48 protein-coding genes and 2 rRNA genes (2 of these 50 only partly in view) are annotated in these 54336 nt (G+C 41.9%); 29 read left to right on the top strand and 21 right to left on the bottom strand.

The annotated features are described in order from the left end of the window. Both BC751_RS19575 and rrf read left to right on the top strand, forming a co-directional pair. Positions 1-2449 (top strand): 23S ribosomal RNA (locus tag BC751_RS19575) (it extends 430 nt beyond the left edge of the window). Between the two features lie 177 nt (positions 2450-2626). After that, positions 2627-2738: ribosomal RNA gene (rrf, locus tag BC751_RS19570) — 5S ribosomal RNA — on the top strand. 284 nt (positions 2739-3022) lie between these two features. Here the strand turns inward: rrf and BC751_RS19565 are convergent. Beyond that, positions 3023-3973 (bottom strand): IS3 family transposase, encoded by a 951-nt coding sequence (locus BC751_RS19565; RefSeq protein ID WP_242617320.1) that lies wholly within the window; start codon positions 3971-3973, stop codon positions 3023-3025. Next, entirely contained in the window at positions 3970-4365 is a 396-nt protein-coding gene (locus tag BC751_RS19560) for a transposase (RefSeq protein WP_130273830.1), read from the bottom strand. The genes BC751_RS19565 and BC751_RS19560 overlap by 4 nt, the downstream gene beginning before the upstream one ends. A gap of 273 nt (positions 4366-4638) precedes the next feature. Here BC751_RS19560 and BC751_RS19555 point away from each other — a divergent pair, with 273 nt between their 5' ends. Genes BC751_RS19555 through BC751_RS19535 form a run of 5 tightly spaced genes read left to right on the top strand, consistent with a single transcriptional unit; the run spans position 4639 to position 8884 of the window. Then, positions 4639-5886, top strand: coding sequence for a dihydroorotase (locus BC751_RS19555; protein WP_130277090.1), 1248 nt, complete (start codon positions 4639-4641; stop codon positions 5884-5886). Continuing rightward, entirely contained in the window at positions 5883-6389 is a 507-nt protein-coding gene (locus tag BC751_RS19550; protein ID WP_130277089.1) for a DUF4199 domain-containing protein, read from the top strand. Before BC751_RS19555 ends, BC751_RS19550 begins: the two co-directional genes overlap by 4 nt. Positions 6390-6401: 12 nt before the next feature. Beyond that, the gene (locus tag BC751_RS19545; RefSeq protein WP_130277088.1) at positions 6402-6947 is read left to right on the top strand and encodes a DUF4199 domain-containing protein; all 546 of its coding nucleotides are present in this window, start codon (positions 6402-6404) and stop codon (positions 6945-6947) included. A 6-nt stretch (positions 6948-6953) separates the two neighbouring features. After that, the gene (locus BC751_RS19540; RefSeq protein WP_130277087.1) at positions 6954-7916 is read left to right on the top strand and encodes a glycosyltransferase family 2 protein; all 963 of its coding nucleotides are present in this window, start codon (positions 6954-6956) and stop codon (positions 7914-7916) included. Further along, entirely contained in the window at positions 7916-8884 is a 969-nt protein-coding gene (locus BC751_RS19535; RefSeq protein WP_130277086.1) for a glycosyltransferase family 2 protein, read from the top strand. Before BC751_RS19540 ends, BC751_RS19535 begins: the two co-directional genes overlap by 1 nt. Here the strand turns inward: BC751_RS19535 and BC751_RS19530 are convergent. Then, on the bottom strand, positions 8881-9648 hold the full coding sequence (locus BC751_RS19530; RefSeq protein ID WP_130277085.1) for a class I SAM-dependent methyltransferase: 768 nt from the start codon (positions 9646-9648) through the stop codon (positions 8881-8883). The genes BC751_RS19535 and BC751_RS19530 overlap by 4 nt on opposite strands. A gap of 213 nt (positions 9649-9861) precedes the next feature. Here BC751_RS19530 and BC751_RS19525 point away from each other — a divergent pair, with 213 nt between their 5' ends. Together BC751_RS19525 and BC751_RS19520 are read left to right on the top strand one after the other, a co-directional pair. Continuing rightward, a complete protein-coding gene (locus tag BC751_RS19525; protein WP_130277084.1) occupies positions 9862-11334 on the top strand; it encodes a TolC family protein in 1473 nt (490 codons plus the stop codon). 81 nt (positions 11335-11415) lie between these two features. Next, positions 11416-11628: a hypothetical protein gene (locus tag BC751_RS19520; protein ID WP_130277083.1), complete on the top strand. Its 213-nt coding sequence runs from the start codon at positions 11416-11418 to the stop codon at positions 11626-11628. Between the two features lie 236 nt (positions 11629-11864). On the opposite strand, the gene BC751_RS19515 is transcribed toward BC751_RS19520, so the two are convergent. Then, positions 11865-13172 (bottom strand): IS1380 family transposase, encoded by a 1308-nt coding sequence (locus BC751_RS19515; protein ID WP_130273823.1) that lies wholly within the window; start codon positions 13170-13172, stop codon positions 11865-11867. Positions 13173-13395: 223 nt separating this feature from the next. Further along, entirely contained in the window at positions 13396-14622 is a 1227-nt protein-coding gene (locus BC751_RS19510; protein WP_130273774.1) for an IS4 family transposase, read from the bottom strand. A gap of 147 nt (positions 14623-14769) precedes the next feature. Here BC751_RS19510 and BC751_RS19505 point away from each other — a divergent pair, with 147 nt between their 5' ends. The 4 genes from BC751_RS19505 (at position 14770) to BC751_RS19490 (ending at position 18848) form a co-directional block, all read left to right on the top strand. Continuing rightward, entirely contained in the window at positions 14770-15936 is a 1167-nt protein-coding gene (locus tag BC751_RS19505; protein WP_130277082.1) for a hypothetical protein, read from the top strand. 135 nt (positions 15937-16071) lie between these two features. Beyond that, positions 16072-16365 (top strand): transposase, encoded by a 294-nt coding sequence (locus tag BC751_RS19500; RefSeq protein WP_130273826.1) that lies wholly within the window; start codon positions 16072-16074, stop codon positions 16363-16365. Continuing rightward, positions 16362-17198 carry an IS3 family transposase gene (locus BC751_RS19495; RefSeq protein ID WP_130273825.1) on the top strand — a complete coding sequence of 279 codons (837 nt, stop codon included), beginning with the start codon at positions 16362-16364 and terminating at the stop codon, positions 17196-17198. The genes BC751_RS19500 and BC751_RS19495 overlap by 4 nt, the downstream gene beginning before the upstream one ends. Before the next feature lie 414 nt (positions 17199-17612). Next, positions 17613-18848, top strand: a complete 1236-nt coding sequence (locus BC751_RS19490) for a peptidase associated/transthyretin-like domain-containing protein (RefSeq protein WP_130277081.1) — start codon at positions 17613-17615, stop codon at positions 18846-18848. On the opposite strand, the gene BC751_RS19485 is transcribed toward BC751_RS19490, so the two are convergent. The 5 genes from BC751_RS19485 to fabG all read right to left on the bottom strand — a co-directional run bounded on the left by BC751_RS19485 (position 18839) and on the right by fabG (position 22021). After that, positions 18839-19009 (bottom strand): type II toxin-antitoxin system antitoxin, encoded by a 171-nt coding sequence (locus tag BC751_RS19485; RefSeq protein ID WP_130277080.1) that lies wholly within the window; start codon positions 19007-19009, stop codon positions 18839-18841. The two genes, BC751_RS19490 and BC751_RS19485, sit on opposite strands and share 10 nt — an antisense overlap. Continuing rightward, positions 18999-19481: a hypothetical protein gene (locus BC751_RS19480; RefSeq protein ID WP_130277079.1), complete on the bottom strand. Its 483-nt coding sequence runs from the start codon at positions 19479-19481 to the stop codon at positions 18999-19001. Before BC751_RS19480 ends, BC751_RS19485 begins: the two co-directional genes overlap by 11 nt. Before the next feature lie 11 nt (positions 19482-19492). Next, positions 19493-20005: a hypothetical protein gene (locus tag BC751_RS19475; protein WP_242617546.1), complete on the bottom strand. Its 513-nt coding sequence runs from the start codon at positions 20003-20005 to the stop codon at positions 19493-19495. Further along, positions 19983-20831, bottom strand: a complete 849-nt coding sequence (locus tag BC751_RS19470) for an SPFH domain-containing protein (protein ID WP_130277078.1) — start codon at positions 20829-20831, stop codon at positions 19983-19985. The genes BC751_RS19475 and BC751_RS19470 overlap by 23 nt, the downstream gene beginning before the upstream one ends. A gap of 443 nt (positions 20832-21274) precedes the next feature. Beyond that, entirely contained in the window at positions 21275-22021 is a 747-nt protein-coding gene (gene fabG, locus BC751_RS19465) for a 3-oxoacyl-[acyl-carrier-protein] reductase (protein WP_130277077.1), read from the bottom strand. A gap of 219 nt (positions 22022-22240) precedes the next feature. On the opposite strand from fabG, the gene BC751_RS19460 reads away from it, so the two are divergent. From BC751_RS19460 to BC751_RS19450, 3 genes are read left to right on the top strand one after another with little or no spacing between them, the layout of a single operon-like run. Continuing rightward, a complete protein-coding gene (locus BC751_RS19460) occupies positions 22241-22720 on the top strand; it encodes a GNAT family N-acetyltransferase (protein WP_341272851.1) in 480 nt (159 codons plus the stop codon). After that, the gene (locus tag BC751_RS19455; RefSeq protein ID WP_130277076.1) at positions 22717-23157 is read left to right on the top strand and encodes a GNAT family N-acetyltransferase; all 441 of its coding nucleotides are present in this window, start codon (positions 22717-22719) and stop codon (positions 23155-23157) included. The genes BC751_RS19460 and BC751_RS19455 overlap by 4 nt, the downstream gene beginning before the upstream one ends. Positions 23158-23161: 4 nt before the next feature. After that, positions 23162-23734, top strand: coding sequence for a helix-turn-helix domain-containing protein (locus BC751_RS19450; protein ID WP_130277075.1), 573 nt, complete (start codon positions 23162-23164; stop codon positions 23732-23734). A 194-nt stretch (positions 23735-23928) separates the two neighbouring features. Here BC751_RS19450 and BC751_RS19445 read toward each other — a convergent pair whose 3' ends face one another. Next, positions 23929-24213: a TIGR03643 family protein gene (locus BC751_RS19445; RefSeq protein ID WP_130277074.1), complete on the bottom strand. Its 285-nt coding sequence runs from the start codon at positions 24211-24213 to the stop codon at positions 23929-23931. A gap of 82 nt (positions 24214-24295) precedes the next feature. Between BC751_RS19445 and BC751_RS19440 the strand changes: the two genes are divergently transcribed. Then, entirely contained in the window at positions 24296-25723 is a 1428-nt protein-coding gene (locus BC751_RS19440) for a cryptochrome/deoxyribodipyrimidine photo-lyase family protein (RefSeq protein ID WP_341272850.1), read from the top strand. Positions 25724-25957: 234 nt separating this feature from the next. Here BC751_RS19440 and BC751_RS19435 read toward each other — a convergent pair whose 3' ends face one another. Together BC751_RS19435 and BC751_RS19430 are read right to left on the bottom strand one after the other, a co-directional pair. After that, a complete protein-coding gene (locus BC751_RS19435) occupies positions 25958-27163 on the bottom strand; it encodes a hypothetical protein (RefSeq protein WP_130277072.1) in 1206 nt (401 codons plus the stop codon). A gap of 7 nt (positions 27164-27170) precedes the next feature. Next, positions 27171-28805, bottom strand: coding sequence for a hypothetical protein (locus BC751_RS19430; RefSeq protein WP_130277071.1), 1635 nt, complete (start codon positions 28803-28805; stop codon positions 27171-27173). A 319-nt stretch (positions 28806-29124) separates the two neighbouring features. On the opposite strand from BC751_RS19430, the gene BC751_RS19425 reads away from it, so the two are divergent. Continuing rightward, positions 29125-30432 (top strand): IS1380 family transposase, encoded by a 1308-nt coding sequence (locus tag BC751_RS19425; protein WP_130273823.1) that lies wholly within the window; start codon positions 29125-29127, stop codon positions 30430-30432. 314 nt (positions 30433-30746) lie between these two features. Here the strand turns inward: BC751_RS19425 and BC751_RS19420 are convergent, their stop codons facing one another. From BC751_RS19420 to BC751_RS19400, 5 genes are all read right to left on the bottom strand, one after another. After that, the gene (locus tag BC751_RS19420; protein ID WP_130277651.1) at positions 30747-32921 is read right to left on the bottom strand and encodes an acylase; all 2175 of its coding nucleotides are present in this window, start codon (positions 32919-32921) and stop codon (positions 30747-30749) included. A 47-nt stretch (positions 32922-32968) separates the two neighbouring features. Beyond that, positions 32969-33829, bottom strand: a complete 861-nt coding sequence (locus tag BC751_RS19415) for an alpha/beta hydrolase (RefSeq protein WP_130277070.1) — start codon at positions 33827-33829, stop codon at positions 32969-32971. A gap of 124 nt (positions 33830-33953) precedes the next feature. Then, positions 33954-35171, bottom strand: coding sequence for an ATP-grasp domain-containing protein (locus BC751_RS19410; protein WP_130277069.1), 1218 nt, complete (start codon positions 35169-35171; stop codon positions 33954-33956). A 3-nt stretch (positions 35172-35174) separates the two neighbouring features. Then, positions 35175-36605 (bottom strand): leucyl aminopeptidase family protein, encoded by a 1431-nt coding sequence (locus BC751_RS19405; protein WP_130277068.1) that lies wholly within the window; start codon positions 36603-36605, stop codon positions 35175-35177. A 19-nt stretch (positions 36606-36624) separates the two neighbouring features. Beyond that, complete coding sequence (locus BC751_RS19400; RefSeq protein WP_130277067.1) at positions 36625-37440, bottom strand: hypothetical protein; 816 nt, start codon at positions 37438-37440, stop codon at positions 36625-36627. A gap of 127 nt (positions 37441-37567) precedes the next feature. Here BC751_RS19400 and BC751_RS19395 point away from each other — a divergent pair, with 127 nt between their 5' ends. Further along, positions 37568-38440 carry an SDR family oxidoreductase gene (locus BC751_RS19395; protein WP_130277066.1) on the top strand — a complete coding sequence of 291 codons (873 nt, stop codon included), beginning with the start codon at positions 37568-37570 and terminating at the stop codon, positions 38438-38440. 89 nt (positions 38441-38529) lie between these two features. Here the strand turns inward: BC751_RS19395 and BC751_RS19390 are convergent, their stop codons facing one another. From BC751_RS19390 to BC751_RS19380, 3 genes are all read right to left on the bottom strand, one after another. Beyond that, the gene (locus BC751_RS19390) at positions 38530-39051 is read right to left on the bottom strand and encodes a hypothetical protein (RefSeq protein ID WP_130277065.1); all 522 of its coding nucleotides are present in this window, start codon (positions 39049-39051) and stop codon (positions 38530-38532) included. Between the two features lie 75 nt (positions 39052-39126). Then, positions 39127-40089 carry a sodium-dependent bicarbonate transport family permease gene (locus BC751_RS19385; RefSeq protein WP_130277064.1) on the bottom strand — a complete coding sequence of 321 codons (963 nt, stop codon included), beginning with the start codon at positions 40087-40089 and terminating at the stop codon, positions 39127-39129. Continuing rightward, entirely contained in the window at positions 40086-40583 is a 498-nt protein-coding gene (locus BC751_RS19380; protein ID WP_130277063.1) for a hypothetical protein, read from the bottom strand. The genes BC751_RS19385 and BC751_RS19380 overlap by 4 nt, the downstream gene beginning before the upstream one ends. A 91-nt stretch (positions 40584-40674) precedes the next feature. Between BC751_RS19380 and BC751_RS19375 the strand changes: the two genes are divergently transcribed. The 10 genes from BC751_RS19375 to BC751_RS19330 form a co-directional block, all read left to right on the top strand. Next, the gene (locus tag BC751_RS19375) at positions 40675-41601 is read left to right on the top strand and encodes a LysR family transcriptional regulator (protein WP_130277062.1); all 927 of its coding nucleotides are present in this window, start codon (positions 40675-40677) and stop codon (positions 41599-41601) included. Between the two features lie 91 nt (positions 41602-41692). Then, the gene (locus tag BC751_RS19370; RefSeq protein ID WP_130277061.1) at positions 41693-41950 is read left to right on the top strand and encodes a hypothetical protein; all 258 of its coding nucleotides are present in this window, start codon (positions 41693-41695) and stop codon (positions 41948-41950) included. Positions 41951-42317: 367 nt separating this feature from the next. Next, positions 42318-42980, top strand: a complete 663-nt coding sequence (locus BC751_RS19365) for a hypothetical protein (RefSeq protein ID WP_130277060.1) — start codon at positions 42318-42320, stop codon at positions 42978-42980. A gap of 2 nt (positions 42981-42982) precedes the next feature. Further along, complete coding sequence (locus BC751_RS19360; RefSeq protein ID WP_130277059.1) at positions 42983-44815, top strand: T9SS type A sorting domain-containing protein; 1833 nt, start codon at positions 42983-42985, stop codon at positions 44813-44815. Positions 44816-44824: 9 nt separating this feature from the next. Continuing rightward, on the top strand, positions 44825-45538 hold the full coding sequence (locus BC751_RS19355) for a hypothetical protein (protein ID WP_165389865.1): 714 nt from the start codon (positions 44825-44827) through the stop codon (positions 45536-45538). A 221-nt stretch (positions 45539-45759) separates the two neighbouring features. Next, positions 45760-46143 (top strand): HYC_CC_PP family protein, encoded by a 384-nt coding sequence (locus BC751_RS19350; RefSeq protein ID WP_130277057.1) that lies wholly within the window; start codon positions 45760-45762, stop codon positions 46141-46143. Between the two features lie 285 nt (positions 46144-46428). Continuing rightward, complete coding sequence (locus BC751_RS19345) at positions 46429-50298, top strand: efflux RND transporter permease subunit (RefSeq protein WP_130277056.1); 3870 nt, start codon at positions 46429-46431, stop codon at positions 50296-50298. Positions 50299-50367: 69 nt separating this feature from the next. Continuing rightward, complete coding sequence (locus tag BC751_RS19340; RefSeq protein ID WP_130277650.1) at positions 50368-50760, top strand: four helix bundle protein; 393 nt, start codon at positions 50368-50370, stop codon at positions 50758-50760. Continuing rightward, on the top strand, positions 50757-52292 hold the full coding sequence (locus BC751_RS19335; RefSeq protein WP_130277055.1) for a TolC family protein: 1536 nt from the start codon (positions 50757-50759) through the stop codon (positions 52290-52292). The genes BC751_RS19340 and BC751_RS19335 overlap by 4 nt, the downstream gene beginning before the upstream one ends. A 129-nt stretch (positions 52293-52421) precedes the next feature. Then, positions 52422-54336, top strand: the 5' portion of a protein-coding gene (locus tag BC751_RS19330) for an efflux RND transporter periplasmic adaptor subunit (protein ID WP_130277054.1). Its footprint extends 344 nt past the window's final position; the window shows 1915 of its 2259 coding nt (coding positions 1-1915); the start codon lies at positions 52422-52424; its stop codon lies off the right edge, out of view.

Below are 54336 nucleotides of genomic sequence, written 5' to 3'. Positions count from 1 at the left end.
CATCCGGTAAGGCTAAATACTACATGGAGACCGATAGTGTACAAGTACCGTGAGGGAAAGGTGAAAAGTACCGTGAATAACGGGGTGAAAGAGAGCCTGAAACCGTGCGCTTACAAGCGGTCGGAGTCCCGATACTTCGGGATGACGGCGTGCCTTTTGCATAATGAGCCTACGAGTTGCGCGTCACTGGCGAGGTTAAGGGCTTAAGGTCCGCAGCCGGAGCGAAAGCGAGTCTGAACAGGGCGTTGAGTCAGTGGCGGCAGACGCGAAACTTTGTGATCTACCCATGGCCAGGCTGAAGGTGCGGTAACACGTACTGGAGGGCCGAACCGATAAGCGTTGAAAAGCTTCCGGATGAGCTGTGGGTAGGGGTGAAAGGCCAATCAAACTGAGAAATAGCTCGTACTCCCCGAAATGTTTTTAGGAACAGCGTCGTGGAAAGTATCGATGAGGTAGAGCTACCGATAGGACTAGGGGGAGTCACATCCTACCAAATCCTGACGAACTCCGAATGCGTCGATACTGTAACGGCAGTGAGGGCTTGGGTGCTAAGGTCCGAGTCCGAGAGGGAAAGAACCCGGACCTACCGCTAAGGTCCCGAAATTTACACTAAGTTGAACAAAGGTGGTCCAGCTGCAGAGACAGCCAGGAGGTTAGCTTGGAAGCAGCTATTCCTTTAAAGAGTGCGTAACAGCTCACTGGTCGAGCGGCAGGGCGTCGATAATAAACGGGCATCAAGTGTAATACCGAAGCGTAGGATACAGACATCAGTCTGTGTGGTAGGGGAGCATTCCAAACGGCGGTGAATGCGCATGGCGATGTGCGCTGGAGCGTTTGGAAAAGCAAATGTAGGCATAAGTAACGATAATGGGGGCGTGAAACCCCCACACCGATAGACCAAGGTTTCCTGATCAACGTTAATCGGATCAGGGTCAGTCGGGACCTAAGGATAACCCGTTAGGGGATTCCGATGGCAAATGGGTTAATATTCCCATACCGCACATACAGGTGACGGAGTGACGGAGTGATGAAAGGACCGCGCGGTGACGGAATACCGCGTTAAAGGGTGTAGGTAATGGAGCTGTAGTAAAATGCGCAGCTTTAGCCGAACCTGACAGTACCGCGACCCTACGGGGGAGCGGACAGAGTCCCTAAGGGCTTCCAAGAAAAACTTCTGGCGATAAGCGTATGTGCGCCCGTACCGCAAACCGACACAGGTGGTCAAGGAGAGGATCCTGAGGTGCTCGAGTGAGTCATGGCTAAGGAACTCGGCAAAATTGCCCTGTAACTTCGGGAGAAGGGGCGCCCCCCACAAGGGGGGCCGCAGTGAAAAGGCCCAGGCGACTGTTTAGCAAAAACACATGGCTTTGCGAATTCGAAAGAATATGTATAAGGCCTGACACCTGCCCGGTGCCGGAAGGTTAAGAGGGGATGTTATCGCAAGAGAAGCATTGAATTGAAGCCCCGGTAAACGGCGGCCGTAACTATAACGGTCCTAAGGTAGCGAAATTCCTTGTCGGGTAAGTTCCGACCTGCACGAATGGTGTAACGATCTGGGCGCTGTCTCAGCCATGAGCTCGGTGAAATTGTAGTCACGGTGAAGATGCCGTGTACCCGCAACGGGACGGAAAGACCCCATGAACCTTTACTGCAGCTTAGCATTGGTATCGGGTAAACGATGTGTAGGATAGGCGGGAGGCTGTGAGACTGTGTCGCCAGGCACGGTGGAGCCGCTGTTGAAATACCGCCCTTTGTTTGCCTGGTATCTAATCCCAACGTGATTGGGAGACATTGCTTGGTGGGTAGTTTGACTGGGGTGGTCGCCTCCAAAAGGATAACGGAGGCTTCCAAAGGTTCCCTCAGCACGCTTGGTAACCGTGCGCGGAGTGCAATAGCATAAGGGGGCTTGACTGTGAGGCCGACAAGCCGAACAGGGTGGAAACACGGGTATAGTGATCCGGCGGTACTGAATGGAAAGGCCGTCGCTCAAAGGATAAAAGGTACTCTGGGGATAACAGGCTGATCTCCCCCAAGAGCTCATATCGACGGGGAGGTTTGGCACCTCGATGTCGGCTCGTCACATCCTGGGGCTGGAGAAGGTCCCAAGGGTTGGGCTGTTCGCCCATTAAAGTGGCACGCGAGCTGGGTTCAGAACGTCGTGAGACAGTTCGGTCCCTATCTGTTGCGGGCGTGGGAAGTTTGAGGAGACCTGACCTTAGTACGAGAGGACCGGGTTGGACTGACCGCTGGTGTACCGGTTGTGGTGCCAACTGCACTGCCGGGTAGCTACGTCGGGAAGAGATAAGCGCTGAAAGCATCTAAGTGCGAAACTCCCTCCGAGATGAGACTTCCGAACAGGGCCGTCAGAGACGATGACGTTGATAGGCTGCAGGTGTAAAGTCAGTAATGACAAAGCCGAGCAGTACTAATAGCCCGAAAGCTTACTGAAGTCTGCCTGTTGCATTTTCCGCGAGACATGATCATTTTAGACGTGAGACACAAGACACAAGATACAAGACTTGGGACTCGGTGCACGTCAACAGAACTTAAGATATTGAATATATGGACCGGAAGCCAGACAGAGCTAAGTCTTATGTCTTGTGTCTTCGGTCTTATATCTAAAAGCATAGGCGGCCCAGCGCAGGGGTCCCACCTCTTCCCATCCCGAACAGAGAAGTTAAGCCCTGCAGCGCCGATGGTACTGGGGTTACACCCGGGAGAGTAGGTCGCCGCCACATTATTAAAAGCCAGCAGCAATGCTGGCTTTTGTGTTTTCTATCCAAAACGGAAGGGGTTACACCCGGGAGAGTAGGGCCTGTCCCGGGAATCGGGATCGCCGCCACATTATTTAAAAGCCTTTCAGGAAACTGGGAGGCTTTTGGCGTTTAGGGGAGAAGATAGAGTCGAGAAGCGAGAGATTAGAGGCGAGAGGCGAGAGATTAGACTCAAGACTCAAGAAACAAGAGACAGGGAAAATGGGGGAGGTCGGATGTTCTTCCCTGAATAGCGTTGACCGTTTGGTTCAACATTCATTAAATATTTCCATCGGGCAATCATGAGCCAGAGGTTCTTCTCTTGGGCAAACTTCGAAGGGGCTCGATGCCCCTAAGAAGTTTTTTCTTCCTTCGGTATAAACAATCACCGTCGGTCTTTCTTGGGCTTTTAAATTTAGTATATTTTTATAAAATCCCATGGGGGTGTATTTCATTTTAAATCCCCTGTGTAGTCTTATGCTGTTGTAGTTGGCTACAGCTTTCGCCACTTTTCTTTTCAGGTCGCTGAAATCTTTGATTATCCACCTTTTGAGGTATTCATTTTTTATGATTCCATTGATTCGTTCTGCGTAGGGGTTTTCCCATGCGATATTTCCCATACTGATATGGATATTGTTTTTGTTGAGCAAGGAGGTGTATTCTTTACTACTGTACTGGGAACCTTTATCTGAGTGGTGGATCAGGCCCCAAGGCTGGTATCTCAAAGTACTGAGGGCCATTTTCATAGCTTTGATATTACCTTCTGTGCGCAAGTTGTCGTTGACCGAATATCCCACGATGATCCTGGTATAAACATCAATAATGAAGACCAAATAATAGAATTCACCATTGAGGTAAAAGTAAGTGATATCGGTTTGGATGACCTGAAAAGGTCTGTTTATGGCCATACCTTCGATAAGGTTTGGATAAGAATAAAGGCCTGCGTAAGTGGTTTTCTGGTAGTTTTTTATTTTTTTGATACCATATCCCATTTCCATGAAAATTTCACAGAATTGATCCCTTCCCATGAATTCGGGTTTCAATGTATAATACATTTTTTCGACCCCACATCCTGGATGGTCTTCCCTGAGCTCATCGGCCAGGATTACCAGTTGGGCAATTTCAAGATCGAATGCTTGCTGCCTTTTTTTGGCTTGTTGAACGGCCTGCTTGGTTACTCCAACAGTCCGATAAAGTTCATTGAGCGAATGGTTTATCATACTTTTGTTGGATTGGAACCACCAGAGTGTGGGGTTTTGGAGTTTTTTTTAATATCGATTGAGTAAGTTTCTTTGGCCAAATCAATCATTTTTTCCAAATAATCAATCATGATCTGTTTTTGGCCAACGGTACGCTCGAGATCTTTGACCTTTTCTTCGAGTTCTTTGAGCCTATTGGTTTGACTGTCTTTCATCTCAATTATCCTGATATTTTTTTCATTATAGGTCGAATACTTATAAATCCAATGATAAATAACTGAGTTCACAATTCCATAATGTCGCTCCATTTGCTGAACTGTCATGATTCCTTTCTCAAAATCATCAACCAACTTACGTTTAAATTCCTCTGAAAATCTACGCTGAGAATTAATCCTTTTTCCTGTTTTTAACATCTTTTTTCTCGGTTAAAAACGGTCAACCTATTTCAGGGAAGGACAGGAAGGGTGATGTCGGAAGGACAGGTCAGGGTGGACTTATTTTGTTTGCTTTTGTCACTGTTCCCGAAATTCGGGACAAGTTGTGGAACAAAAACACTTTCTTGTTTTCTGTTCCAAATCCTGCTCTAAATTGACTATAATCCCAGGTGATCCCTGCTTTCCAAAAGTTCAGGTCATCGTTTCCTTTTTTTAGAATATTATTGCAGTTTTGCACAAACGATTCTGAACATGGCCAAGCTGCTTCAATCTTTAAGTTTCATCGATGGAAATAAAGTCCATTCACCCCAGGATTATATTTATACGGGTTCCGAAGTATTACTAAAAAGTGACAATTATTCAGAAGAAATCGATGAAGTCATAGATTGTTCAGGCTTGTTTGCTTCCAAAGGTTGGGTAGATTTGAGATGTGTTGGAGGAGAGCCAGGAGAAGAGCATAAGGAATCTTTGGAGAGTTTGGGAGAGCTTTTAAAATCCAGCGGATTTACAAAAGCAGTCTTAATGCCTAATACCCATCCCGCCATTCAGGATAAGAATGATATACAGTTTTTACGTTCAAAGACCAAAAACTGGGTTTCGGACCTGATCATCAATGCAGCTGCTACCAAGGACTGTAATGGAGAAGATTTCACGGATATCCTGGATATCCATCAAGAAGGAGTGAATATTTTTGGAGATGGCTTGAACCCCTTGTCCAATCCGGACAGGTTGATGAAGGTGTTGCAATACCTTCAAAAATTCAATGGTACTTTGTTTGACCAAAGTTATGAACCCTTGCTTTCCTTGTTTGGACAAATGCATGAAGGGGTGGTCTCCACAAGGATAGGAATGAAAGGAATTCCCAATCTTGCCGAAGATGTGGCGGTTCAGAAGAATATCGAAATTCTAAAATATGCAGGAGGAAGAATTCACTTCCAGACTATTAGTACCAAAGGAGCGGTAGAAAGCATCAGGAAAGCCAAAAAAGCAGGTCTTCAGATAACTGCAGATGTTTCAATATACCAATTGATTTTCAGTGATGAGGATCTTCAGAGTTTTGATACAAATTTCAAAGTGATGCCCCCTTTCCGTGGAAAAGAAGATCGGGATGCCTTGATAGCCGGTTTAAAAGACGGAACCATAGATGCCATAGTATCCAACCATCAGCCTCAGGATTTTGATGCCAAACATATGGAGTTTGATTTGGCACAATGGGGGATGATAGGACTTCAGACCTTTTTGCCGGCAATGGTCCAACTCTCCGAAGAATTGGGTTGGCCGCTTTTGATTTCAAAAATCACCGATGGTCCATTGGGAATACTTGGTGAGAAAACAGAAAAAATCCACCAAATGACGGTTTTTGATCCTTCTCAAACATGGATGTATGATAAAAAAACGAATCTGTCCCATTCAGCCAATCATCCTTGGTTTGGTGGAATTCTCAAAGGAAAAGTGAAATTTGTAATCAATTCGGATAGGTTTGTCAAGATTAATTCATGAAACAACATTTTAATTATTTCTATAAAATAGGTTTCCTTGCAGCGGGTTTTTCCATATTTACTTTTTATGCAGCTAGCCTTTTTACACCCGATCCGACTTTAATCAGCAAGGTTTTTAGCTTTGCTATTACTCCTTTTTTTGTCGGAGGCGGTATATATTTTTATCGGTTTAAGCTGAATAAAAATATGCTGAGCTTTGCAGAGGGCATGACCATTGGCTTTTTGATTTATTTTATCAATGCATTGATTACCTTTTTTGGGATTTATATGGGGCTGCTATTCAGCCCAGGGCTTTTTGAAAATATCAAAAACAATATGATGCAGGTGTTGAAGGATAAAAAAGAAGACATCATCAATACCTTGGGTCAGGCATCGTATGATAAAACCTATCAGGAGATGTTGGGACTTAGCATTTTTGATGTAGCTATAACTGATTTTGTCTTCAAAATTGCATTTGGACTCTTTTTTACTATCATAATTTCAATAATTTTAAGAAAAATTTAAACTATTCAACCCATGGAAGAAAAAGAAAGTGCCGTAAAAGCTGGGGTAAATGCCGGCTTGATTCTTGGAATTGTAAGTGCAATTTTTACATTTCTTATTTATTTTATCAATCCCAATACCCTTGCCTCTGGAGCATATGGTTTTGGATTACTTGCAGTTTTTACTGTATTGGCGGTGATATTGGGAATTAGGTATAGGAAGAGTATCGGTGGGTTTATTTCATTTGGTGAGGCCTATAAATTCTCAATAGTTGCCTTTGTTGTGATGATTTTAATAGGCTTTGTCACTTCTATATTGTTATTTGTAGTTATTGATCCTGCGCTCCCCGCGAGGCTTGCCGAACAGTCAATTGAAAATACGCTTGCCATCATGGAAAGATTTGGGGCAGCAGATGCCTTAAGTGATGAGCAAATTGATGAAATGAGGGATGGGATTATAGAAGGGTATACAGTATTTGGGATTTTTAAGGCAAATTTAATCTCAATTATCTTTTATAGTATTCTATCTTTGATTGTCGCTGGAATTGTGAAGAAGAAGGATAAATCATTGGAGTATTAGGAATAAATGGTTCAAGTTTCCCTTGTAATACCGGTATTTGACGAGCAGGATTCCCTGCCTGAATTGCATAACTGGATAAGCCGTGTGATGGATGAACACGGCTTTTCCTATGAAATCATTTTTGTCAATGACGGAAGCAGGGATAATTCCTGGTCAGTGATCCAGAAGCTTGCTTCCATCAATCCTTTTGTCAAGGCAATCAGTTTCACCAGAAACTATGGGAAGTCGGCAGCATTGGATATGGGCTTCAGCAAGGCAGTAGGAGAGGTGGTCATTACGATGGACGCAGACCTACAGGACAGTCCAGATGAAATACCGGATTTATACCGGATGATTACGGAGGAGGGGTATGATGTGGTTTCCGGCTGGAAGAAGAAAAGGCATGATCCCATTAGCAAAACCATTCCGTCCAAATTTTTTAACTGGGTGACCCGGGTAATATCAGGGATCAAATTACATGATTTCAATTGTGGCCTGAAAGCATACAAGAATAAAGTGGTCAAAAACATCCATATTTATGGGGAAATGCACCGCTATATTCCTTTGATAGCCAAATGGAACGGCTTTACACAAATCGGGGAGAAAGTGGTGGAACATAGGGCCAGGAAATATGGGGTGACCAAGTTTGGATGGGAACGCTTTATCAATGGTTTCCTGGATTTGATTTCTGTTTCCTTTGTTAACCGCTATAAGCGCAAACCCATGCATTTTTTTGGAACCTTGGGGACCATCTCCTTTCTGACCGGTTTCATCATTACTTTTTGGTTGATTTTCGAAAAAATAAGGGGGATTTCCAAAGGTTTGGTGGTTAGGAATATTACCGATCAACCGCTATTCTTTTTGGCTTTGGTAGCACTGATTGTGGGAGCTCAGTTGTTTTTAACAGGGTTTTTAGCTGAAATCATGGCTTCCAACAATATCAAGAAAGCAGATTATAATGTTGAAGAAGAGCTGAATTTCAATAACTGATGTTCTTCTCTATCATCATACCTGTATATAACCGTCCTCAAGAGATCAAAGAACTATTGGCAAGTCTTGTCCAACAGACTTATAAAGATTTTGAGGTAATCATAGTTGAAGATGGGTCTGTTTTTCCTTGTGAAGAGGCGATCACAATTTTTTCAAACGACTTGAATATCCAATATTTTTCCATTTCAAATGTTGGTCAGGGATTTGCAAGGAATTTTGGAATGGAAAGGGCAAATGGGGATTATTTTGTGCTTTTTGATTCGGATTGTATCATCCCGTCCCGATACCTTGAAGTCCTAAAAAAAGCTATAGTCGAAAGAAACCTGGATGCACATGGAGGCCCGGATGCAGCAGACAAGGATTTTTCATCCTTTCAAAAGGCGATCAATTACAGTATGACGTCTTTTTTGACTACTGGGGGAATCAGAGGAAAAATGAAAGATCCTTCCAAGTACCAGGCAAGAGGGTACAATATGGGGCTTTCAAAAAAAGCCTTTGAGGCCACCAAAGGATTTATTGATCCCAATAGGGCAGAAGATATTGAATTGTCCATCCGGCTTAAGAAGCTGGGCTTCAAATTGGAATTGGTGGAAGAAGCTTATGTGTACCACAAAAGAAGGAATACCTGGGAAAGTTTTCTTGTCCAAAGTTTTTCTTTTGGACAAAACCGGGTTCATGTCAGCAAGTTCCACCCAGAGGCCATCAAATTGGTCCATGTAATGCCCTCTTTATTTCTGGTTGGCTGGGTTTTGACTCTTTTGTCTTTTTTAACAGGGAAAAGTCCTTTCACCTGGGGAGCGGGTCTTTATGGAATCTGGCTTCTCTTGGTCTTTTTGGATGCCAGTGTTAAAGAAAAATCTGTTGCTGTGGGTGCTTTGTCAGTTTGCACTTCTTTCGGGCAACTGAGTGCTTATGGCCTGGGGTTAATTACAGCACTTTTAAGGAAAAAGATGTCAGGCAAGTCTTAACATGATCCTTTCGAGCAGAAAAAAATGACCTCATTTTCCGGTAGGGCATGCTTTTGAACCAAGTCTTTGTCCAAGGTTTTTACAAAATTGTTTTCCTCTACCCTTAGACCGGATTGGCTCAATCTTGCCGCATAATCCTTCCCATATTTCCGGACATGATCTCTTTGGCCAAATAGCCTTTCCCGCTCAGCAGGGTTAGTGATGCTCTTATCTTCCAAGGTTTTTTCTAAATCATAGACTGGAGATTGGATGATTCCCCAACCACCCGGTTTAAGCACCCGGTTGATTTCTCTGCAAGCCTGAATGTCATCATCCACATGTTCGAGCACATGGTTGCAAAAGACCACATCAAAGCTGTTTGCTTCAAAAGGGATTTGGTGTACATCCATTTTGACGGTAGCCAAAGGGGATTCTATGTCTCCTGTGATGTAATCCAGATTGGGTAAAGCCTTCATCCGGTCAATAAAGCAAAGTTCAGGAGCAATGTGCAATACCCTTAATGGTTGGGAGAAAAAACCGGTTTCTTTTTGCAAAAACAGCCACATTAACCGATGCCTTTCCAAAGCGAGGCAATTAGGACAAAGGGCGTTTTCCCTGGCTTTTCTTCCATATGGGAGAAATTTTCTAAAGGAATGGTCACACACATTACAGGTCACCGTGTTGCCTTGGTAAAAAATAGCCAGTACCCTAAGGAAAAAGTGTGAAACCAGTTGGAGGTATTTTCTTGGAATATAACGGATGACAAAACTGATAATGGATTTCATGAATGGTATTTCCTAAATGAAAGTCAGAAATTCTTCTTGAGAAGGCAGCGCAATTTAGTAATCCTAATTCAAAAGCCGTAAAAAGCAAGGTGTTTAAAAGCTGTTCTACAGGCTTTTTAACAGAAAAATCTAAAATATTTCAGCCTAATTCTTTCGGTATATCAGGAAAAGTCCGATATTGTAAGCGAGCTTTTTAACAAAATTCAATGGTTTATGAGAATATCCTTTCATCCTATTGGTTTACTGCTTGGGCTGTTTTTTCTAACGACGTATTCCTATGGCCAGGAAAAAGTCCAGTTTACCTTAGAAGAAATTGTGGAAAGGGCCAAGTCCCGGTCCCCGGCGGCTTTGAGGGCAGAAACCAAAAAAGAGAACAGGTATTGGAGCTATCGGTATTTCAGGTCCAATTACAATCCCCAATTGCGGTTGGGAGGGACCTTGCCGGGATTTTCCCAGTCTGTTAATAATGTTGTCCAGCCAGATGGTAGTATTGGTTTTAGGGAAGTGAGGCAAAACCTGATGGATCTGGAGTTAGGGATGGAACAGATGATCGGAGCCACAGGAGGAAATATTTCTATCAATTCCTCTACCAACCGATTTGATAATTTCTTGGCGCCGGCAGGCTTTCCCCAGACGCAGTGGAGCGGTGTTCCTATCAATGTGCGGTTCAGTCAACCCCTTTTCGCATTCAATCCCCTAAAGTGGGACAAGAAAATCGAACCTCTGCTTTATGAGGAAAGCAAGAGGGAGTATGTCGAAGAAATGGAACAGATTTCCCAAACAGTGACCCAGTTGTTTTTTGATTTTCTGATTGCCCAGGTAAATTTTGAAATTGCCTCCAAAAATCTGAACAACACCCAGGAAATCCTGAAAATTGAAAAAGGGCGCTACAATTTGGGTACAACATACGAGGATAAATTGCTTCAGGTAGAATTACAGGTTTTGCAGGCAAGACAGGATTTGGCCCAGGCGAGATTGGACCTGGAAGCAAATGCTTTGCGGTTGAAATCCTATGTAGGGATCAATGAGACTGCTGAGCTGACTTTAATTCCTCCCAAAGAACTCCCCGAATTTGAAATAGATGTAGAAGAAGCCATTGATTATGCTTTTCAGAATAGGGCAGAAGCATTGGGTTTTGACAGGCGCAAGCTGGAAGCTGAATCCGGTGTGGCACAGGCCAGAGGTCAGCGCTTCAATGTGATGTTCAATGCGAGTTACGGATTGAACAATGCCGCCCTACAGTGGCGGGACATTTATTCGGATCCCAATAGACAGACATTGGTCAATATGGGTTTTTTTGTGCCCATTTTGGATTGGGGCAGGAATAGGGCCCGGATGGGAGTGGCTGAGGCCAATAAGCGCCTGGTAGAATATACGGTAGAGCAGGAAGTCATCAATTTCGAGCAGGAAGTTTTTACCAAAGTGAAGAACTTTTCGATGTTGCGTGAAAGATTGGAAATCACCAAGCTTTCCGATGAAGTAGCAGATAAAAGATATGAAATTTCATTGCGTAGGTACCAAAGCGGAAATGTTTCGATTACTGATCTGAACATCGCCCAAGAAGAAAAGGACAGAAACAGAAGGGCCTACATACAGTCTTTACGGGATTTCTGGACGGCATATTATGAAATAAGACAGTTGACTTTGTATGATTTCGCGAAAAATGTATTGTTATATACTCATTAAATTATCAAAAATAAATATGCATATTTTTTTTTTTTTTGATTTTTTTATTTTTGGATATGTTTCACTAAAACCAAATAATTTATGAAAAAGATTAATTTATTTTTGATGGGATTAGCGTTATCATGTTTGTCCCTCAGTTATTTTTCAACCACTAATCAGGTTATTGCTGCACCAAAAACTGGGAAGTGGGTTGATGTTTATGGAGGAGGGTCAACTCCATCTGGAGCCTATTGTGCAAGTTCTTGGAAAAGCAAGTGCTTGGTTGGTGATAGGAAATCTTATAATATTCAATGATTACCTAAAATCCGCAGGATTTTAGTTTGGAGATTTGAATCTGCTTGTTTGTGTTCATTTTTGGTCTAGTTCGGGAATTTCTTCCCTTTGATTGAAGAGTGTTCATAGTTTTGAGACAATGGATTTTAGGTTTGAGGATAAAATGGACGGTTTTTTTCCTCAATTTTAATGGAAAAGGCATACCTCTTCCCTGTAAATCTTTATTTTTTGAGCTCCTGAGGGGTTTTTATCTGAATTTAGTTCAAAATCGGCTTGTAATCCTTACTCGTGAACAGTTTGAGCACTTCTCTTCTTCCCGTTCTTATCCACTTGGCTGAAACAGTGATAAATCTGAAGATAAACTTCTTGAGCCTGTCGGTAGGCTTAAGCCAATCAACTTTTCTGGAATACTCTCCAATGATATAGGTGTAAAAATTGGCATACATAGCCGTCATAAGCATAAAGGAGGTATTCTCTGCAAGGAACGAACAGGGCAACTTAGACCAGCCAAAGTCATTGTTGAGTACATCAAACAAGCGTTCGCTTGCACCCCGGGCGTTATAAAACCTTACAACAGCTTCATTGGACGATGTATGTTCATTGGTCAGAATAGCCCTGTAAGTAAATGCATCTCCACTAAACACATCTGCCTGCCCGTCTTTACGCCTGATTCTGGTAATGACCAGCCTGTAAGACCTGTCTTTACCGAAAGGTTTGTAGTCGGATAGGTCAGTAACTTCCATTTCCTGTACACCCAAACGTATTTTCTGCCACTTCTCAGGGGCTATACTTCCAAGGATATTATCCAGTTTGGCACATCTGTTTGCCCGTATATAAAAGCTTTCGGTATGTGCTTCCAGTGTGCGGAGAACTTCTTCCTGATAGGATGCTGAATCGGCTCTGAACCTTCCGATACGGATATTTTCATTGGTAAGCTGCCCAAACATGCGTGTAAGTGTATCAGCCTGCAAATATTTGGCCTGACTGTTGCCATTTCTGCCCTCTACGTACACAGGAATGGCCTGTGAAAATTCAGGATGTGCTATGGAAGCTACACCTGGCTGATATCCATAGACGTGTTTATATGTCTTTTTTGAATCGTACTTTTCAGTTGGAATGACGGTGTTGTCATAATCGAGGTCGTAAGCAACACCTGACTTGAGTAATCCGGTCTTACAAGCTGATTTTAACAACAAGCTGTTGAGTTTTCCATTGATATTAAATTCATGGCTTACTCCACTGGACGGATTTATAAAGAGTTCTGTATCAACAGCAAGCTCTTTGATACCTCTCAGAATTGTATCGGCACTGCATACTGAAAATGAAGGGACCTGTTCAAGTGCGTCTCTCAAGTGAACATTGATATCTTCAGTACAGTCGCCACCATTAAAGAAAATAGCCATATGATTGGCGAAAATGTCACTGTATGAAAACCCTCCCCTTAAGGCTCTAACCCCCAATTGATTATCAATGAGTTCTGGGAGACCAGAATTTTTGAAAGAGTTAAAAACAAAATTAAAACCTCCGAAAGGTGTGATTTTTTCTGTCGAATTCGTAATTTTCATACCGCTTATCTAGTTTGAGTGGTATCATCTAAATAAGTGAAAAAAAACGAGCCGGAAAAGCCTGAATTGAATAAATTCAGCCACTTTTTCGGCTTTTTTTAAATCCGCCCTGCGGATTTAAGGGATTAAAATTTACTGTCGTCCGACTAAAATAAGAAATTTAAAATAAAGTCCTCTAATGAAGTTTTAGAGGTGTTTTTTGTTGAAAGTCAAAAAGCACCCCCTATCCGGAAAGGAATAATTGGGTTTGTACATTTTGGATGTCTTTTTGAAATATACTTTTAAAGTAAGCTTCAGGAAAAAGTAGGAACTTTTCAAGACTGACGTAGGAGCAAAGATTTTTTGCGGCTACCATGACCATGGTCGAGAAGTCTTCAGCCTCTTTTATCCGCTTATGTAGAACTGTAAACAGGAGGTTGAGTATCAATGCCACCCAAATCTGGATTTTGATCCCGTTCTCGCTGTCCGACAAAAAATATCTGAGTTCAAAATTCTGCTTGATCTGCTTGAAAAGCACTTCGATAACCCACCTGTTCTTATAGAGAAGAGCTATGGTTAGGGCATCCAATCCCTTAAGATTGGTGATAAACTCCAGCGTTTCACCGCTTTCAGGGTCAGCATAAACCACCAGTCTGGCTTCAACTGTCCGAGAAACTCCCTTCTCCCTGTAGCTCAGTGAGATAATCTGGTCCTTGATGATGTCCAAGGCATGCGTACAGTCAAACTCACTGACCACTTCATATCTTGCATTGTCTTTTTTTCTGGTCACAAAATATCTGTTTGAACTGTCCCACTTTTCAAAGCAGGAATAGCGGTTATATCCTTTGTCGAAAACAGCTATCCCGTGCTCAGGCAGATCCATCACTTTTAAAAACATATTTTCATTTGTGGCCGCAGAACGGATACATATGAAGTTGGGAACGCCTTCTGCCAGATTCATTTTGGCAAATATCTTGGCACCACCTTTTTTCTTTCCGTTCAGGGGATTGCGTCCGGCCCCTCTGAGGATTTCCTTGAACAGCGTGACCGTTGAGGAATCAAAAACCTCAACACGGCTGAGGTCGACCTCTCCACCGATATCGAGCCAATTTCCTACCAAAGATGCCCTATAGTATGAATACAGCCCTTTGTATAGTTGTTCAAAAACACGATAACTGCGTTTACGGTTTGCATCAGAAAGGGTACTCCTGGCAGGTAGCTGCTTCATTCCAAAAGGAATAAGCTTGGTTATGATCAGGCCGATGTTTTTGCAGACCTCTCTAAGACTGCTGTTTCTGGTCAACACCGCATAAAACATGCAGATGAAGTGATCACTTGTTTTGAGTTTCTTGTAGTACCTATCCGAGTTTTCTTCCTCAACGACCTGATTCAATAGCTCTTTGGGAATAAGAGAGAGGAGTTGAGCGATAATAGGATGCCCAGACAAAAATTTATGCTTAAATTGTGTCACGTTGTTGGTTCTTGGTCGAAACAACAATATGAAAAAGATGGGTAAGCTCCAAAAGGGCTGCCCATCTTTGATTTTTGTACTATTCTAGGATTTTATTTTTTATATTGCCTCAGTTCTCGGACGACAGTAATTAAAATTGATTTTAAAATGAATAAATTGTTTTTTTTCAAAAGAGCAGCGTATTTCTTCGCTGCCTTTTTTTTATTTTTAGCTTGCAATAAATCTCATAAAGAATATAAAATTCACTCCAAAAATTTGGAAACTTTATATTATTTAGATGATAGTGTTAAACAAGTTGAGATTGGGAGTGAATTCTTCCCTAGATATGAAATTAAGCAAATTTTTAAGGATACTTTATTTTTTGGCTTCCGACCTTCATTAATGAATGAAAGGATGGATATAATTCACCTGTCAAATCCAGAAAAAAGTAAATCAATTTATCTCAAAGATAAATTAAAAGGCAAGTTAAGTTCTTTCTTTGTTCATAATTTAGATAGTATTTTAATTATTATGAATGATACAAAACAGTTTGCTTGGATTGATATTGATGGGAATGTTTATTCTAATTTTTCATTTGAAAAAATAAGTAATCCATATTTTGATTTACTTCCATTTATTCAAAACAAGCCTATTTATTTTTCAGGGAGAGTTATTTTCAACTATAGGCATGTTGGATTGCTAGAAAGCTCTGAATACCTTAAAGAACCACAAATGGCAATTTTTGATTTGACCAAAAATAAACTTAATCAATTTGGGCAAGCTTCATTTTTAAGGGAATATTTAAATCATAAAGAAGTGAATACCGATTTCTATTCTCCAAATTTTATTATCAATAATTTGGGAGAACTAATTATAAGTTATCCGTTTTATCCATATTTGTTGATTTATGATTTAAACTCATTAGAAATTAAGAAAAAGGTTCCTCTAAAAAGTTCTAAAGTTCAAATGATGAGTCCTCCAACAAATAAAGGGATTCATGATGATGGATTTAAAAACGCGATTTATAGATCTGAAATTGCAACATTTTTTGATCTCAATTTTCACGAAGATTTAAATAAGTATACAATCTTGTTTATGCATCCTTACCAAGCTCTTGATGACAAAGGGAAATTAAAGGAGTGGGATAAGAGAAATAGTTCTCTTCTTGTTTTAAATCATGATTTTCAAATAGAGAGAGAAATCCTTTTTGAAAATGGAGACTTACTCATGAATGCCATTTTAGGTTTGTCTAAAGGAATTTTCTTTGCAAAACATATTTTTAATAATAATGAAGAGAATAAATTGCATTATAGTTATTTTATTAGTCTTGAATAGTTGCAATTCTGGAGAATCTGGAAAAAGTGAACTAATTATATTTGATTCAGAATTGGAATTATACAATGATTATATAATACTCCCCAAAATTGAGACCAGAGGTTAAGTTAAAAAAAACTGTTTAAATTTAACCTTATGAACAAGCAAACAAGACGAAAGTTTTCTCCTGAGTTCAAGGCAAAAGTAGCCCTTGAAGCAATCAAGAATCAGTTTACATTGGCTGAATTGTCCAAGAAGTTCGATGTTAGCCCTGTGATTATATCCAAGTGGAAGGGTGAGTTTTTGGATAATATGTCAGCTGTATTTGAAAAGGAGCATTCAAAGAAAAAGGAAGAAGGCCCTGCCCTTGAGCAGCTCTATGCCCAGATCGGAGAGCTAAAAGTAGAGAATGACTTTTTAAAAAAAAGCTGCAAGAAACTGGGGATATGAAAGATCGGGCGACATTGATTTGTTCTGATTATAAGGGGCTGTCTATAAGGAGACAGTGTGAAGTATTGGAGGTTCCCCGAAGCAGTCTATATTACAAACCAAAAGGGGAAAACGAGGTCAATCTGAAACTTATGGGAATCATGGACAGGCATCTTACCGATCACCCTACTGAAGGCGTTGTGTCGATGGTCTATCTGTTGACAGGACTGGGCTTCGTTGTCGGCCCAAAGCGCATCAGGAGGCTTTTCAGGCTGATGGGCAGGGAAACCCTTTACAGGAGGAAGAACCTTACCAAATCCGGTTTGCGTGAATATATCAGGCCTTATCTTCTCAGGAACTTAAAGATTGAAAGACCCAACCAAGTGTGGGTAACCGATATCACCTACATTCCGATGCAGAAGGGGTTTATGTTCCTGACCGCAGTCATGGATGTTTACAGCAGAAGGATACTGTCATGGGGTATATCCAACAGTCAGGACGCCAAATGGTGTAAGCAGGTAATCGAAGAGGCCATCAGAGAATATGGTAAGCCAGAGATAGTCAATTCCGATCAGGGAAGCCAGTACACATCAGCCTTATGGATCAATTACCTTGAAGGGCTGGATATCAAAGTATCAATGGACGGAAAGGGAAGGGCTTTGGACAATGTATATATTGAAAGGTTCTGGAAGTCGATCAAGTATGATTACATCTATCTGAACCCAAGCGAGGACGGTTATGACCTGCTCAAAGGTGTCAAAAAGTATATTGAATATTACAACCAAAAGGTCCATCATACCACCAGGGAGAAGCCCGGGGAAAGGTATTTTGGGGCAACCCAAAAAGCAGCATAAAGCAAAAGTTAGTTGTCTTATTTCCCAAGGGTCCCCTTGGGAAATAGGACAACTAAGGATATATTAACAAATAAATAAATTAACTTAGCAACTGATACTTTTGGTCCAACAAATGGGGAGTATTATATTATGTTTACGAATTAGGTATAAAAGGATTGAGTAAATATGATTTTCTATTTATTTATGATGTTTATGGGTGCTATGACTGTACTGTCATTGCTGAGAATTTTATTTTTTCAAATTGTCAAGAATACAATGTGCTTTTAATAAGGGTTTCAGGAAATGAACAGGATGTCTTTGATTTTAGAGGTGATGTCTTAGTTGATAATTCAAGGCTTTTTTGGAAATACCCTTTTAAAACCCATAGAAATCATCTGGTTAACCTTAGATTGAAAAAAATACATCTAATAGACTATGTGGAAAATAGAGATTTACTTTGTGGTTAAAATTCTTTTGTCAATTGTATTGGTCATGTTTTTCTTAAAAACAGAAAGTGACCTAAAAATAATCATCAAAGACCAACTGACTTCTGAGGTCCTTCCATTCAGTTCAGTAAGTGTTTGTGGGGAAAATTATGTTTCTGATGAAAGAGGAGAGCTTATTATCAAAAATTTTTATGGTAGGTGCACTGTAGTGGTCCAAAGGTTAGGATACGAAATCTTTAGGGAAGAGGTGCTCCTTAGAGATAAGAAAACGATTGTTGTTTTGTTAAAAGAAGAACCCATTGAATTGAATCAAGTTACCGTAAGTACAAGGAAAGCTAAGCCCTTAAAGGTTACAGATATTTTAGAAAAAATGCTTCTTAACTTTAAAGTTAACCATCTTTATGGTAATGTAAACGGTAAGATGGAGGAAAAAATGAGTTTTAGTTTTGGCTTTGAACCGGTTATCCAGAGAACAGGAAAACTAACTTTTAAGATTGATAATGGAGGATTCGATTTGTTAGAATCAAAATCAAATTATGTTTTTTCAAAGGAGAATAAAGGTGCATACAATAGGTTGGAGTCTCTTTTTGTAAATAATCCATCTACAATCATACAAGTTTTGCAAGAGAGAAGTATTAATAGGTCTGATGCTGTTGAGAATGATGATTGTGATAATTTGTCGTCCTTAAGTTGTTATTTGGAGAGATTTTTCCCGGTTAAAAGAAATCTCTTGTTTAATCCTCTATTTAACCACAACCTAAAAACTCAAGATTTAGACCATTTTGGTTTTGTGAATTCAACATTTTTAAAAACTCATAAATTTAAGCTTGAAGGAATATCTCGAATTAATGGAAGAGAATGTTATAAAATAAGGATTATGCATTCATCTAAATCTATTCCTGTCTCAATAGCAGGTAATTCTGCAAAGGATTTTTATGTACCTAAAGGTATGATTTTTATTGATTTATTGACTTTTGCTATTTTAAAAATGGAATATGCATATAGTTTAAATGAGCGGAATACAAACAAAGCATTCTATACGGATGAATTAAAATCTGGGGAGATTTTTTTTGAGAATATCATCAACTTTGAATGGACCACTGGTAAATGGCTTCCTTCAAGCCAGTTTTTGCAGGAAAAGGATAGATCTGTAAAGACTTTAAATGCATCAGGCGGATTTGACAATGGGTATTTAATCAAGCATATCAAATATAGTTATGATTGATTATTTCTTTCTTTTGGTGACCTCCCCGCCTTCTTCAAGGCCTCATGGATAATCCACTCAATCTGTCCATTGGTACTGCGGAATTCATCTGCTGCCCATTTTTCCACAGCCTGCATCATCTTCTCGTCCAATCTAAGGGCAAATGGTTTCTTAGCCGGCATGATTTCCTGATTTTAATTCATTAAACTGTTCAATGGCATGTTTCATTTCTTCCGGTTTTTGGGTACCGATAAGAAATTTTTTATTCTTAAGGGAAACTATCAAGCCATGTTTGCCGCCTACATTATACGCCCACATATTCAAATTGTAGCGGATTCCCCAACCCCCAAATTTGAGCAGAGAGTTGTACTCGATAAGTTCCAGGTTTTGGATTTGGGCCATGCTGTATTTTCTTTGGCCAATAAAAGGGGTGTAGCTAAAGCTCAAACCGCTTGCATCGATTCTTGTTTTCAATCGCATACTTATAAATAGAAGAATCACCAAGCCAAGGATAAGGATAGGGATGACTGCCTCCCAACCCTTGATGGGTTGGGAGATCAGGCCATATAATGTGATCCCTGTGACCAAGATTAGTATCCCCCAAATCCAAGGTTGGTTAAAACTTTGTGTTTCTTTGAAAATGTAATTGGACATAATTGATCGATCTAATCACTTTGGCTAACTTTCCATGACTGTATAATTGCTTCAACTTCTTGAGGCTTCTTCGTGCTGAACACGTATTTTTTCTTAGCAGTCTGCACAATCAAGATATGGTCTGTATAAAACAAATAGGCAGTGGTTTTTCTGGAAAACCGGACACCGACCCCTCCATATTCCAGCATGCCATCGGACTTTTTGACCTCAATGGATTGGATTTCAGGAATGCTGATCTTCTTCCACCTGTTCAAAAAGGGAGGATTCTGAAACGCCAAGCCATAGGGATCAATCCGCAATCTGAGCCGCAGGTTCATCAATAGCGTGAAGGCTGCTATCATGATAACTGCAACAAATAGGATTACTTTCCATCCATCTTCACCCAAATTTCCGGTAAAGTACAAGACTGTCAGAAGGGTCAGCGTAGGGATTTCTAGCAGGATGATGGCCCACATGACCATGGTTCCCCTGAGATCCAGGTTTTCATTGACCACCATACCACTACTGATTAAGGGTCCCAACATTCAACACCGGACTGGCAGAACGGTCCGAACACAACACCACCATCAGGTTGCTGACCATGGCTGCTTTTTTCTCTTCTTCAAAGTCTATTATCCCTTTCAATTTTAAATCTTCCAAAGCCATTTCCACCATGCCTACAGCTCCGTCCACGATCTTTCTTCTTGCGGCAACTATGGCCGTGGCCTGCTGTCTCTGCAGCATGGCCGAAGCGATTTCAGAGGCATAAGCCAAGTGGGAGATTCTTGCCTCAATCACCTTGATGCCTGCATGTTCCAATCTCTCGGAAATCTCCAATTCCAGGGAATGATTGACTTCTTCTACTCCGGAACGTAAGGTGATCTCTGCATCCTCTGCTTCAAAATCATCATAAGGATATTTGCCAGCCATTTTTCTGACCGCGGCATCCGTCTGCAGGTGGACGAAATTTTCATAATCTTCCACATCGAAGGTGGCCTTGAAAGTATTTTCTACTTGCCATACCACAATAGTGCCTACCATTACCGGATTACCGATTTTGTCATTTACCTTGAGTGGTTTGTTTTCAAAGTTTCTGACGCGCAAAGAAATCTTCTGCTTGGTCATAAATGGGTTGACCCAAAAGAATCCATTGTCTTTAACCGTGCCTTTATAAGCTCCAAATAAGATCAACACCATCGCCTTATTAGGTTGAAGGGTGAAGAAGCCCGGCAAGATCAGGATAAACAGTACAATCAGTGCTATGCCCAACCAATAAATCTGGTTGATCATTGCAAAAACAATGGCAGGAATCATGGCTATTGCTATCAAGAGCATCAAATAGCCGGATAGGGGTTTGGTTGATTTTTCCATATTGGTATGATATTAAAATGATATCATTTTAATATACTTGATTTTATTCAAAAGGTTGTGATTGCAAACAAAGTTTTTTCCTTTCGTTAAATACTAAGTCTAAACAAGGTTTTTCACTGATGGGAAAAAGTAAAGAAGAGCGCTGATAGACGAATTATTGCAATCCCGCTTTTTCTAATCTTTGAGGAACATACTAGGCTTCAATCACTTTTCAATAATTATCAGAATCCGAGTGGAATATTTGCAGCCTAAAAAATTGGAAGTCGTTTAATGACAAAAAAAAGACCTTCGAGATTTCTAAAATCTCAAAGGTCATTGCACTTTAATCAATTATTTTCTCCTAGGACTAATCTCCTACTTTACAAAACACAGGTCTTGTATCTTGCTTCTTATTTCTTGGTTCTTATCTAGCTTCTCGCTTCTAATCTCCCGCATCTCGCCTCTTAAGTGAGCATCGCTCCATCAACCTGAAGCACCTGTCCCGAAATATAAGAACTCATGTCGGAACCTAAGAATACACAAGCATTGGCCACTTCTTCAGGTTGACCGCCACGCTTCATAGGGATAGCATCTCTCCAGCCCTGAACGGTTTTTTCATCCAATACAGCAGTCATTTCTGTTTCGATAAAACCAGGAGCTACCGCATTGCAGCGGATATTTCTGGAACCCAATTCCAAAGCCACAGACTTGGTGAAGCCGATGATGCCTGCCTTGGAGGCGGCATAATTGGCCTGTCCTGCATTTCCTTTGATACCTACCACTGAGGTGATATTGATGATGGAACCGGCTTTGGCCTTCATCATGGTACGTGTGGCAGCTTTTACGGTGTTGAAGCAGGATTTAAGGTTCACATTGATCACTTCATCCCATGCTTCTTCGGTCATTCTCATCAATAGGTTGTCACGGGTAATGCCGGCATTATTGATCAGGATATCCAAAGTACCGAATTCAGCCACCACCGCATTGACCAATTCCTCAGCGGCTTTGAAGTCAGAGGCATCAGAGCGATAGCCCTTGGCTTTGATGCCAAAAGCGGCTAATTCATCTTCCAAAGCTTGTCCTTTTTCTACACTGGAAAGGTAAGTAAATGCTACATTGGCGCCCTCTTGTGCATATCGGATGGCAATTGCTCGGCCGATTCCTTTAGATGCTCCTGTGATCAGAGCCGTTTTTCCGCTTAATAATCCCATATTGAATTTTTGGTTGGTGTAAAACAAAGGTCAAAAATAAGGAAATTTTTAGAATGACTTTACTTGAGATATTGGTTTTGGCAACTTGGTTGGAGGTATATTGTTTGTTTATTAGATTTCTCCTTTTAGTCGAAATGACAATTATAACTTAATTCCAAATTTCACCATCAGGAAAGGGATGCTTTTTCCCCACTAATTTTTTGTGCTTATATTCATAAAATGAATTCAATCGCTATGAATACCATCACCATAATCGACTACCGACCTGAACTTCAGCCTGATTTTGAGCGCATCAATAAAGCTTGGGTGGAGCAATATTTTTCTTTGGAGCCATTTGATATCGCCCAACTCGAAAATCCTGAAGCAAATATTCTGGATAAAGGTGGACATATCATCTTTGCGCAAGAGCAGGGTCAAGTTTTAGGCACAGTGTCCCTTATTCCTTCCAAGGAGCCTGGCATATTTGAAATGATCAAAATGGGCGTAGCCCTTGAAGGACAGGGTAGGGGTATTGGATTCCAGTTAGGGAAGGCTATTTTGGATAAAGCCAAAGCCTTAGGGGCGCAAAAAGTAATACTCTATTCGAATACCAAGCTGGCAGCTGCATTGCATTTGTATAAGAAACTGGGCTTTATGGAAGTGGATATGGGCTGCAGTCAATATGGCCGTTGTAATATCAAAATGGAAATCAGTTTATGAGAAAGATAAAAATCAGACAGGGCGACATCAAAGAAGTAGTAGAACTGTCCAAAAAAGTAACGGAATTTTTCCAGCCTTTTTCCGAGAAAACCTATGAAGACAGGCTAAAGGATACCATTCACCTGATTTTGGTTGCCGAGGTGGATGGCAAACCCGTTGGTTTTAAAGTGGGCTATCAGCGGGATTCGCCTGAATCATTTTATTCCTGGATGGGTGGGGTGTTGGAAAGTTATAGAAGATTGGGTATTGCGACCAAATTGGCCGATGAACAGGAACATTGGGCCAAAAATCATGGTTATCTAAAAGTTTATTTCAAAACGCGGAACCGATTTTCAAAAATGATTCACTTTGGGCTCAATAGGGGCTTCAAAATTGTGGATTTGATCAAGAAAGGTGGAATTGATGATTACCGGATCGTGATGGAGAAGGTGTTATAAGGAAATGGAAGAAAAGGTTGTAAAGGAAATACAGGTCAAAAATATGGTTTGCCCCCGCTGTATATTAGCGGTGGAACAGGCACTGCAACAACTGTCTATTCCTTTTGAGAAAGTCGTATTGGGAAAAGTATTGTTATCCGATCCAATAGAGGAAAGTAAATTTATCCAATTGGAGCAAGAGTTTCACCAATTGGGATTTGAAATCCTGAAAAGCAGAGAGGTGCAAAAGATAGAGGAGGTCAAACGCTTGCTCCAAGGACTGATCCAAAATGCAGATATTTCAGAAAAATTCAACCTTTCAGATTTTATCAGGGAGCATATTCCCGAAGATTATTCCCGCATCAGCCACTTGTTCAGCAGTACAGAAGGAATCACTATAGAACGCTTTTTTATTGAATTAAAATTGGACAAGGTCAAGGAATGGTTGTTTTATGAGGAAATCCAATTGAGTGAAATGGCCTGGAAACTGGGGTATAGCTCTGTGCAGCACCTTTCCTCACAGTTTAAGAAGCATACCGGAATGACCCCTTCAGCATACAAAAAGATCCGGAAGGGGAGTTTTGAGGGCTGGAAATAACCTTACCCCCTAAAAAAACAGCAAAGCGTCGATTCACATCGACGCCTAAAAGTTTTTGCAAGGTTAGTAAAAAATGTTCGTTTGCTGTACGTTCCCAAAAGTACATCACCAAGATTGCCTCAACGCAAAGGGAATATTAAATGTCCTTTAATAAAAAGGAAACTTTTTCTTAAAATCTTAATATAAGCATAACCTTAGCGTTTGGAAATTTTGTTCAGGCTGATGTTTTTCTGAAGGGTAGATTTAAACCGCTCCATAACTTCCGGTCTTTTTGCCCGGTGTTTTGTTGCCCTTCCCTGTACCCGCTCTCTCCACATCCTGAAGGAACTTTCTTTCATCTCCCTGCGCATCAGGGTGATGACTTCTTGTTCTGAAAGCCCAAACTGTGCAGTAATGGCATCAAAAGGAGTCCTGTCCTCCCAGGCCATCTCTATGATCCTGTCAATTGCTTCTTGCGAAAGATTTTTGAGTTTCTTCATATTCCCTAAACTTTAGCTTTTGTCCTTTGTTTTTCAAGGGATGCAAAAAGTGAATATTGTTTGGTTTAAAAGGGATTTGAGGTTGAAGGACCATGAAGCCCTGTCTGTGGCGATTGCCGAGGGTCTGCCCATTATTCCCATTTACTGTTTTGAGCCCTCTTTGGTTCGGGCGCCTCAAAGCAATGAAAGACATTGGCGCTTTGTTTGGCAGAGTTTAGAAGAAATGAACAAAGAGTTGCAATGTTGGGATGGGAAAGTACATGTATTTTATCAAGAAGTCCTTCCTGTTTTTCAAAAACTGGCAACCCACTATCAGGTGCAAAAGGTATTCTCCCATGTGGAAACAGGCATTCAAGTTACCTATGAGAGAGATAAAACCATGGCTGATTATTTTGCATCCCAGGGCATAGTTTGGAATGAATTTCAGCAGCAGGGCGTCAGCCGGGGAAGAAAGGATAGGAAAAACTGGTCCAAGGACTGGTATGCGTTCATGGCATGGCCGACAAAAGACCCTGAGCTTTCCAAGGCCAGGTTTTTTACCCTTTCTAAGGACTTGTTGCAAAGTATTGATCAAGAACAAATTCCCGAAAGCTGGAAAACTGTCCAGCCAAATATGCAAAAAGGGGGTGAGGGTACAGGGCGAAAGTACATGGATTCCTTCTTTTCGGATCGGGTCAAAAATTACAATAAGCACATCAGCAAACCTGAACTCAGCAGGAAAGGCTGTAGCCGTCTGTCTCCTTATTTGGCTTGGGGAAATCTGTCCGTTCGCCAAGTATTCCAGGCAGCAGAAAAGCGGAAAAAGGAAAAATTCCAGGTCCGTAACCTTACCAATTTCCAGTCCCGGCTGCGTTGGCATTGTCATTTTATCCAAAAATTTGAGATGGAATGCCAAATGGAGTTCAGAAACGTAAATAAAGGTTTTGACGAACTGGAAAAACCCTATGATGAAAAGAAAGTCAAAGCTTGGGAAGAGGGGGAAACAGGTTATCCTTTGGTGGACGCCTGTATGCGCTGTCTCCGCGAAACAGGCTACCTGAATTTCAGGATGCGTGCCATGTTGGTATCTTTTTTGACCCATCACTTATGGCAGGATTGGAGGGTGGGGAAGGACCATTTGGCAAGGCTCTTTTTGGATTTTGAACCGGGGATTCATTATCCGCAGCTGCAGATGCAGGCAGGAGTAACCGGTATCAATACCGTGCGTATTTATAATCCTGTCAAACAATCCCAAGACCATGATCCGGAGGGGGAATTTATCAAAAAATGGGTGCCTGAATTGATCAATGTGCCTGCTCCCTTGATCCATGAGCCCTGGAACATGACCCTTATTGAACAGGATTTATATCGCGTGAGGATAGGAATTGATTACCCTGCTCCTGTGGTGGAACTGGAATCAGCGGCCCGTTTTGCCAGAGAAAAGATCTGGCAGGCCCAAAAATTCCCTGCTGTCCAGGAAGATGCCAAAAGGATACTGAACAAGCATACGGTCCCGAACCGATGGCCGTGATTTTTGAGAAGCTAAATACTAGTTGCGAGGGAGGACTGAGCGTCAAGAAAATGTCCCTCTGTACATTTTTAGCCAAGGGCCAGGTTGCAGTTTAGGAATAAGAGCAAGGGCAAAACTTGTCCAGAAGGATTCCGGGAGTAAAAAGAGCTAAAATAGATTGGTTTTGGATTTTATCATTCCAAAACCAATCAAATTCATGCACTGTTTTCCAAATCAACCAATCCCCTCGGAGGATTACCTTTTTACCTGACTCATCCAATTGCCCCAGGCTAATCCGAGCCTGCAGGTAATGAGTCCTATCAGGGCGGCAATTCCCAATCCTTTGACCAAATCCCAACCTCTACTGATGTATTCAGGATGGAAAATATAGCGGTATGGTGAATCAGGATTCGCCCAGTAAGGGTAAGAATACCTGCCAAAAAACCAGCCTCTTCCGAATTCTGACATCTGCAGTTCTGCAAAATACCATTGTGCGGGAACAAAACTGATGACAAACCCAAGGGATAAGGCAGCTGCCAGCACCCATTTATTCCTGCTTTTCCATTTGGAAATGATGAGATCGATAACCATAGCAGGTACAATCAAAATAAATGGGAAATGGAAAGGTTGGAACCTGGTGATGTAATTATACACCGGACTCAGCTTGGGCTCCGCGGGAAAAAGGGGCAATACCCAGACCATACCTGCCATCAATAAGGTATAAACAATGGCCATTTTGGTGGCTCCCCATTTGTAGGGAGAAGCATAAGCTACCGAAACCATCAGGATAGGAAGGGCGGCCATGGCAACCTGATAGGTCAATACATGGTGTTGCCTACTTAGGAAAAAATATTCAGCAAAGAATGTATAGCCCATCACCAGCAAAAAACCGGAACTCATAGCGTATAACCAATGCAGGTGGGTTTTGGCTTTGTCCTGAAGGTTATTTCCCAGTCTGTTTTGAACCGCAATGACCGATATCAATGCACCAAACTGGATGACAATCATGCCCAATCCAAGAACAGCATGAGGAGGAGAAAGGATTTTTACATCCAGCCCGTAGGTGTTGTGCCACCAATCATCGAAAGGCGCTGAAGTCAGCATGGCAAATGCACCCCAAATGCAAAACATAGCGCCCAAGGAACCATGGAAGATACCCCAAAACTTGATGGTCTCCTGTTTTTCTTGCAGGCTTCCCCAAAAACTGGTTTTCAGGACCTTGATACCGGAGAATATACCTGACACGATGGCCCCCAGGTAGATGGCCAAATGAGGTGGTGAAAAAAGACCATCTCTTCCCACACTCATGTGCCAGGAAATGTCCCACTGCAAACCTACAGCTATGCAAAAAGAAGCAAAGACGGAGGCATAGATAAAGCTTGGGATTACCCGCGTTGTCACAGAAGTTTCCGAGGACTGAAGGGTTTCCTCTAAGGTCAGGGTACTGAAATTCGTTTTCATAATTTTTTTATTCTACTTCTACATCAAAAGCACCATTGACGATTTTTCCGTCAATTTTTACCTGTATCCAAATTCTGTAATTCCCTTTATCAGGGAAAGCATAAGGAAAACTGACCATACTGTGTTCCTCATGCCCCGGATCCGTCTTATTGTAATGGACCATATTTCCCATCAAAAGGCTATCTCTTTCCGCATCGGGTAAGGCATCGAGAAATGCCACTACCCGATCAATACTGTCCTGAAAACTCAAACTTTGTGGTATATCTGAAAATCCGATTTTTCCTGATTTGAACCTGTCCACCAGCATTTGCTGTGAGCCCATGGAATAATTTCCTGTTGGATGCAAATGGATGTAAACCGTTCCATCATGTTTCAATACTACTGCATGGCCCATCATGCCCAAATAAGGTTCAAGGCTGGCAGGTTCACCTTCTGGGTCAAATAAGGCAAAGTCTAAGCTATATAATTTTCCCGCTTCAAATTTTCCGGTTTCTGTTTCCCAAACAGCCGAATACCCTCCGGGAAGGTCTGTTTTGATACCGGGCTTGCCGCAGATCATGATATCCCCGTCCAAAGTGATCAATTTGTTGGAGACAGGATTGGAAAAAGTATAGGTGTCATCACGTCCCAAGATTACCGGATCATTGGAAGCCAACTTGAAATTGTTGGTTTCAGGAATGGTCAGATCAGCAACAATCGTTTCTGCAAAACCGGTATATCGGGTGATATCTGCAAACACATGGTAATCCCCGGAAGGTAGTGGAGGTAATTTGACCTTGAAATTCAAAGTATCCAGGCGCTCCGGGTGCAAATGGGCAAAAACATCAAGGTCTCCTTTTCTGATCAGAAAAAGGTGCATGAGTTTCCCATGATCCGGAACTATAAAGCTGATCCTTCTGGTTACCCTTCCCTGGGTGGATTTAAGCGGGTCAACTTCCAGGTGCAGAAAATTTCCCTCGGGACTGCTTTCAAAAGTAGCAGTTCCATTAAGGGGTTCAAACATGTAATTCCGGTATTGGTTGGATTCGGCATCCCACCAGGATTTTCCGCCCCAAAGGATCAGTAGCATGACCAAGGTTCCGACTACTATACCAATCTGCTTTCTTTTTTGGCTTTTCACTGTCCTTTCCATACCCGGTTCACGGATGGAATCACTCATAGCTGAGGCTACGATGGTCACCATCAACACCACCAAAAGCACCCCCAATAGGACCAAAATGATGCCCAGCTCAACAGGCATTTCTTTTTGTGCAGTGGGTACAGCCATGACCGGGATAATGGCTTCAAAGGTTTCGCCTCCTACAGTCATCATTAATTGCACACTGGAGGTTCCCGGTTCCATAAACCAAAGCTCACCCTCATATTTTCCTATTTCACCTTTAACAGGATAGAGCGGATCTGCTTTTGGGGTGCCTTTAAGCCCTGCAGACCAATAAACCGGTCGGGCCTCCAAAGAGATTCCTTCAGGGGTTTCCGGAATGATGACCGTCACTACTGCTGTTCCGGGTACCACATCAGGAGGATTAATATTTGCCAACACCCTATAGGGACCCAATAACCCCTCAAAAATAACTCCGGGACTCCCCACATGGCTGCTAAAGAGGATAAGGATAAGTATTGGGGCTAGAATTTTTCCGATCATGATCCATGGTTAATCTGATAGCCTAAGTTATTAAAAAACAATAGGCTATACAATTTATGAAAAAAAGGGCGAAATCTTTTATCGCCCTTTTTTTTCTCGATGAAGTTCCATCCGAAAACTGCATCGCATCCGTCTGAATTAAGAGGAGGTCTAAACCATTATAATCTGTACCTTCAAGCTACTTTTTACTGATTTCCTTAAATCCGCAGGGCGGATTTAAAAAAAGCCGAAAAAGTGGCTGAATTTATTCAATTCAGGCTTTTCCGGCTCGTTTTTTTTTCACTTATTTAGGTGTTACCACACATCCTTGATAAGCGGTATGAAAATTACGAATTCGACAGAAAAAATCACACCTTTCGGAGGTTTTAATTTTGTTTTTAACTCTTTCAAAAATTCTGGTCTCCCAGAACTCATTGATAATCAATTGGGGGTTAGAGCCTTAAGGGGAGGGTTTTCATACAGTGACATTTTCGCCAATCATATGGCTATTTTCTTTAATGGTGGCGACTGTACTGAAGATATCAATGTTCACTTGAGAGACGCACTTGAACAGGTCCCTTCATTTTCAGTATGCAGTGCCGATACAATTCTGAGAGGTATCAAAGAGCTTGCTGTTGATACAGAACTCTTTATAAATCCGTCCAGTGGAGTAAGCCATGAATTTAATATCAATGGAAAACTCAACAGCTTGTTGTTAAAATCAGCTTGTAAGACCGGATTACTCAAGTCAGGTGTTGCTTACGACCTCGATTATGACAACACCGTCATTCCAACTGAAAAGTACGATTCAAAAAAGACATATAAACACGTCTATGGATATCAGCCAGGTGTAGCTTCCATAGCACATCCTGAATTTTCACAGGCCATTCCTGTGTACGTAGAGGGCAGAAATGGCAACAGTCAGGCCAAATATTTGCAGGCTGATACACTTACACGCATGTTTGGGCAGCTTACCAATGAAAATATCCGTATCGGAAGGTTCAGAGCCGATTCAGCATCCTATCAGGAAGAAGTTCTCCGCACACTGGAAGCACATACCGAAAGCTTTTATATACGGGCAAACAGATGTGCCAAACTGGATAATATCCTTGGAAGTATAGCCCCTGAGAAGTGGCAGAAAATACGTTTGGGTGTACAGGAAATGGAAGTTACTGACCTATCCGACTACAAACCTTTCGGTAAAGACAGGTCTTACAGGCTGGTCATTACCAGAATCAGGCGTAAAGACGGGCAGGCAGATGTGTTTAGTGGAGATGCATTTACTTACAGGGCTATTCTGACCAATGAACATACATCGTCCAATGAAGCTGTTGTAAGGTTTTATAACGCCCGGGGTGCAAGCGAACGCTTGTTTGATGTACTCAACAATGACTTTGGCTGGTCTAAGTTGCCCTGTTCGTTCCTTGCAGAGAATACCTCCTTTATGCTTATGACGGCTATGTATGCCAATTTTTACACCTATATCATTGGAGAGTATTCCAGAAAAGTTGATTGGCTTAAGCCTACCGACAGGCTCAAGAAGTTTATCTTCAGATTTATCACTGTTTCAGCCAAGTGGATAAGAACGGGAAGAAGAGAAGTGCTCAAACTGTTCACGAGTAAGGATTACAAGCCGATTTTGAACTAAATTCAGATAAAAACCCCTCAGGAGCTCAAAAAATAAAGATTTACAGGGAAGAGGTATGCCTTTTCCATTAAAATTGAGGAAAAAAACCGTCCATTTTATCCTCAAACCTAAAATCCATTGTCTCAAAACTATGAACACTCTTCAATCAAAGGGAAGAAATTCCCGAACTAGACCAAAAATGAACACAAACAAGCAGATTCAAATCTCCAAACTAAAATCCTGCGGATTTTAGGGATTTCATTCCATCTCCCCATATCAAGAAATAGCTTTCAATCAACGATCAAATGTTTTATCCGGGGTTGATTTTTTAGGTATCAATTCCTCTCTCCCGGTTTATATTTTGCTCTTGCGTTTTTCAATACTTCTTCCTTGTAGTAATGAACGTCTTTAAACTCGCCTTTGGCATATTTTTCTGCCTGGTCCACAAAATGCGGGGAGAATGGATTGCCGCTCTGCCCCCCGGCCAAGATACTCTTCGCTTTGACTTTTTCCCCAAACTCCACTACGGCCACAAAACTGTTGCCCACATTTCCATACCATTTTTTGGTATTGGGGTAAGCCCTGCTGCCATAAGCCGCCAAAGATCCCCAAAGGGAGGAATTGTATCCAATGGGCAGACTGGGCAATTCGTCAAAGAATTTCCCCTGGATTTCATTGGTGACCCTCTGGAAGCGGTTGATGTCTCCCCAAGGGGTGTTCCAAGTCCCAAAATCCTCATTCAGTTTGTTGATCGCTTTTTCAAAGGCTTCCAGTTTCATCCCGTCTGTGGTTTCTTGGGCAAGAAAATCAAAAATGTAGACATCCCAGGGCCTGTCCAAATCTCTCGCATCCGCCATTAATTGTCCTCCCCATAAGACAGCCAAGCTCGTTCCTACTGAATTTACTCCCGTTTTAAGGTCCCAGTTGGCAAGCGCCTTCATAGGCTCTTTTAAGCGCTCTTTTTTAGGGTGGCTATCCGGCAGGGCATTATAAGCCTTCTGCAAGGCCGGGATCAATGGTTCAAAGGCCATCAAGGTGGGTTCGTAGGCAGTTGCGATCAAAGATTCCAAGGTGAAATCCTTTTGACCTGTCAGTACCCTTACAGCATTGAGTCCTCTGGCATTTTCAAGGTCCCAGGCCATGTAAGGAGGATAATCTTCTTTTTTGGGACTATAAGGGCCTGCTGCCGTAAAAGGGGTGGAATTACAATTTTGTATCCATCCATTTTCAGGATTCTCTATATAGATCATTTCTTCCACTTCGTGGAGCCCTTTCCAGTCTGTAGCGGGATTACTGCCATCCACTACATTTCTCCAATCAAATTGAGGGTCCCTAATGGGGATAAAGTTGCCATGGTAGTACACAATATTCCCGTCACGGTCTGCATAAACTGTATTGTTGGAAGAATTGGTTTTCAGTTCCATGGTGGCTTTGAACTCCTGATGGTTTTTGGTTTTTGTCCTGCTGTAGGATTGGGTCAAGGCCTTTACCCTCTCTACCATCAGGGAAATGGCAATCCATTTGCCATCCTCTTCCCTGATGACAGGGCCATGATGGCTGTAATAAGCAGTAATTTCCCTTTCCAATATTTCATCCCCTTCTTTATATTTCAAAAGGATGTTCTTCTCGGTTAAAGGTTTCCATTCTTCACCAAAGAGGTAATGGTATTTTCCGTTCTTTTTTTCAACCCTCAGGGCAAAATGGTCGATGGCATCTGCCCGGCTGGAGGTGTGCATCCAGCCATTGAATTCATTGAATCCCTGGTAGATAAAAAACTGTCCCCAGGTCACAGCACCATAGGCATTCAGTCCTTCTTCACTGACCATATGCACTTCAGGCCTGAAATAGAAGGATGTGTGGGGATTGATCAGCAAAAGGGCATTCCCCGATTTGCTCAGTTTCGGGGAAATGGCAAAACCATTAGAGCCTCTGGGTTCTTCCATCCAATCTCTTTCCTGTAGCACCAGATTGGCATGGAAATCCTTGTCATAAAATGCTTTGAGCTGGTTGACCGAAATGGTTTCAATGTCACCTCCGATACTCCCCTCACTGAAGGTCAGGGCCATCCAGGGTTCAAATTTGGTGATCAGCTTGGGTTTAACTTCCGGGTGGGTGTGGAGGAAATAATTGATGCCATCCGCCCAAGCATCCATCAGGTCCTTCAGCCATTTAGGGGAGCCTGCGTATTCCTTTTTGACGATTTCTTCATCAATGTAAAGCTTCATGCGGAAATCGGAGTAGAGCTGTGAGATGCCTTCCACCTCTGCCATCCTCCCCATGGCGTTGATGTAATTTACTTCCACCCGGTTGAAATCATCCTCACATTGGGCGTAGATCATGCCAAAAACTGCATCTGCATCTGTTTTTCCATAAATATGGGGAATACCCCATTCGTCTCTTATGATTTCGGTTTGGTTAGCCCTATTTTGCCATCTCTGCAGGTCATTTTGGGCTGTGGCAAAGGACCACAAAAGGATCAAAAAACAAAATAATGTGGATTTTTTGGTCATAAATGGGTTAAATGATGCTAAGTCTAAATGAAGGAGATTAAATGCTGTCACTTGGTTCCATGCTTTTTGAATACTTTATCAATAAACAGCATGTGGAAAGGCAAAGCCTCTGTCCAATATTCCCAGGTATGGGCTCCAGGTCTTTCGGTGTATTCATGGGGCGTGCTATTTTCCAGTAAGAGTTGGTGGATTTGCCTATTGGTATTGATCAGAAAATCATCCACCCCGCAATCAATCAAAAGTGCAATCCCATTTTCTTTCATCCTGTCCACCAAGCCTACTGCGGTATATTCACTGAAAGGAGCTTTATATTGTATATCGCCCAACATGGCTTTCTGCATTTCTTTTCTGCTTTGTTTAAATTCCGGGCTATGTATCCATAAATCCGTATCAATATTCATTACCCCGCTCATGCTTCCGGCAGCAATGAAGAGTTCTGGATTTTTAGCACTGAGCATCATGGCCCCATGCCCTCCCATAGAAAGGCCAGTAATGGCCCTGGCTTCCCTTTTGTTGATGGTCCTGTAGTTTTGGTCAATAAAAGGAATAAGCTCTTGGATAAAATAGGTCTCATACTTTACTGTATCCATCGTTGGGCTGTCATAATAGTAAGAGGAAGGGCCCACCCCAGGAGTGATGATCAATACCTGGTATTGGTTGGCAAGATCGATTAATAGATTTTCCTGGGTCACTTTCCGGTGCCAGTCGGAAAAGCTACCGGAACCTCCATGGAGCAAATAAACTGTGGGGAATTGCTGATTTTGGGAAGAGGAATAAGTGGAAGGTTTAACAATGGCAGCTTTAATCGTTTTTTGCATGGCACTGCTGAGAACTTCCAGGGTATCTACTTGTGCTATGGACTGAAAGGTCAAGCCAATTAGAAGGATTGAAAGTAATATTTTTCTCATTTTTTAACTGGATTCATGGTAAAACTATCCATTAAATCCTCTTGAAAAACCTAAAATTTGCGAACGGTAAATATCAGGGGTAAAAACAAATAAGGGATGAATAAACATCCCTTTCTGATCCATTTCAATGAAATTTCTTGACTTTTTCCTGTTCTGCAACAGTAGAAAAACCATCACTTAACCTTGCGGCATAATCATCCAGAAGTTCCATTACCTTTTCTTTGCTTTTGGATTTGACAATCAGACCGGCGTGGTATTCCAAAGGTACACGGAAACACACTTCAGGATCATCAAATGAAGAGAGGTCAGGGTGTTCGTATTTAGAGAGGGTAAGCACTATGCCGGCATAGCCTTTGGATACTTTTGGCAGTTTGTAAGATTTGCCTTTTGAGATTGCATCTTCAATATTGGCCCACTCGGCCCAAAGGTTGATGCCAGTGGCTCCTTCGACCATTTCCGCCAGATGAGCCCCGCCTACCCGTGATGAGGTTTCCAAAAAATAAACTTTCCCATCTTCTTTGCCTTTGATGAATTCGGTATGGGCAGCTCCATTTTTCATTCCGAAGGCTTTCATTACTTTTTTATTGGCTTCTTGGATGGCTTTGTCATCTTCTGAACCATATGGAATATTGGCGCTTCGGAAAATACCACCCCCCTGTGAGATTTCCATGGGGGTAGCTAAGTATCGGGAAACTGTACAAAAAAGGGTCTTTCCATCCAGGTTTAAGCTGTCGGCATGGTATACATCGCCCGGTTTGAATTGCTCCACGAGGTACCTGATCCTGTTGTCCCCCAATTCATGAATGTTTTGCCAAAGGCTGTCTTTGTCATGTACTTTGATGATGCCATGGGCAGAGGCTTCAGAACGGGGTTTCAATACCCAGGGGGCAGGAACCGTATCAGCAAACCGGTTGATATCTTCATCATTGAACAAGGCTGAAAAAGGAGGAACCAAAACACCTGCTTCATGGGCACGCATGCGCATGGCCAATTTGTCTCTGAAATACCTGCCCGTAGTCTGCCCCATTCCTGGAATCCTGAGGTGTTCTCTTAGAAAAGTAGCTTTTTCCACGTCATAATCGTCCAATGCTACAATAGCATCGATTTTGGTGTGCTTCATAATACCTGCTACACCCGCGAGTAATTTTTCCATGTCCCAGTCCAGGTCCTGACCCGGCATGTAATAAATTTCATCCAGGTATTCATGGGGCCAATTGCTCTCTCTGAGTTTTTCGGATGTGACCAAAAAAACGGTATTACCTGCTTTTTTAAGCGCAATCAGGAAAGCACTTCCCTTAAAATAATTGGAAATGCACAAAAAGGTCTTATGTGAATCGCTCATAGCTTAAAGATTTTCCATGAATTTAAGCAATAAATGTACACCAAAGGCAGTAGCATGCTTGGTTTTTGCAAATTCCGAATCCCCAAAGGCAGTTCCCGCAATATCGATATGGGCCCAGGAAGGATGGTTTTCGGTGAAAAATTCCAAAAATTTCGCTGCTGTGATGGCACCCGCATGAGGCTTGCCATGGTAATTTTTGATATCGGCAATTTCGCTGTCCATTTCCGATTGGTACACATCCCACATGGGAAGTGGCCAAACCCGCTCCCCAACTTTTTCACCGCTTTCCTGAATCTGTTTTAGAAGGGTTTCATTTTTTGAAAACAGTGCCGCACATTCGTAACCAAAAGTTCCTACCGCGCTGCCGGTAAGGGTAGCAAAATCAATGAGGGTATCGGTTTGGTAATTTTTGACCAGGTAAGTGAGGGCATCAGCCAAAATCAGTCTTCCTTCTGCATCTGTGTCTATCACCTCAATGGTCTTACCACTGTAGCTATTTATGACACCTGAAGGTAAATAAGCCTGATTGTCTATGGCATTTTCCACACAGGGAACGATGGCCGTAACCTGTACAGGCATTTCGAGGTCTGCGATCAGCTGCATGGCGCCAAGAACAGTGGCAGCCCCGCCCATATCGCATTTCATGTGCACCATTCCCTGCGTTTTGATGTTGAGCCCCCCGGTGTCAAAAGTTACTCCTTTACCCACTAGGCCAACATGTGTTTTGGCCTGCTTGGGCCTATATTCCATGATGATAAACTGGGGCTCTCTCTGGCTTCCCTGACCTACTGCCAGAAAAGCATGCAGGTTTTCTTTTTCGGCTTTTTTCCTGTCAAAAACCTTGGTTTTAAAGCCATATTGCTTCCCGGCATTTTCAGCCCATTCGGCAAGAAATATTGGTGTGATTTTATTGGGAGGCAAATCCACCAAATGGAAGGTTTCCAATTGAGCTCCCGCAATTTTTTGTGCCTTTGCGATGATTTTTTCAGCATTGGTAAGGTTGGTGAAAATGGACAGTGTAACCTTCGCCCAATCTACTTTCTTGTCAGATGAACTTTTGTAATGGCCCAATCTATAGGTGCCAAGGAGCAATCCTGAAACTGCAGCTTCGAGCATCTGCTCATCCATGTCCTCGGCAATATGCAGCAGTACGTTTTCCTTGAAAAAGTCAGCTTGTTTGGCTGTCAATCTTCGGAATGCAGTCTTAATTTCTTTGTATGTGGGATTTTTTCCTAAGCCAAGAAAAATGAAAATATTTCCATTTTCTGAGTCAGCTACAAGGTATTGGGAATCTTTTTTCCCACTAAAAATAGTCTTGGATACCTGGATATTTTGGAACTCTGATCTAGATTGTATGGCGTTTTCATTTTCAAAAAAGGGCAATATGATGGTTCCTTTAAAAGAACTCAGGTCTACAAGTTGTTGGGTTTTCATAAATTAAAAGATTTTTTATTTATAGTTCAAATATCAGGACCCTGCCATCAAAAAGGTTTACTCTGGCCTTGATTTCACAGCCGGACTCATTTTCATAAAGCAGGGTATGGTTAGTGGAAGATGTGGCATTTCTGAAAATCTGCCACCTTTCACTTCCTTGAATTGGCATTACCATTCCTCCACTAATACATTCCACCAAATACCTTTTATTCGCCAATGGGTCCATGGTGATCGGCCTTCCTGTGATGTTCCTTCCTTCCAGACTGCCAAAGCTTTCAAAGCCTGAGAGCCTTCCGTTCAGAAAGGTCAATTGAAATTCATAGTTGCCCCTGAGCCTGCTAGAAGATTCAAACTCATCGATGAATAAGAGGTCTTCAAACTCTTCAGTTCTCCTATTGGGGTTGGTCAAACTTCTGACTTGTTTAAAATCCCTTCGCCCTTCTATTTTGATTTTTCTGACCTCATAATCTTCATATTCCAATCGGGTAATGGATTCCAGGGCATTTGCATTCAGGTATTGCAAATGGATTTTTCCAGACCTTTGTAGTTTTTTGCCCGAAGTGCAATTGGCGGATTTATCAAAGGTTAGGGTTACTTTTCTTTCCGCCTCATTGATGGTGACGGTGGGACAGCTGGGTAAGGAGTCGGGAATGACTGTTCTGTAAAAATCCAATGACTGAAAAGCGAAATAATAGGCGTCCTCCAAACCCAAATTGATATGGAAGATCTCTTTTCCTTCAACCTGTAAATCTGTGGTGATGTTTTTATCTATGTCCGTATTACAACTAACGAGAACTAAAATACCCAGTGCAAGAAATAAGAATCTCTGTAACATAGCCAAATAATGAGGATGTAAATCTACTTTCTTTCATTGACATTTAAAATGATGCCAAATTGCCCGTTCCAACCTTTTTTTTGGTTTTGGGATTACCTATATTCAACGGTCAATAAATCCAAATGATATGAATTACACAGAAGGAATGCTCAAAGAAGGTGCTTTGAGAGGTAAAACTATATTAGTTACAGGTGGAGGAACTGGTTTGGGGAAATCCATGGGGCTGTATTTTTTGAAATTGGGAGCCAACCTTGTCATCACCAGCAGAAAATTGGAGGTGCTTCAGGAAACAGCCAAAGAAATGGAAAAGGAAACTGGCGGGAATGTCTTGGCATTGGCCTGTGATGTAAGGGAGATTGAACAGGTCGAAAAAATGTGGACTGATGCCATAGCCCATTATGGAAGGGTAGATGTGGTATTGAACAATGCCGCCGGTAATTTTATCAGCCCAACCGAAAGGCTATCCACCAATGCTTTCAATACGGTATTAGATATTGTTCTGAAAGGTACTTCAAATGTAACCTTGACTGCGGGTAAGCACTGGATCAAGGAAAAACAGGCCGGGACCTTTTTGAATATTGTGACAACCTATGCCTGGACAGGATCGGGTTATGTCGTTCCCAGTGCAGCAGCCAAGGCCGGTGTGTTGGCCATGACCCGGTCTTTGGCCGTGGAATGGGCCAAATATAAAATCCGCAGCAATGCCATTGCTCCCGGGCCATTCCCTACTGAGGGTGCTTGGAGCAGGTTACTTCCGGGGGATTTGGTCAAGAAATTCGATCCAGCCAAAAAAGTGCCTGTAGGGCGGGTAGGGGAGCATCAGGAGCTTGCAAATCTAGCGGCTTATTTGGTATCTGATTTTTCTGCTTATATCAATGGGGAAGTGATTACCATTGATGGAGGTGAATGGCTCATGGGAGCTGGAGAATTCAATAATTTGGAAATGATTCCTCAGGAGTTGTGGGATATGATGGAGGCTTCCAGGGGAAAAAAGCAATGAGCCCCAAAGTAGTTTGGGGCTATCTCAAAGCAAAATGGAAAATCAGGAATCTTTAATGATTGATGCCCTTCCGAATTTGGAAGGGTTTTTTATTTTTTGTCTTCCTTGAAGACAGGTGCTTTTTTGAAAGGAAGGATCAGGCTTCCGTCCCATTTTTCCAATACTTTGGTTACATTCCTTTCATCTATGGACGTGGTTTCTAAAAAATACCAGCGATCATTTCCCTCTTCCGAAACGGCGATGAGGTTGGTTTCCGTGATAAGTTGCCCACCGGGGACTTTACTGGTAGTTACTACCGGAACAAGTGCGTGGATTTCACCACTGGATCGGGTATGCTGTATGGGTTCTTTTACTCTGAATTCCTGCAGTCTTATTCCCTTACTTTGCTGGTTGTCATAAATTTTTTGCCAGGTTTTTTTCATTTCCTCTCTGCCGCCTGCCTGTTCGATCAATCCAGGATGGGTAAAATTAAGTATAGCCTCTACATCTGAGTTGATTTGTGCCCTGGCGTAGGCATGTGCAGCATTAATGATATTGGATTCAATTTGCCCCTTCGCAGTGAAGGATAAAAGCAGGACGAAAAGAATAGTACTCAACTGTGTTTTAAGCATAGTAAAAACGAGGTTTAAAATTTTTGCTTAAAACTAATATCTTCAATTAAATTTTTGAGAATTTTTTAATGAAAATTAAAGGCTGCTGGCTACCCAATAATAGATCGGAAAACCAAGGGTAATGTTGAAAGGGAACGTTACAGCCAAGGCCATGGGAAGGAATATCCCCGGATTTGCTTTGGGAACGGCAATCTTCATGGCTGCAGGGACGGCAATGTAAGAAGCTGAAGCGGCAAGGATGGCAAACATAAAGCGGTCCCCTGTATTGGGTGTGATCAATTGTGAGATGTAGGCCACAATTATTCCGTTGATAAGAGGGATAATTAGCGCAAATACAGCTGTAAATCTTCCTGAATCCAAGAAATCTTTTAATTTTTTACCACTGGTGATGCCCATATCCAACAGGAAAATGGCCAAGAAACCTTTGAAAATATCAGTGGTAAAAGGCTCAATGCCTCTTGCCTCTTTTTCAGATGCCAATAGGCCGATAATCAGACTTCCTAAGATGAGAAGTACCGAACCATTGGTAAAGGCATGGTGCACTACTTTTCTGATCTTCATTTGGGAATTGCTTTCTTCCGAAAAGATTTTGATCAAAAGTACCCCTAATATGATGGCAGGAGCCTCCATCAATGCCATTATGGCCACCATGTAACCATTGAAATGCTGCTGTTGGATTTCCAGAAAAGAAACCGCAGTCACAAAAGTTACAGCGGATACCGAACCATAAGCAGCAGCTATTGCACCTGCATTTTCTACACTGAAACGTTTTTTGAGTATGAAGAAAGTGTACAGGGGAATGATGCTCGCTACTCCAATGCCAAAAAGTACCGCCCAAATGATTCCCATGTTGAATTCGCTGTGGGCAAGCTCTTGTCCGCCTTTGAATCCAATGGCAAACAAAAGATAAAGGGAGATAAATTTAGAGGAGTTGTTAGGGATTTCCAGGTCACTTTTTAACCTTACCGCCACAATTCCTAAAACAAAAAATAAAAATGCAGGATTGGTAAAGTTGTCAATCAATAAATGGTAATTCATACTGGTTGGTGTTGGAATTCGAGTTCGAATTCAATCGATTTGTTTTTTTGTAGTTGGGTCAGAAGGCCTTTGAATTGGATCAGTCCTTCCAAATAAAGTTCAGAGAGTTTTTTGTGGTGCATCAAAAACTGTGCCTGTGATTCCATATGTAACAAGGCCAAAACCCCTACTTTAGATTGGGTTTTGGCCTCTTTTTGAACTTCAGCGGTATTGTTGTGGTATAGTTCTGAGAGCACTTTTCTTCCGGGGAAATCAATTTCATTTTGGTCCAAAATGATGTCCGTTAGAAACACCGAATCCATATCATGGACTTGGATAATTTCAACCGGCCCCAATTCTTTGATCATCCAATATATCTTATCCAGATCTATTTCCGAATTGGACTCAAATACAGTACCAGGAGAAGAAAAAAGGAAAGGTTCAGATTGGTAATGCTTCCTAAGGTAGCTTTTGATAGGATTGGAAGAACAGCTTAGGAAAATCCTCTGGGGCATTTTTTTGAAGTTTTGAAACCTTTTACAAATTTGATCAGTATAATTAATATATTTTCATTTATATTTATAATGAATTGCATAAATAAAATTTATGAACTATACACTCCATCAACTTCAGGTTTTTTTAAAGGTCACACAGACTGAAAGTATAACAAAAGCAGCAGAAGAGCTGCATTTGACACAGCCTGCAGTTTCCATACAATTGAAAAACTTTCAGGAGCAGTTTGATATACCGCTGACCGAAGTAGTAGGTAGGAAGTTATACATCACAGATTTTGGAAAAGAAATTGCTTTGGCTGCTGAAAAAATAGTGGAGCAGGTCAATGCCATTAATTTTAAGACTGCTTCATTCAAAGGTCAATTGACTGGAAGGCTTAAGATATCTGTGGTATCCACAGGGAAATATGTGATGCCTTATTTTTTGGCGGATTTTCTAAAAGCCAATCCGGGCATAGAACTCAAACTCGATGTGACCAATAAGGCCATGGTCATCAACAGTTTGGATGAAAACGAAATTGATTTCGCTTTGGTCTCAATTCTTCCTGAAGCCATGCAGGTGGAGGCGATTCCCCTTATGGAGAATAAACTTTATTTGGTGGCCAACAAGGATTTTGATCTGAACCAAAAAGTTTATGGAAAAGAGATTTTTGAAAAGATTACCCTGATTTTCAGAGAACATGGGTCAGGTACCCGCCTGACCATGGAGCGGTATTTAAGGAAAAACAATATTCCGGTAAGCAAAAAATTGGAGCTCACTTCCAATGAGGCGGTGAAACAGGCGGTAATTGCAGGATTAGGTTGTTCGGTGATGCCTCTTATAGGGCTTAGAAATGAAATTAAGGATGGGGATTTGAAGATCATTCCGGTAAATGATCTGCCTATAGTAACCACTTGGAATCTGATTTACTTAAAAAATAAGCGGTTTTCACCTGTGGCTGAGGCATTTTTGGAATACCTGCATTTGGAAAAAGAAAATATCATCAAACAGTATTTCAATTGGTTTGAGGGAGTGCATTGAGTTGTGAAAAACACTTTTAATTTTTAGGTTTTGAAAATTAAGAAAAATTCGATTGTTTAAAATCTCAGTGTAAAAAACCAAAAAGCCAGAGTTGAATACGTTTTTCATTTCTATATTCAATACTATCAGCAGCGATAAAGCTGTTTTAAATTCCCTGAATTTGCTCAGTGGTTTTATTCTTGCCATCCACCTCAAAGATGTACTTTCCGTCGATCCTGAAATTCCGGTCTTTGACATGTTCCACGGGATGAAGATGGAAAACTTGATTAGTGAAAAGGTCTCTCTAAGGGTTCCCAAGTCTGTATTTTTTGGAGTAAAGGCAAACTGGAAGTTGGTATTTTCCAATTAGATTTTCTTTGTTTTTAGCATTGGTATGTATCTGTGTTGATCTTAATTAAAGAATTCTTAGAATTTCAATATTAACAACTTTCATTTGAAACGGTTGCCCGGAGAAGATATCCCTCAACTGGGAAAAATTAAGAATGGGAACTCTTAAAAAGTATATCTTCAAAACCCAATCAAAAATAGTGACCGTGGAAGGATCCAAAATAACAAAATAAGACATGATATCTGATTTTTAGATAAGGATGATTTTAATAGAAGAAAATTTAAGTTATTGATTACTATGATCTTAGGGTTGTTTTTTTTTATTTAATTAGGTATAGTATTTTATTTTAATTAATATTAAAGTCCATAATAACTCAACAGTTGAACAAATGAAATTTAAAACCTTTGTTTTGGTAGTATTGCCATGTTTTTTTATACTATCCGTCTATGGACAACAGGATAGTAAAAGGTGGGAAGTAGGAATTGATGCCTTGTCACTTTTTTCCAAAAACCAACTGCCTTCCTATTCCATTTTTGGGAGGTATCAGCTAAATCCCAATGCTGAAAAGGAAAGTTTTATAAGGGCAAGAGTTGGGTACCAAATTCAGAATTTTGAGAAGAAAACACCAGATGAATTTTATACTTTGGTTGATGATAAAGCGGCCAATACTTTATTTTCACTAGGATACCAAAAGGATTTTGTTAGCTCCGCTAAGCATTCAATGTACTACGGAGGAGATTTGAATTTTATAAGGAGAATACAAACAATTAGTGCGTTTTACTTTTCTGAGGAAACTCTGATGTTATATACAACAGACAGAACTAATTTTTCTATGAATATAAATGTATTAATGGGGTTCAGTTACAAACCAATTAGCCAAATAAAAGTTTCTTTTGAATCAGGTCTCTTCGCAGGAAGAACTTACAAGAATGAAGATTACTTGGCAGAAACCCAAGAGGGAGATGCGATCTCATGGGGCTCAGTATCTTCTAATAAAATAGATTTTGGAGTATTACCATTCTATCAAATATTGTTTACTATAAATTTTTAATTATGAAAAAAGCTTTTATATATTTTATATTCTTTTTGATAAGTTTTACATCAGTTTCACAAACAGATCCACCAAAACCTGATGTTATATTTACCCCATATGGTTCATCACCATTTTGGTATGGGGAGCAAACATCATTTAGTTTAGGATATAAAATTGATGCTGACAATGTCAATTCACCTATTTGTAGTACGAGAAGTGCAAGTGTCACTGGAAACGGCGGTGCAACTGCTACTATAAACCCAACGCTTGATGATATATTGGTTACTTGGGGAAATCAGAAGACCGAGAGCCAGGGTGCCAAAGTAAAAATCACCTTTGGGTCATGTAACAACAGTTTATTTAATAGGAGTTTTGAGTCTCAAAACTCATATCACGTAATGTCAATAATTGGCGAAACCCCATCCCAAATAAATAATTCATCATCTCTAAATGTGCCTATCTGTCAGACCAACCCAGTTTCTTTTAGTATATCACCCATGGCAATTCCAAACGGTGTTGGTAGAGCCGCATCTGGCTATGAATGGACTATTCCAGCAGGTTGGAAGTTTGCGGATGGTACAACCTCTAATGGAACTGGAAGATTGTTTACTTCAGCAAATGCCCACACTCAAAGCTTCATTCCAAATTGCAGTAGCGTAAGTGGGAGTGTTACTGTAAGAGCTTGGACAAATACAGAGGGAAGGGGTACTCCGCATTATAGTCTTCCAAGGGCCATAGTTATAAATAGGACACCTTCTCTAACTATTACAACTCCGAATGAAATAAAATGTGGTGTTCCATTTTTAGCCTCTGTACAGGATTTGCCTTGTGCTGTAGCAAATGGATATAACTGGAACTTACCGTCAGGTTGGACGATGACTGGAACCGGAAGAACAAGGACAATTACACCTGCTGGTTCTACATCGCAAACACTTTCAGTTAATATCTCCCTTAGTTCAGGATGTGTCGTTACTACATCTAAATCTATTACACCGCAAAACGCAGGAACTATTTTGGGCCCTCCAAATGAATCTGTTTGTTCAGGTGGAAGTACATTTTCTTTAATTGATGCTCCGACCAATTCTTCAATTTCATGGACTGTTACCCCATCTAATCGAGTAGTTACCTCATCTGGCAACGGTTCTTCTGCATTTTTACAACCTAGTTCAAATCCCGGAACTGCAACCCTAAGATTTACTGTATCGGGGGCTTGTAATTATGTGGTCACAAAACAAATCAAGGTGGGACCTATTCAAACAGAAGATATAATTAATCCTGCATTTGATTCCTCTGCGGGTGGATATCCATATGTATGTCCAAATGGAGTATATGTAACACATATTAGTCCATATAATCCAAATTACCAATATGAAGTACAGGTGACGAATGGATATTCAACACAATATGGTTCAAATCCAAATTCTTTTGTTATTAATATTGCGAATTATTCACCATCACAATATGTAGATGCTGCTGTGTCGGTAAGAGTCAATAATGGCTGTGGTTGGAGCCAATGGAAAACGACAAACTTATATTCAGATCCATTTTCTTGCCCACCTGGAAGTGGCTGTAATCCAGAAAACGGGGATATATGTCTATTACTTTATCCAAACCCGTCTTCTGAAGAAGTCTCTGTTTCACTTTTGGGTGTTGAAGAACACGAAAAAAAGACAGGAAAAAGTGTAAATGAGGGACAGGTGCTTCTTTATGATAAAAATGGTAACTTAAGAAAGGTAGAAACCATTTCTAAGAAAAAGACCATGTACATTCAAGACCTTCCTGCTGGAATTTATATCCTACATTACCGAAATGGGAATTACATTACCAAGACTCAATTAAAAATAGAGAAATAAATTACAAAGATGAAATACGTAATCGTGAGTTCTGAATTATCAAAAAACGTTATTAGGGCTTTTTTTCTTATAATTTTGATATTGTATTCAATCCAACAGCAGTCCTATGCCCAAGTTAGCGACAGGATTCCCAGGTGGGAAATAGGTTTAGATGCGCTTTCCTTGATTGATAAAAATGAGCTTCCTGCCTATTCGCTTTTTGGGAGGTTTATGTTGAATCCCCAAGCTCCCAAAAAAACCAGTCTACGGTTGCGGTTGGGAGCGGAAGGATATGCTTACCTTGACTCTGCATTCAATGAGGATAAAGTTGGTCTTGATTACCGTGTCAACTCCTTTTTTGTCTCTGCAGGTATACAAAGAGAGCTCCTGATATTTGACAAGGGTTCAGTTTACTTTGGTGCAGATCTTGGATATTTCAGGAAGGTAAATCTCAAAGATTACACAGGGGACTTTGGCTGGAATGTAGTCGGGCATGACTACTATCGCGAAACAAATTTGAGGTTTGCAGGAATTCTGGGTTATACTCACCAGTTGGGCAACAACTTTGCCATCTCAGTGGAAAGTAGTTTGCAAACTATATACTCCCATCAAAAGCAGGATACCGATTACGTATCGACTTTTAATGAAGATAACATTATCATCAGCTATGAAAACAGCACTGTCAAATCCTGGCAATCAGGTATCACACCTTTTTATCAGGTTTTATTTAGTTATAGATTCTAGTTTTCCATGATTTCGTCTATCCATGTAGAGATTTGCATTGAAGAATAAAAGGAATTGAAGTATGAAGGAACTTCAGGAGATATGGTCCACTCTACTATCATTTCAGACGGTTCGGCAAGGCATTGGGGTTTAAGGTTTCAATATGATTTTTGAAACTCCAACAATAATTCTATACATTTACAAAACAGAACCTTCATAAATTTGTAGCGTAATTATTTCTCGTGAAGTCATTCATCAAAATAGCACTCCTTGTTTTCTATGTGTTTTTTAACGCAGGTTTGAGCTATTCCATGCATTTTTGTGGGGATGACTTCCAAAGGATCAATGTTTTTGCCGAATACAAAACCTGCTGTGGGTCAGACACCCCTATGTCGGGATGCTGTGATGATGTCTCCAAATTGGAACTTCCCAATTCCGATCAACAGCTATCTGATATTTTGGATTTCCAGCATCAGGTATGTGAGTTACTTACTTTTGATGCTGCTGCTTTTGAATTACCAGTAATTTTTCGAACTACAGAAGAGAAAACAGCCTCTGCTGATTCCTCACCCCCGATATTTCAGAATACTCCTATCTATATTTTTTGTCAGGTATTCCTGATTTGATTTTTCCCACAAGTAGAAAGGGTAGCCACGAAGACACTAAGGCACAAAGATTCATTGAGATTTCTGATCAACAGTCGATCTAGTATGAAAATCTATAAGGTTTTCATAGCCTGACAGGTCAAGCCAAAGCCCTTTTCGCTATTCCCTTTTTTAAACAAGCTAAAGCTTTGCTTTGGGATACAATATCCACAAATACCTTGTCCGCCTTAGCGGATCCGATATCTATAAATATCTGTCTCCATCACTCAAAAGATGTGCAGATGATTTAAGCTAAATACAGAATTTATGCTAAACAATATCATAAAATTCTTTCTCGAAAATAAACTGGTCACAGTAATACTTCTTTTGCTCGTGATAGGCTGGGGGATCGTGACGGCCCCCTTCAACTGGAGCACGGGTTTTCTCCCCAACGACCCTGTGCCAGTAGATGCCATACCTGATATCGGTGAGAACCAACAGATCGTCTTTACCGATTGGATGGGACGTTCTCCTCAGGATGTGGAGGATCAGATCACTTATCCTTTGACTACCTCCCTTTTGGGGATGCCAGGTGTAAAATCTATCCGAAGCACCTCCATGTTCGGCTTTTCTTCAATCTACATCATTTTTGAGGATGATGTGGAATTCTATTGGAGCCGCTCCCGAATTCTGGAAAAGTTGAATTCGCTTCCTGCAGGATTACTGCCTGAAGGTGTGCAACCCAAACTCGGACCCGATGCAACGGGTCTTGGACAGGTATATTTCTACACCTTGGAAGGCAGGGATGAGAAGGGTAACCCGGCCGGTGGTTGGGATCTGCACGAACTCCGAAGCATACAGGATTACTACGTACGCTATGGCCTGGCAGGCACGGAAGGAGTGGCGGAAGTGGCGACCATCGGTGGCCATGTGAAAGAGTATCAGGTGGACCTGGACCCTGTGGCTATGAAAGCGCACAATGTGTCGATGATGCAGGTGATGAATGCCATCAAGCAGTCCAACCTGGATATTGGTGCCAATACCATGGAGATCAATCAAGTGGAGTTTATTGTTCGTGGATTGGGATATGTGAAGTCCTTGGAAGATATTGAAAAGGCGGTGGTAAAGGTAAGTAACAATGTACCTCTGCGCATCCGCGACATTGCCAAAGTGACCATAGGTCCTGCAAGCCGTGCAGAAAGGGCCATCCTGGACAAAGGCGGAGCCGAAGCCGTAGGCGGGGTAGTAGTAGCTCGCTATGGAGACAATCCTTTGCAGGTCATTGATGCCATTAAGGCCAAAATTGATGAAATATCCCCCGGCCTGCCCAGCAAAACATTAGAGGATGGTACGGTTTCCAAAGTGACCATTGTTCCTTTCTATGACCGTTCAGGTTTGATCAAGGAAACTTTGAATACTTTGAATGAAGCCATCAGCCTGCAGATCCTGATTACCATCATCGTGATCATGGTGATGGTGTACAATCTCAGGGCTTCCCTGTTGATCTCTGCACTTTTGCCACTGGCGGTGCTGATGTGTTTTATCATGATGAAGTATGTGGGTGTAGATGCCAATATCGTGGCGCTTTCAGGTATTGCCATTGCCATTGGTACCATGGTGGACTTGGGGATTATCCTCAATGAAAATATCCTTCGCCACTTGGAAGAATCGGATGGGAAAAAGACCAAACTCCAACTGATCTACGATGCCACTACCGAAGTGAGCTCGGCCATCCTGACCGCCGTGATGACCACTATAGTCAGCTTTTTGCCGGTATTTACGCTTCAAGCGGCAGAAGGAAAACTCTTTGGGCCTTTGGCCTACACCAAAACTTTTGCTTTGGTGGCTGCATTGATCTTTACTTTAGTTTTTATGCCGGCTTTTGCACATTGGGTGTTTGGTGCGCAGGTGAAATCCAAAAATTACAAGACTATCCTAAATGGCTTGATGGCTGTGGCTGGATTGATTCTTCTCTTTTATTTCCCTTGGGCTGGATGGGTGCTTTTGGCATTTGCAGCCAATCATTTGATCCATTATTTCTTCCCCAAGCAGACAAAAGAAGGTCGATACAAGAATCAGGTAGCCATGATCATTGCCGTAGTGGCTGTTTCAGTGCTTTTGGCCATTGAGTGGAGACCTTTGGGATTGGCCCAGTCGGTTTTTGTGAATTTCCTTTTTATTGGACTGGTGGTAGGTGTGGTTTTGGGCATCTTCGCGCTCTTTATCCGATACTATGCTAGGCTTCTTCATTGGTGCCTAGAACATGCCAAGGTGTTTTTGTTGATCCCTTTGACCATCATTCTTCTGGCGGTGAATATCTGGTTGGGCTTCGGAAAGATTTTTGGTTTTGTGGCCACGGGATTTGATAAGGTCGGGGTAAATATCCGTACCACTTCAGTTTGGTCAGGTTTGGTACACGCCTTCCCAGGTATGGGCAAGGAATTTATGCCGGCTTTGAATGAGGGTTCTTTTCTCTTGATGCCGACTTCCATGCCGCATTCGGGTGTAGAGGCTAATATGCAGATCGTGAAACAACTGGATATGTTGGTTCAGGCTATTCCTGAAGTGGAAATGGTGGTGGGTAAGGCAGGAAGGGCAGAAAGCCCTTTGGATCCTGCACCCATGTCCATGTATGAAAACATCATCAATTACAAAACCGAATACCTGCAGGACGAGAATGCCCGCAAACTCCGCTTCAAGGTGGACAGGGAGGGCAATTACCTGATCCAGGTCAATGGCAAAGTGTGGTGGTATGACCGTCAGGATGGGGCTATTTGGGATGAAGATAAAAATTACATGGACGAGGCCCAACGCAGGGCCGTGGCGAGAAACATTTCCAAATACCTTGTAGCAGACGAAAAGAAAGGGCAATACTTCCGTCAGTGGAGGGATGAAATCCGCACACCGGATGATATCTGGGATGAAATCCAGGTTCGTACCTCCAACCTTCCGGGGGTAACTTCTGCGCCCAAGCTCCAACCTATTGAAACCCGATTGGTCATGTTGCAGACAGGTATGCGTGCGCCCATGGGAATGAAGGTGTATGGTCCCAATCTGGAGACCATAGAAAACTTTAGCTTGAAGTTGGAGGCAGTCCTGAAGGAAGTCCCTTCTGTGAAATCAGAAGCTGTTTTTGCAGACCGCTCCTTAGGCAAACCTTACTTGGAGATAGATCTGGACAGGACCCAGTTGGGCAGGTATGGGCTTAACATTGCCGATGTACAGGAATTTATTGAGGTGGCTATTGGAGGCATGACGCTGAGTACCACTGTGGAAGGCAGGGAACGCTACGCCATCCGTGCCCGCTATGCCAGGGAGTACAGGGATGATCCAGAGGCCCTGAGGCGTATTTTAGTGACCACACCAACGGGAGCCCAGATTCCTTTGGGTCAGTTGGCCGAAATCAGTTACCGTCCTGGGCCGATGATGATCCGCGGGGAGAATACTTTCTTGGTGGGCTATGTGCTGTTTGATAAAAGAGATGGTTTTGCAGAGGGTTCTGTGGTGGATGATGCCCGTAATTTTATCCAACAAAAAATCAACTCCGGAGAATTAGAAGTTCCGGCAGGGGTTTCCTACACTTTCTCTGGAAGTTATGAAAACCAGATCCGCGCAGAGAAGCGCCTGGCGATTGTCATACCTCTCTGTTTGGCGGTGATTTTCCTGATTCTGTATTTCCAATTTAGGTCTACTGCCATGGTATTGATGATCTTCTCGGCCATTGCTATGGCCTTCTCGGGAGGCTTTATGATGCTTTGGCTGTATGGGCAGGATTGGTTCTTCGACTTCAATTTCTTAGGTACCAACATGCGTGAACTCTTCCAGATGCGCACCTTTAATCTTTCCGTGGCAGTTTGGGTAGGCTTTATCGCCCTATTCGGTATCGCGACAGATGATGGTGTGGTGATGGGAACTTATCTCAAACAAAGTTTCGAAAAATTCCAACCTAAAAATGTCAATGAGGTCCGCAAAGCAGTATTGGAGGCTGGTCTGAAAAGGGTTAGGCCTTGCCTCATGACCACAGCCACTACGCTCTTGGCGTTGCTGCCTGTTCTCACCAGTTCAGGCCGCGGTTCCGACATTATGATCCCTATGGCCATTCCGGCATTTGGTGGGATGACGGTGGCATTGATTTCCTTGTTTATTGTGCCGGTGCTTTATGGGAAGTATCAAGAGTTTAGGGTAAAAAGGAATTGATATTTATTGATATTGGATATTCATAGATATTGGTCTATAAATCAGTTGTTTAATTTAATCATTGATGTTATGGGGGAAAATAAAGATTATATAAAATTGGAAGACTTAGAGGTCTATCAATTGTCAAGAGCATTATCTAAAAAGGCATGGGCCATTTATTCGAAATTGAATTGGCAAATGAGAAAAATTATGGGAGATCAATTTATAGAATCTTCAGATTCCATTGGAGCCAATCTTGCAGAAGCTTATGGTAGATATCATTATTTAGACAGGATAAGGTTTTTATACAATAGTAGAGGTTCAAAATTGGAGTCTGTAAATCATTGGCTGAGCTTAATGCATGAAAGAGGTGTGATCTCTGATGATGAGTTTAATGATGCAAAGGATACAGCTGAAAAATTAGCTGTGAAACTAAATAACTACATCAAATCAATTTACAATTCAAAAAATGAATTGAAATGAAGAAAAAATTAGCGATCGATAATAGATTAACCGGATTTTCGACAAAAAAAAGAGGTTGGGGTCCAATTGAATATCTATCCATATCGAATATCTACAAATATCTATTTCTAATAGTATCTGCGGTTATTCATATAGAAGTTGCAGAAAGTCAAGTTCTGGAAAAATACTTAGAAATAGCAGTCGATAACAATCCTGCACTTCAAGCATCATTTAAAGGGTATCAGGCTTCATTAGAAAAAACAAACCAGGTAAGTCTGGAGAATCCCCAATTGAACATTGGGGTGTTTACCCGACCTATGGAGCTCTTGATGGGAAATCAACGGGCCGAGGCTTCGGTGATGCAGATGTTCCCTTGGTTTGGGATGCTCAAAACACAAAAGGAAGAAGCTACCCTCATGGCGGAGGCCAAATATGAGGAGTTTAGACAACAGCGCAATGTGCTCCTTTATCAGGTAAAGGAAACCTATTTCCAGTTGCAGCAACTCGAGAATACCATCGATATCACCGACTCAAATCTGGAGATTTTGAAGTCTTTGGAGCGCTTGGCCATTATCCGTTATCAGGGTGGAAATACCGCTGATGCTGTGTCTTCGGTAACTTCTGCTGTCAAAAGACCTGCCCGGGGAGGCCAGCAAGGAGGTGCAGATGATGGTATGGGTATGGGTGGAGCAAGTGCCGGAAGTGCCTCAAGCATGGGCCAATCTTCCCGATCGACTTCCGCCATGTCTGGCATGGGTTCTGGTTCTGCTTCAGGGAAGCTGACGGATGTGCTGAGGCTACAGGTGCAGATCAAGGCCCTGGAGTCCGATCTGCAACAGCTGGAAGTGGACAAAAGACCACTTTTGGTCCGCTTCAACCAACTGCTTGGCAGGGATAAAAATGAACCGGTCAATATTCAAAACCAATTGGAAAGCCAGAAAGAAATGGGCTGGGAATTGGCCATGCTGGAGCAAATCCTTGAAACCAACCCCATGCTCTTGATGCTGGAGAAAGAAGGTTTGGCCTACCAGAAGCAGGGAGAAATGGCCAAGCTGGAAGGTAAACCCATGTTTGGATTGGGGGTAAATTACATGGTTTTTTCTCCCAGACCTGAATCAGGTATGGTAGGGAGCATGGATGGCATGTACTATATGCCTGCCGGTATGGGCAATAATATGGTCATGCCCATGGCTACCCTCACCTTGCCGGTTTACCGCAAAAAGTACAGAGCCATGGAAGCCGAATCCAAGCTTTACTGGGAGGCCAATGAGCGCCAAAAGGAGGATCTGCAAAGGAATCTGGAGACGGAGTTTGAAAGCATATTGGCATCCATCAAAGATACTGACCGCAAAATCCGCTTGCTGGAAGAGCAAATCGAATTGACCGAGCAAACCCTTGAACTTTCGGTTACGGCCTATGCCACCGAAGGAAGCTCTTTTGAAGAAATCCTGAACATTCAAAAGGAGCTGTTGGATTTCCGCCTAAACCTTTTGAATACAAAGATTGAACGAGAAATTCAGTTTGCAAGGATGGAAACTTTGGTTGGTTTCTAATCTTTGAGGTCTTTGAGACCTCGAAGGTTTTTCGGTAAATTATCGTATGGCCTTCCAGGTTTTAAAAAACCTTAAAGGTCGCAAGTTCTTGAATCTTGTGTCTTATGTCTTGAGTCTAGAAAATAAAACATGAAAACAAATAAAAACATAATCATCATCATCTTCGGCTGCCTGTTCTTCGGTGGCCTGGCAGGTTGGTTGGTCCGTGGGACGGGCGATCATCCTGACCATGAGCACTTCCATGTAGCGGAAGACGGAACCATCTATACTTGTTCCATGCACCCACAGATCCGGCAAAATGAACCTGGTCAATGTCCGCTTTGCGGGATGGCTTTGACGCCTGTAAGCAGCAATTCGGGAAACAGTAGCCCATATGTGCTGGAAATGACCCCGGAAGCGATGGCCCTTTCCAATGTACAATTGACAAGGGTGAAATCGGGTTCAGGTACAGGAAAACTCACTCTCACTGGTAAAATCCAGGTTAACGAGCAAAGGGTGAAAAGCCTTACCGCTAATTATTCAGGACGTGTTGATCAGTTGTTTGTCAACTTCACCGGCCAGGAAGTCAGAAGAGGGGAGAAGTTGGCTACCCTGTATTCTCCGGACTTGGTCAATGCACAAAAAGAACTTTTGGAAACTGCCAAAATCAAAGATCGCCAACCAGCCCTTTATCAGGCTGCAAAAGAGAAACTGAGGCTTTGGAAGATTTCAGAGGAGCAGATTGCCAGAATAGAAAATTCAGGCCAAGTGCAGACACAGTTTGATGTCTATGCTGATGTGGCAGGAGTGGTTACCGCCAGGAATGTTGCAGTAGGAGATTTTGTCAACCGTGGGACAGCCCTATTTGAAATTGTTGACCTGAGTTCAGTTTGGGTGATTCTGGATGCTTATGAATCCGATTTGGGCATCATCCGCAAGGGCGATGACCTGAGTTTCCAGGTGTCTGCTTATCCGGGAAGAGAATTCAAGGCCAAGGTAAGTTATATCGATCCGGTTTTGAATCCGGATACCCGTACGGTGGGCATCCGTGCAGAAGCAGTCAACCGCAATTTTGAATTGAAGCCTGAGATGTTTGTTTCCGCTACCATATCCACTTCCCAATCTGCACAGTCCGGACTGATGATTCCCAAGACAGCCATCCTTTGGACAGGGCCAAGATCAGTGGTTTATGTGCAGGTTGGCAATAGGGAAGCCCCCGCTTTTGAAATGCGTGAAATTGAACTGGGTCCCCGGGTCGGAGATGATTATTTGGTGCTTTCCGGAGTGGAAGAAGGGGAGCAGGTAGTCAGTAATGGGGTTTTTGCTGTGGATGCAGCTGCCCAGTTGTCCGGTAATTACAGCATGATGCTCAGGCCTCAAGTCAAGACTTTAGAGGTATCAGAAGAATTCAAAAAACAATTGACATCGCTTATTCAAAGCTATTTAGCGATCAAAGATGCCCTGGTGAAAACCAATGCGCAAGAAACCCAGAGGTCAGTAAGTCCTGCCAAGGCCAGTTTGGGAAAAGTTGATGGAAAGTTGTTGGAAGGTAAAGCGCAAGATATCTGGAGGGATTTATTAAGGCCCATCCAAAACAGTTTGGATAAAATCGCTCAGACTACTGATGTGGAGGAACAGCGAAAGCACTTTGAGACCCTTTCTGATAACCTGATTGAAGCGGTGGAATATTTCGGTGTGGTGGACTACACGATCTACCGTCAGTATTGTCCAATGGCCTTTAGGGACAAAGGCGCTTATTGGCTCAGTGGAGAGAAGGAAATCCGAAACCCTTACTTTGGCGATATGATGTTGACCTGCGGAGAGGTGAAGGAGACGTATCAGCCGGGAAGGAGGGTAACTGGTACAGCTAATCCTACAGAAGTTAAGAGCGAGACAAAAAAGGAATCTGCTGATCATAGCCAACATGACCACAGTGCCCATGCAGGATCTTCAAATTCAAAAAGTCCAAGGACAGCGGCCATGGCGAATATTGGATCTAACCATGTCCATATTGATTATTCTGCACCAAGTGTGAGGGGAAGAGAAATATTCGGAGGTTTGGTAG

Source organism: Cecembia calidifontis (assembly GCF_004216715.1).
Classification (GTDB): Bacteria; Bacteroidota; Bacteroidia; order Cytophagales; family Cyclobacteriaceae; genus Cecembia_A; species Cecembia_A calidifontis.
This window is presented reverse-complemented; position numbering and strand designations above follow the sequence as displayed.

Coding starts and splice junctions, on each gene's coding strand:
- BC751_RS19565 (WP_242617320.1), bottom strand. CDS start 3,973: ATGATAAACCATTCGCTCAATGAACTTTATCGGACTGTTGGAGTAACC.
- BC751_RS19560 (WP_130273830.1), bottom strand. CDS start 4,365: ATGTTAAAAACAGGAAAAAGGATTAATTCTCAGCGTAGATTTTCAGAG.
- BC751_RS19555 (WP_130277090.1), top strand. CDS start 4,639: ATGGCCAAGCTGCTTCAATCTTTAAGTTTCATCGATGGAAATAAAGTC.
- BC751_RS19550 (WP_130277089.1), top strand. CDS start 5,883: ATGAAACAACATTTTAATTATTTCTATAAAATAGGTTTCCTTGCAGCG.
- BC751_RS19545 (WP_130277088.1), top strand. CDS start 6,402: ATGGAAGAAAAAGAAAGTGCCGTAAAAGCTGGGGTAAATGCCGGCTTG.
- BC751_RS19540 (WP_130277087.1), top strand. CDS start 6,954: ATGGTTCAAGTTTCCCTTGTAATACCGGTATTTGACGAGCAGGATTCC.
- BC751_RS19535 (WP_130277086.1), top strand. CDS start 7,916: ATGTTCTTCTCTATCATCATACCTGTATATAACCGTCCTCAAGAGATC.
- BC751_RS19530 (WP_130277085.1), bottom strand. CDS start 9,648: ATGAAATCCATTATCAGTTTTGTCATCCGTTATATTCCAAGAAAATAC.
- BC751_RS19525 (WP_130277084.1), top strand. CDS start 9,862: ATGAGAATATCCTTTCATCCTATTGGTTTACTGCTTGGGCTGTTTTTT.
- BC751_RS19520 (WP_130277083.1), top strand. CDS start 11,416: ATGAAAAAGATTAATTTATTTTTGATGGGATTAGCGTTATCATGTTTG.
- BC751_RS19515 (WP_130273823.1), bottom strand. CDS start 13,172: ATGAAAATTACGAATTCGACAGAAAAAATCACACCTTTCGGAGGTTTT.
- BC751_RS19505 (WP_130277082.1), top strand. CDS start 14,770: ATGAATAAATTGTTTTTTTTCAAAAGAGCAGCGTATTTCTTCGCTGCC.
- BC751_RS19500 (WP_130273826.1), top strand. CDS start 16,072: ATGAACAAGCAAACAAGACGAAAGTTTTCTCCTGAGTTCAAGGCAAAA.
- BC751_RS19495 (WP_130273825.1), top strand. CDS start 16,362: ATGAAAGATCGGGCGACATTGATTTGTTCTGATTATAAGGGGCTGTCT.
- BC751_RS19490 (WP_130277081.1), top strand. CDS start 17,613: ATGTGGAAAATAGAGATTTACTTTGTGGTTAAAATTCTTTTGTCAATT.
- BC751_RS19485 (WP_130277080.1), bottom strand. CDS start 19,009: ATGCCGGCTAAGAAACCATTTGCCCTTAGATTGGACGAGAAGATGATG.
- BC751_RS19480 (WP_130277079.1), bottom strand. CDS start 19,481: ATGTCCAATTACATTTTCAAAGAAACACAAAGTTTTAACCAACCTTGG.
- BC751_RS19475 (WP_242617546.1), bottom strand. CDS start 20,005: ATGTTGGGACCCTTAATCAGTAGTGGTATGGTGGTCAATGAAAACCTG.
- BC751_RS19470 (WP_130277078.1), bottom strand. CDS start 20,831: ATGGAAAAATCAACCAAACCCCTATCCGGCTATTTGATGCTCTTGATA.
- fabG (WP_130277077.1), bottom strand. CDS start 22,021: ATGGGATTATTAAGCGGAAAAACGGCTCTGATCACAGGAGCATCTAAA.
- BC751_RS19460 (WP_341272851.1), top strand. CDS start 22,241: ATGAATTCAATCGCTATGAATACCATCACCATAATCGACTACCGACCT.
- BC751_RS19455 (WP_130277076.1), top strand. CDS start 22,717: ATGAGAAAGATAAAAATCAGACAGGGCGACATCAAAGAAGTAGTAGAA.
- BC751_RS19450 (WP_130277075.1), top strand. CDS start 23,162: ATGGAAGAAAAGGTTGTAAAGGAAATACAGGTCAAAAATATGGTTTGC.
- BC751_RS19445 (WP_130277074.1), bottom strand. CDS start 24,213: ATGAAGAAACTCAAAAATCTTTCGCAAGAAGCAATTGACAGGATCATA.
- BC751_RS19435 (WP_130277072.1), bottom strand. CDS start 27,163: ATGAAAACGAATTTCAGTACCCTGACCTTAGAGGAAACCCTTCAGTCC.
- BC751_RS19430 (WP_130277071.1), bottom strand. CDS start 28,805: ATGATCGGAAAAATTCTAGCCCCAATACTTATCCTTATCCTCTTTAGC.
- BC751_RS19425 (WP_130273823.1), top strand. CDS start 29,125: ATGAAAATTACGAATTCGACAGAAAAAATCACACCTTTCGGAGGTTTT.
- BC751_RS19420 (WP_130277651.1), bottom strand. CDS start 32,921: ATGACCAAAAAATCCACATTATTTTGTTTTTTGATCCTTTTGTGGTCC.
- BC751_RS19415 (WP_130277070.1), bottom strand. CDS start 33,829: ATGAGAAAAATATTACTTTCAATCCTTCTAATTGGCTTGACCTTTCAG.
- BC751_RS19410 (WP_130277069.1), bottom strand. CDS start 35,171: ATGAGCGATTCACATAAGACCTTTTTGTGCATTTCCAATTATTTTAAG.
- BC751_RS19405 (WP_130277068.1), bottom strand. CDS start 36,605: ATGAAAACCCAACAACTTGTAGACCTGAGTTCTTTTAAAGGAACCATC.
- BC751_RS19400 (WP_130277067.1), bottom strand. CDS start 37,440: ATGTTACAGAGATTCTTATTTCTTGCACTGGGTATTTTAGTTCTCGTT.
- BC751_RS19395 (WP_130277066.1), top strand. CDS start 37,568: ATGAATTACACAGAAGGAATGCTCAAAGAAGGTGCTTTGAGAGGTAAA.
- BC751_RS19390 (WP_130277065.1), bottom strand. CDS start 39,051: ATGCTTAAAACACAGTTGAGTACTATTCTTTTCGTCCTGCTTTTATCC.
- BC751_RS19385 (WP_130277064.1), bottom strand. CDS start 40,089: ATGAATTACCATTTATTGATTGACAACTTTACCAATCCTGCATTTTTA.
- BC751_RS19380 (WP_130277063.1), bottom strand. CDS start 40,583: ATGCCCCAGAGGATTTTCCTAAGCTGTTCTTCCAATCCTATCAAAAGC.
- BC751_RS19375 (WP_130277062.1), top strand. CDS start 40,675: ATGAACTATACACTCCATCAACTTCAGGTTTTTTTAAAGGTCACACAG.
- BC751_RS19365 (WP_130277060.1), top strand. CDS start 42,318: ATGAAATTTAAAACCTTTGTTTTGGTAGTATTGCCATGTTTTTTTATA.
- BC751_RS19360 (WP_130277059.1), top strand. CDS start 42,983: ATGAAAAAAGCTTTTATATATTTTATATTCTTTTTGATAAGTTTTACA.
- BC751_RS19355 (WP_165389865.1), top strand. CDS start 44,825: ATGAAATACGTAATCGTGAGTTCTGAATTATCAAAAAACGTTATTAGG.
- BC751_RS19345 (WP_130277056.1), top strand. CDS start 46,429: ATGCTAAACAATATCATAAAATTCTTTCTCGAAAATAAACTGGTCACA.
- BC751_RS19340 (WP_130277650.1), top strand. CDS start 50,368: ATGGGGGAAAATAAAGATTATATAAAATTGGAAGACTTAGAGGTCTAT.
- BC751_RS19335 (WP_130277055.1), top strand. CDS start 50,757: ATGAAGAAAAAATTAGCGATCGATAATAGATTAACCGGATTTTCGACA.